Here is a 57,544-nt window from a genome sequence, read left to right on the forward strand (position 1 = left end):
CGGCCGTGTTCATCCACGCGCACCACCATCGTCGCCTTCTTACCGGAATGGCAAATCGTCTTGATCTCTTCCAGGTTGTCCGCCCAGGCCAGCAGATACCGGCTGCCCTCGAACAGCTCACCCCGGAAGTCGGTGCGCAGCCCGTACGCCAGCACGGGAATGCCGAGGCGGTCGACCACGTCGGACAGCTGCCAGACCTGGTTCCTGCTCATGAACTGGGCCTCGTCCACCAGCACGCAGTGCAAGGGTCCACGCGCGGCGATATCGCGCTCGACCATGGCGAAGATGTCCTCTTCGCCGGCGAAACGCAGCGCCCGCGCCTGCAGGCCGATCCGCGAGGCGACGATGCCCTCGCCGTAACGGTTGTCCAGCGCCGGGGTCAGGATCAGCGTGCGCATCCCGCGCTCGTGGTAATTGTGCGCGCTCTGAAGCAGCGTCGTGGTCTTGCCGGCATTCATTGCCGAATAGTAGAAATACAGCTTGGCCATACGGGATCGGTCCGGAACGTGACCGGCCATGGTACCGCCAAGTGCCCGCCACGGCAGTCTCGCCGCCGTTGAGAGTGACGAGTCCGGGGTCCGCCGACCTCCGCACCTGATACCATCCCCGTCCTCGTTCGCCTGTCCTCTCCGGCCCGAATCCCGATGCTCAATCCGCAACAACACGCGGCCGTCGAGTACTGCGACGGTCCCCTTCTCGTGCTGGCCGGTGCCGGCTCGGGCAAGACACGCGTCATCACCGAAAAAATCTCGCACCTGATCTCACGGCGCCACCTGGCGGCCGAGAAGATCGCCGCCATCACCTTTACCAACAAGGCGGCGAAGGAAATGCGCGAGCGCGTGGGCAGGCTGATCTCCGAACAGTCGGCGAAGGCGCTCACCGTGTGCACGTTCCACGCACTGGGGCTGAAGTTCCTGCAGATCGAGCACGATCGCGCGCAGCTGCGTCGCGGCTTCTCCGTGCTCGACGCCGACGACAGCGCCAACATGATCAAGGAGCTTTCGCCCAAGGGCGTCAAGCCCGAGGTGATCCAGGGCATCCGCAACCTGGTGGGCAAGGCCAAGAACGGTGGCCTGACACCCGAAGAAGCCATGGCCTCGGCGCGCAGCCCGCGCGAGATCGAAGCGGCGACCATCTACGACCTGTACCAGCAGCGCCTGGCCGCCTTCAACGCGGTGGACTTCGACGACCTGATCCGCCTGCCTCTTCGCATCCTCGAGACGGACGACGAGGCGCGCGCGATCTGGCAGGAGCGCCTGCGCTACCTGCTGGTCGACGAATACCAGGACACCAACGACGCGCAGTATCGTCTGCTCAAGGCCATCGCCGGCCCCAAGGCACGCTTTACCTGCGTGGGCGACGACGACCAGAGCATCTACGCGTGGCGCGGCGCGAACCCCGAGAACATCGACCAGCTCGGGCGCGATTTCACCAACCTGCGCGTGATCAAGCTCGAACAGAACTACCGCTGCGCCAAGCGCATCCTTCGCGCGGCCAACCAGCTGATCGCCAACAACCCGCACGTCCACGAAAAGAAACTGTGGAGCGACCACGTCGAAGGTCCGCCCATCCGCGTACTGGAATGCAAGGACAACGACCACGAAGCGGAACGCATCGCCTCGATCGCCGCGAGCCTGCATGAAAAGTACAAGGACAAGGGCATCCGCTGGGATGACTTCTGCATTCTGTACCGCGGTAACTTTCAGGCGCGCGTGATCGAGAAGGCGCTGCGTCTCGCGCGCGTCCCGTATCACGTGAGCGGCGCACTGTCCTTCCTCGATCGCGCGGAAGTGAAGGACATCCTGTGCTACCTCCGCCTGCTGACCAACCCGACCGACGACGCCGCGTTTCTGCGGGTGGTCAACGTACCCAAGCGCGAGATCGGCGCCACGTCACTCGAAAAGCTCGGCCAGATGGCGCAGGCACGCAATGCCTCGCTGCTCGACGCCGCGCGCAGTGACAGCGCGTTGAAGAACATCGCGGCCCGCCCCGCGTCGGCACTGGCCAGCTTCGCCCGCCTGATGGACGAGCTGCGCAGCCACGCCGTGCACGAAAGCGCGGCCGACCTCGTCAACACCGTCATCGAAAAGACGGGTTACGGCGCGCAGATCGCGGCATCCACCACGGACGAAGTGCTGCGCGAGCGCCGCCTCGGCAACCTTCGCGAACTGGTCGACTGGTTCCGCGCGATGGGCAAGGACGGCGGCCGCACCGGCGATATCGCCGCGCAGCTCGCACTGCTCAGCCACGCGGATCGCGACGACCCGGGCAATGCGTTGCGCATGATGACGCTGCATTCGGCGAAAGGCCTCGAGTTCCGTTTCGTCTTCATTGTCGGCTGCGAAGACGGCACGCTGCCTCACGAAGGCGCGATCGACGAAGGCCGTCTCGATGAGGAACGACGGTTGATGTATGTAGGCATCACACGCGCCAAGGAAATGCTGACGCTGTCGTTCTCGGCACGCTCGCGCAAGTACGGCGAGGTGCTGTCCAACGACCCGAGCCGCTTCCTCGACGAACTGCCCCAGGACGATCTGCACTGGGATGGCAAGGACCCCGATGCGGATGCCGAGGTAAAGAAGGAAGCGGCCGATACGCATATCGCGCGCATCAGGGCGATGCTGGCGGGCGGTGGATAACAACTGCGAATCCGGCAGGTCGTTCGAGGCGAAGCTGATGTACCGCGTGGATGGCCGCCAGATAACGTTAACCGGCGAACGCATGGAAGAAACGAAAGATGAAGACAGGTATTTTGCTAGCCCTGTGCATGACGGTTCTTACGTTTGGGACCTCCGCCTTCGGCGCTGAAAGTCTTACGGCTCAGGCAATGCGCCGCAGTGCGCCGAAAGGAATCACAGAAGCGCTCTATGCGTGCGTTGATAACGCCGGCCTCGACCAGGCACTGCTTGGAAAATGCCTCGCGTCGGAGCGAAGTATCCAGGACGCTCGTCTCAACAAGGCCTACGGGCAGTTGATGAGGAAGCTGGACGACAGAACCAGGGAGGCCGTCAAGGTAGCCGAGCGTGCATGGCTGGATTTCAACGTCAAAACGGTAGCTGCCGAGACTGCCATCGGCGGCACCAATCAGGTCGCCAATGCTGACGTAGCCAACGCCGAGCTATTCAGGTACTGCGAGCGCGCGAACGTTCTGGAAAATTATTTATTTTCCATCGGCGACTAGCTAGCCTCGGTTTCAGGGAAGGAGCGGATCAGATAAGCCGCTCCGCCTCCAGCTCGCTCTTGAGGTAGGCGTAGTAAATCGGAGCCGCCACAAGACCCGGAATACCAAACGCCGCCTCGAACACCAGCATCGCGATCAGCAACTCCCACGTCCGCGCGCGAATCTGCCCGCCGACGATCTTCGCGTTGAGGAAGTATTCGAGCTTGTGGACGACCACGAGGAAGACCAGCGCCGCGACGCCCACCCAGAGTCCGACGGACAGCGCCGCGACGACGATCAGCGTATTCGAAATCAGGTTGCCCGCGACGGGCAGCAACCCGACGACAAAGGTCACCGCCACCAGCGTTTTCGCCAGCGGCACATGGATGCCGAGAATCGGCAACGCCACCAGCAGGAACAACGCCGCAAGCGCCGTGTTGATCGCCGAGATCTTCAGCTGAGCGAAGATGATGTTGTGGAAGGCCTGAGCCAGGCGCATCGTGCGCGTCGAGAGTTCGAAGGCCAGGGGCTTGGCCGGACGGCCACCAGCCCCGTGCGACACGGCAACGATCGCACCCAGCACGAGACCGATCAGGATATGCGCCATGACGCGCGCCGCGGTCGTGCCCACGAGCTTCAGGTCGCCCGCGTGCTCATGCGCCCATCCCATGCCTTGCGATCGGAAATCGTTGAAGCTGTCCGGCAGGCGAGTGGTCAGCCACGCCGGCAGCTGCTCGTGTGCCTTGTCGAGCAAGGGCACCAGCTTGCTGTCCCACAGTTCCTGGGGATCGCCGATATCGCGCCGGTAGAAGCTGAGCGCTGCGAACACCAGCAGGATGATCGCCCCGACCACGATGATCGTGACGACACCCACGGCGATCGGGCGCGCACGCTCGCCGGGGATCACCCGTCGGATCAACGGCGTCAGCGCCTCGACGACCTCATAGACCAGCAGGCCGGCCAGGAGGGCCGAAACCAGGTGCAGCATCAGCACGCCCCACAACGCCAGCGCCGCGAGGACGTAGGTGGCGATACGGACGGCGCGGGAATCTCCAGGCGTGCGGATCATACGGAACTCCTTGAACTGGCGGCGATTCCACCAGCAAGGAGATGAACGTCAGATCAAGCGTTCCGCTTCGAGTTCAGACTTGAGGTAGGCATAGAAGATGGGGGCCGCGACCACGCCGGGCAGGCCGAAGGCGGCCTCGAACATCAGCATGGCCACCAGCAGCTCCCAGGCGCGGGCCCGGATCTGGGTACCGACGATACGTGCGTTTAGGAAGTACTCCAGCTTGTGGATGACGATCAGGAAGACCAGGGCACCCAGGCCGACGTACAGGGACACGGACAGGCCGACGATGGTGATCGCCGTGTTGGACAGCAGGTTGCCGATCACCGGCAGCAGGCCGACGATGAAGGTGACGATGATCAGGGTCTTGGTCAGCGGCAGGTGCACGCCGCACAACGGCAGGATGCAGAGCAGGTAGATCGCCGTGAACGCGGTGTTGACCAGGGATATCTTGATCTGCGCAAACACGATGTTATGGAACGCGTCCGCCAGGCGCGCGCTGCGGAGCGACAGTTCGGCGGCGAACGGCCCCACCTGATGCGTGGGGCGGGTGCGGCTCAGCGCGACGATGGCGCCGAGGATCAGGCCGATGAGGATATGCACGAGTACGCGCGCCGCCTCCTTCCCAGCGAGCTGCAGTGTCACGGCGTGGGAGCGCGCCCAGTCCATCGCCGTGAAGCGCAGCGCTTCGACGCTGTCGGGCAGACGATCGACGATGGCCGCCGGCAACTGCTGGCGCGCCCGTTCGACGAGCGGCATCAGGCGATCCTGCCAGAGCTCCTGCGGGTTGCCGATCTCGTTGCGGAAGAAACTGATGCCGCCCAGGATCAGCAACGTGAGCAGCCCCACCACGACCACGCCTATCACCGCGACGGCGAGCACGCGCGCACGGTCCCCGGGAAGGCGACGTCCCATGAGCGGCGCCGTGGATACGACCATTTCGTAGACGAGCAGGCCGGCAAGCAACGCCGGCAAGAGCCGCAGCAGGAGAATGAGCAACAGTCCGACCGCGGCGGCGACGTAACTGGCGATGCGCACGGCGCGGGTCCGTGGGGTGGAAGCGTCCATGGACGACCTCGTCGTGTGTGAGACCGCAGTCTGTCAGTACGCGGGGCCACAGCGCCAGAGGCGTGCGCCTCGTCGTCAGGCTGTCGTAAACTCCGTGGAGAATCGCCGCCCCTCGGGTGCCGATACCCGATCCACAAGGGGTTTTGATGATGAAGTTCGCTCCGGTCGCGCTCGCGGCCGCTCTCGCCCTCGCGGGCTGCGCGCAGGCGCAGCGTCCCGCCGCGTCCACGCCGGCGGCGGTGTCGGCGCCCGCCGCCGAGGCACCGGCCACGGCCGGCGTCGCCGCCGACGACAATCTCAACGCGGTGGCCTGGTCCCAGCGCGCCAGCGAGCACGACTTCATCTACGTGCAGACGTTCCGCAATGCACAAGAGAAAATTCTCAAAGCGAAGCAGGATCCAAACTGGGACGCCCTGCCCCGGGACGACCGCGCGGTGCACCCCTCGCTCAAGGGCCTGAAGCCGGCCGTGATCCTCGACATCGACGAGACCGTGCTGGACAACTCACCCTATCAGGCGCGTCTCATCCGCTCCGGCGGTGAATTCAACGAGGCCGCCTGGGCCGACTGGTGCAGGGAAGCGGCCGCCCGTGCGCTGCCCGGCGCCGTGGAGTTCACCCGTTTCGCCGCGGACCACGGTGTCGCCGTCTTCTACGTCTCCAACCGTGCCAAGGATCTGGACGAGGCGACCCTCGCCAACCTGCGCTCGGCCGGCTTCCCGGTGGCCGGCAAGGCATCGTTCCTGGGCCTCGGAACGTTTGTCGAAGGCTGCGAGCAGGCCGGCAGCGAGAAGAGCTGCCGCCGTCAGCTGGTGGCGAAGAACTATCGCGTGCTGATGCAGTTCGGCGATCAGATCGGCGATTTCACCAGCATCCCCGGCAACAACGAGGAAGGCCGGACCAGGGCCATGGCACCCTACACGGCATGGATCGGCGAACGCTGGTTCGTCTTGCCGAACCCGACCTATGGCTCATGGGAGCCCGCTTTGTTCGACAACGACTACGATCTGCCCCGTGCCGAGCGCCGCCAGAAGAAGATCGACGCGCTTCGCATCAAGTAAAATCAGATACTTAGATGGATGTTTGTGACGTATTGCTTTAGCAATGTCGTCCAACTATCATCCCTCTCGCCGAAACCCGTGGCGCCAAAAGCAATGCGGGCAAGGCCATTTCCCTTTCCGGCTTCGGGCTGGATAACCCCGTGAGACGATGAGTCTCCGGGGTTTTTTCTTGTACGCTCCCCGTCCCCGCTGTGCCGAGACGCGAGAAGCCCTCCCCTATGCGCCGCCCCCTCCTGCTCGTACCGGTCCTTCTGGCCCTGCTTGCGCTTGTCGCCGCCTGCGACAAGAAAAAAGCGGAAACGGCCGGCACGCCCGGCGGTGGCTCACCCGAAGACGCCACACGCGAGTCGCTCGCCCTGATCCGCGACGGCAAGTTCGACCTGTTCTGGAAGCACGCGCTCCCGCCGGCCGACTTCGACAATCTGCGCAAGGACTGGCCGCGTCGTAACGAAGCGGAGACGCCGATGGATCCGGACGACCGCGCCAAGTTCGAGGCCGGTGTGAAACGCCTGACCGATCCGGACGCGGAGAAGAAGCTGTTCGCCGACCTGCGGCCGACCCTCGTACGCTTTGATCGCGACTATAAAGACCAGATGCCCTTGATTTCCGGTGTGGGCCAGTCGATGGCGCTCACGGCGATCGATCAGGCCAAGGACCTCACGGTGCCGCAGAAGCGGCAGCTCCGGGAGGCGGTCAACGTCATCGCCCCGTGGACCCAGACGGTGGCCTGGGGCGATCAGGCCCGCGCGAAGGAAGCCATCGGCGTGCTGGTCGACACGGCCCGCAAGGCTGGCCTGTCCACGCCTGACGCGCTGCACCAGATGACGTTCGAGCAATCCATGGCGACATGGTCGACCGCCTGGCTCGGCTTCAAACGCCTGCTCGATGTCTATGGGCTGTCGGTCGACAAGAGCTTCGACTCCGTCAGCATCGATACGCTGGAAAACAGCGGTGGATCGGCGCACGTCACGATCACCTACACCTTGCTCGACAAGCCGATCCAGACCGACGCGACCCTCGTTCTGCTCGATGGGCGGTGGTACGACAGCGATCTGCTGCAGCGCGTCCGCGACGACCACGCGCGCCTTGCGCCGCCGGCGCCATCGGCCACCGCGCCTGCCCCGGCGAGCACGGTCGCTCCTCCCACGCGAAGCCCAGGCGCACCCGTCGCGGTCGCCCGGGGCCGCTGAAGCCGTACAATCCCACGATGTCAGAAATTCCGATGAGTGCGGATCCGCACGTCCATGTCGCCCGTTCGCCCTGGTGGTTCAAGCTGCTGGGGCGGCTTCTCGAACCCTGGGTGCGGATCAAACGCGAGCCCGCCGAACCCGCCGTATTACTCAGGAGCGGGGCGGCCGTGTGTTACGCCATCGAGCGCGATGGCACCTCGGACGCGCTGATCCTGGAGCGCGCGTGCCGCGAGGCCGGCTTGCCGAGCCCGATGCAATTGCTCGATCTGCCGGGGCGCCGCCGTCGCTCGGTGTTCTCGCTCAGTCGCCGTCATGGCTGGCTGTTCGGTCGTACGGATGCCCGTGGTCCGAAGGAACCCATCGGTCAGCTCATCCGGGCGATCGAGGACGATCCCTCGCGCGACATCCAGATCGTGCCCGTCTCCATCTACGTGGGTCGCGCCCCCAACCGTGAGAGCGGCTGGTTCAGCGTGCTTTTCGCCGAGAACTGGCTGGTCGTGGGACGTTTCCGGCGCATGCTGGCGCTGCTGCTCAACGGACGCGATACGGTGGTGCACTTTTCGGCGCCCGTATCGCTGCGCTCGGTGCTCGACGAATCGCGCGGTCTTACGCCGGAACGTCTGACGCGCAAGATCGCCCGCGTGCTGCGTACGCACTTCCGTCGCATCCGCGCGGCGGTCATCGGCCCCGATCTGTCGCATCGACGCACCGTCGTCGACGCCGTGCTCAACACCGAGCCGGTGCGCGACGCCATCGCCGCCACAGCGAGCAAGGAAAACATCACGCTGGCGAAAGCGCAGCGCCGCGCGCGGGATTTCGCCCTGGAGATCTCGGCCGACTATTCGCATCCCGTCGTGCGTTCGTCCTCGTTCCTGCTCGCGAACTTCTGGAACAAGCTCTACGACGGCATCGCCATGCACCACTTCGACAAGGCACGCGCCGCCGCGCCGGGTCATGAAGTGATCTACGTGCCCTGCCATCGCAGTCACACCGACTACCTGCTGCTTTCGTACCAGCTGCATCACTCCGGCGTCGTGCCGCCGCACATCGCTGCCGGCGTCAATCTCAACCTGCCCGTGGTCGGACCGATACTGCGTCGCGGCGGCGCGTTCTTCCTGCGTCGCAGCTTCAAGGGAAACGCACTTTATTCCGTGGTGTTCAACGAATACCTCGCGCAGCTGGTCGATCGCGGCGTTCCGCTGGAATACTTCATCGAGGGTGGCCGCTCGCGTACCGGTCGCCTGCTTGCCCCGCGCGCGGGCATGCTGGTGATGACGCTGCGGGCGTTCCTTCGTGCGCCGCGCCGCCCCGTGCTGTTCCAGCCGGTGTATATCGGTTACGAGAAGCTAATGGAGGGCAAGTCGTACATCGGCGAATTGTCCGGCAAGCCCAAGGAAAAGGAATCGCTGCTCGGGCTGATCCGCGGACTCAAGGTGCTGCGTCAGCGCTATGGCCACGTCACGCTGAACTTCGGTGAGCCCATCGAACTCACCCCGATGCTCGATGCCGTCGCACCCGACTGGCGCGCGACGACCGCGGATCCGGACGTCAAACCGGAATGGATGAACAGCGTGGTCGACGATCTCGCCGACCGCATCCAGATCAACATCAACCGCGCAGCGGACGTCAACCCGATCAACCTGCTTGCGCTCGCCTTGCTGGCGACGCCCAAGCACGCGATGGCGGAAAACGACCTGCTTGCGCAGCTCGAGCTGACCAAGGCGATGTTCATCGAACTGCCTTATTCGGATCGCGTCACGATCACGCCCATGAATCCACAGGGCATCATCGCGTACGGCGAGCAGATGGGCTGGATCCGTCGCGTCAGGCACCCGCTTGGCGACGTGCTGGTCACCGACGACGAGCAGGCGGTGCTGCTCTCCTACTTCCGCAACAACGTGCTTCACCTCAATGCGGCCGCCGCCTGGGTGGCGGCGTGCTTCCTCAACAACCGCCGCATGTCCCGCTCGTCGGTCATCCGGCTGGGCCGGATCATTTATCCGTTCATCCAGGGCGAGCTTTTCCTGCCCTGGGATCAGGACGGTTTCGCCACGCAGATCCAGGAAACGATCGAGTTCTTCGTGCGCCGCGGCATCCTCGAGTCCAGCGCCGAAGGCCGCGTGCTCGAACGCGGGCCCGGCCAGGACGACGGCTCCTATCAGCTGCGTGTCATCGCACGCAGCATGTTGCAGGCCTTCGAGCGTTACTACATCGCCATCGCCGCGCTGGTGAAGAACGGTCCGCACACGATGAGTTCGGGCGAACTCGAAACCGCGTGTACGCTTACCGCTCAGCGCCTCGGCCTGCTCAATGAGCTGTCCGCGCCGGAGTTCTTCGACAAGGCGTTGTTCCGTGGATTCATCCAGAAGCTGCGCGAGGTCAAGGTCGTATGGACCGACAACGCCGGCAAACTCGACTTCAGCGACGCGCTGGAAGACATGGTGCGTGACGCACGTGTCATCCTCGCTCGCGAGGTGCGCCATTCGATCCTGAAGATCACCCCCGGCGGCGAAAACGACCGCGATCTCGACGCACGCCCGCCGAGCGATCCCGGCGAAACCACCGCCGAGTCGCTGCACGAGCGGCACGTGGCGAACGAGACGATCCGCCACCGGGAACATCCGGCGGAGTAAGCGCCGACACGCTGTCGCTCTCAACGGGGACAGATGTCGGCGGGCGGTGTGCTTAACCTTTGCGCGGGATTCCCCACGCAAAGGACGCACCATGGATACGACTCCACCGCAGGCGCCGCCTGCCGTCGTCAGCAGCACCCAGCAGGAGGCCATCGATGCCCTCCAGCGATTGACAGACGCCCAGACATGGCTAGGCCGGCAGCAGGATGCGTTGCCGGTACTGCCCGCGTCTCTCACGATCGAGAGCCGCGACGCCTATCTCGCCGGGCTGGATGCTTACTGGCGACAATCCGTCGACGATGCGCCGGGAACGGCTCCCGTGACACGTGTCGCCGCACTCGCCACCCGGCTTGCGGCGATCATGCGCGACGAAGCCATCGTTCGCCGTAGCGACGACACGCTGGGAACGCTCGCCGTCGAGCTCGCCACGCGCTTCGCGCGCTCGGCCGACGGCCTGCCGCCGCCCGGCATGGAGGCGCGCTCACTGCTCATCGGCGATGTCGCCTGTGCCGGCGCGGTTGTGCTGCTCGACAGCAACCACCCCGACACCGTCCTTCGCTTCCTGCCCGATCGCGGGTGGGATGCCTTCGCCAGCCTCGAGCAACTGCATGCGCAGACCGAGACGATGATGCGCGAGCGGCTTGCCGCCCAGCGAAAACTTCCGGGATTGCGCGCCGACGACACGCAGCGCGTGATCGCCAACGGGCGGTTCGTGGGATCGGCTCCCATCGAGGGTCCCGTGTTCGATGCGATGGCGCAATCGCTCGTCGCCCTGCAGAGAAGTGAACTCACGGACGCCTGGCCATCGTCGACCGATGCTCCCACGCCGGAGGCGGTGGCCGACGAAACCTCGTCCGCGCTCGATCTGTCGGTAACAGTCGACGTCTTCGCCATCCTCGGCCAGCGCGAGACTCGCCTCGCGGTGGCGCTGAACGAGGAGCGGCTCGCCCGTGTGCCGGCGGACGTGGCACAGGGCTGGCGTGACGCCGTCAGCGCCTACCGCCACGCCAGCGCGCGCTCCGGTGACGCCACGCGACAGGATGGCGAGGCACCGTCGACGCTGGCCACGTGGACGCGGACGGAACTCGCGTCCGCGCTGGCTTCCCGCGGTTTCCCGATCGACCCCGACGATATCGGTATCGAAGCCTCCGGAAGCGAAGCGCTTACGGTCCCCGCGCTGGGGACCGCGCCAGCCGACCCCGTTACGCGCATGAGTCTGGCCGCCTTCGCCTTGCGCAATACCGGCCACATCGATGCACGACGCCTTCGTGTCGTCTCGACCGCCTTACCCGACGGGATGCGAGCGCCCGACATCGCTACCATCAGGGATATCGCACGCCGTCTCGATCTCGCTCCGCGTTATGAGGCTTATCTGCGCGCGCATGAGCGACCCCGCCGGACGCGCGTTCCGCCAGTCGACCATGCGCCTGCAGCAGGCGCGGATGCGTGTCGAAGCGGCGTCCGCGCGCATGGCAACCTACCTTCGCGGCGAGACACCGGTCTTCCTCGACGACCACGAGGAACGCGGCTATCGCCTGGTGGAAGCCGTACTCGACGCTCCCTCCGCGGCGGCGCGCCGTCGCGTCGGCGGTCACCGTGTCACGGTGCGACAGCTGGTCTATCGCGGCGCCGCTGTCAGCGATGTGCTCATCATCGGCGTGCACGATCCGGCAAGTTCATCGCGCGTCGTGATCTACACCCCCGATGCACCCGATGGCCGGCCTTTTCACGAATTCAGCGACCGTGCGACGGCCGGACGGCAGCTGTTCTACGCCAAGGCGTTCGAGCAATACCTGTTGCAGCGGCTGCCGGCGGAATTCAGCGAGCCCGTGCCCCAGGGGGGCGGACGTCGGTTCCGCATCTCGGAGGCGACCCGCCGTTCGCACTGGGTGCTGTCGGCCGCCGGTGACGGCCGTGGCACCCTTACCGAGGCCCGGTTCGAGGAACGCGACGTCGACGGCGACGTCCGTACCGCACTCTTCGACGCGGAGGTGGAACGCCAGGCCCGTGACGTCGCCTGGATCGGTCGAAGCACGGACCAGGCGGACAGGGAGTCGATCACCGCCACGCTGGCGGTCGTTCTGCGTGCGTTTCGCGGCCCGGAGGCACTGGTCGAGGACTCGCTCAGCGCTGTCGGTCAGGCGCTGCGTGCCACGTGGCGCTTTTACGATAACGTCAAGGCGGGTGACCGCCGCCAGGCGTTCGTCGATTTCACCGAAGCCTACACCGCATCGCTTCAGGTCGCCGGCTGGGGAGCGGGATTCGGCAAGGCGCCGCGTCCACGCCTGTCGCTGCGTCCTCCAGCAGGCGGGCTGCGCAGCCTGGATGCCGGCCTCCGCCTGACGGATACGCGTCAGCGGCTCGATCCTCGTTACGCGGCCCGGGATGTCGATCTCTCCGGCATACCCTCCGACGCTCTCGGCGTGCACCGGCTACACGGCCGGCGCTACATCCGCCAGCAGGAGTCCGTGTTCGAAGTTCGCCATGACGCGGCCTCCGGTACGTGGCGGCTCGCCCGCCCGAATGCCCTCGACGCGGCGTTCGCAGGCCCGGCCATCGAGCCGGTGGCCTACGGCGGCTGGCGCCTGCGCACGGGTATGGGGCTACGGGGCGGCTGGGTGGACGACGCGGCATTCCCGCAACCCGCCTCGCGCGGCGTGACCGGCCAGGAACTTGCCGGTCTGAGCGACTTCCAGCGCTGGACGTTCGAGCAGTCGTTCGCACAACGGCTGCGCAGCGCGGGAGAAGCCAATCTGATCGTCTGGGATGTCACGTCGCAGCCGCACCCCCGCTTCGTCACGCTGCGCCAGCGGACGGCGTGGAACGACGCGCTCCGCACGGCCCGCGGCGCACCGACCGAGCCCCTGCCCCTCGGCGCGCAACCGGGCCCCGGCGCCTCGTGGCGCGTGCTCAGTCCGGGCGAATGGCCGAACTCCCTGTTTCACTACCCGGCGGGCTTTTACGGCGCCCTCGGCAACGGGTCGCAGGTGATTCCGCTGCAGGTGTCGCCGGGCACCGGCCTGCGCGGCCTGCCGGCGACACGCACACCGCCCGCGGCACGTGTCGCCGGGATGGCCACAGGGAACGTGCCGGGTGCGCGGTCACAGGAGTGGGTGGAAGTGCACCTGGACCGCTACCGGCACCGTCCGGGACCGAACGGCAGGCCGACCATCCGGGTGATCGAGGATCGTCGTGGCGCGGAAATCACCTATGTGATCCAGCCCGACACGGGGTTCTCCATCAACTTCCTCGGTCTTGAGCCGGGCGACTTCACCGCGGGACGCCAGGCCTTGCCGTGACCGCGCCCGCCGCTTCCCGACGAGCCCTGCGCTCGCCGGGGGGCGGCAACCGGGGTACCATCGCCGGATGGAAAAGACCGATACCACCCACTTTGGTTTCCGCGACGTCCCTGTCGCCGACAAGCAGAAGCTCGTCGGCCAGGTATTCACCTCGGTCGCCCGAAACTACGACCTGATGAACGACCTCATGTCGTTCGGCATCCACCGCCTGTGGAAGCGCCATTTCGTGGCGGTGAGCGGCGTGCGTCGTGGTGACCGCGTACTCGATCTCGCGGGTGGCACGGGGGATATCGCCGCTCTGCTGAAACCCGTCGTGGGCGACGATGGTGAAGTGGTGGTCGGCGACATCAATGCGGCGATGCTCGGCGTCGGCCGCGATCGCCTCACCGATCGCGGGCTCGTCTCCGGCTTGCGCTGGGCGCAAATGAATGCGGAGGCACTGCCGTTTCCCGACAACAGCTTCGATGCGGTGACGATCGCTTTCGGCCTGCGCAATGTCACCGACAAGGACAAGGCGCTGGCGGACATGCATCGCATTCTCAAGCCCGGCGGCCGCGCGCTCGTGCTCGAATTTTCCAGGGTGCAGAGTCCCGTCCTCTCGAAACTCTACGACGTGCATTCGTTCCGCATCCTGCCCCGCCTGGGCAAGCTGTTCGCCAACGATGCCGACAGCTATCAGTACCTGGCGGAGTCGATTCGCAAGCATCCCGACCAGGAAACCCTGAAAGGCATGATGCTGAAGGCCGGCTTCGGCCACGTGGAAGTTCGCAACCTGACGAATGGCATCGTCGCCATCCATCGCGCTTATAAGCTCTGAAAGCGCGGGGCTCGTTCTGACGAGGTTTATTCCGACGCGCTCGCTGTCGCGGCGCTGACCGGAAGTCGGTGAGCACGGGGACATATCTCCGTACGGCGACTGCCTAACCTTTGCGTGATATCCCACGCAAAGGACGCACATGGACATGACCCCGCCGCAGGCACCCCCTGCGATCGTCAGCGACGCCTCGCAGGCGAGCATCGACACCGTCGCCCGCCTCGACGCAGCGCAGGCCTGGCTGATCGCGCAGCAGGATTCCCTGCCCGTACTTCCCGACGCTCCCGACGTGGATGGCAAGGCCGCGTTTCTCGGCGCCTTGCATGCGCACTGGCAGGCCCCGGTCAACGGTGCGCCCGGCATGGCCCCGGGGACGCGCGTGAGCGCCCTTGCACAGCGCATGGCCGACGTGGCTCGCGACGACGGCGCCCTGCTATGCGACGACGGCACCCTGGACGCCGCGGCGGCGGACCTCGCCATGATCGCCTCGCGCGCAGGCGGAGCCCCGCTGCCCGCCTCCGTGACGATGAGTGAGCTGCTCGTCGGGGGCAGTGCCTATGCGGGCGCTTTCGTCGTCAAAGACGGCAGCCGGCCCGACCTCGTCCTCGCCTTCACGCCCGACCGTGGATGGGAACGCTTCGACGGTGAGGAAACGCTCCGGCAGGTGCTCGACCATCGCTTGCGCCAGGCACTCGCGTCGGGTCATGGCCTGGTCGCCGTCGACGACGCCTCGCCAGTCGTGCTCGGCGAGGGCGTGGCGGTGAGCGAACGTCCCCTGGGCGAACAACCGTTCGCACGCCTCGCGGAACGCATTGTCGCGACCCAGGCCGGGAAGATCGGCAGCGCATGGGATCGGTTCGCCGCGGGCGACTGCGACGTCGCCGGTCTGGTGGACCATGTCACCGCAGCCTTGCGCCTGTCGTCCTACGTCGATGTTCACGCTGCGCTCGATCAGCGCGACATACGGCTCGCGGAAGCGATCGACGAGGCACGTCTGCGCGACGTTCCCGTCGCCGTGCGCGACGACTGGTATCGCGCCCGCGCCGATTACCGGAACACGATGCAGGGCATGGGCGAAGCGAGGCGCGGTGAAGGCATGACCGAGGCCCTCTCGCTCGACGCCTTCGTGCGCGCGCAGCTCGCGGCGCGGCTCATACCGCTGGGCATCACGGACGATCCATCCACCCTCTCGGTCACCATGGCGGACATGCCGACCGGCGATCCGATCGCCACGCTGTCCATGCTGTTCGGCGGAACGCAGGGGCGGAAGGTGCCGCTGGTCGCGCTGGCGTTGCGCAATATCGCGTCGCATGGCCTGTCCGTGGGCGCGGTATCGCGCGACGACGGGCAGCCACTGTCCGTACCCCTGAACGGTGCGGCGCTCGCGACAATGATCCGCGAGCTCGACGCGGGGCGGCGCTACGCGGAATACCTCGAATCGCGTCTGCGTTCGACACCGGCCGGAGCGACGTCGCGCGATTTCGCGATCGCGTTGCAGCAGGCGCGGATGCGGTTCGAAGCCGCCGACGCGCGGATCGCCTATTACCGCCGGGACGAGCCGCGAAGCTTCTACGACGATCAGGGCGAGTTCGGCTACCGGCTGCTCGCCGCCGCGCTCGATGCGCCAACGCCAGGACGGCGCGCGAAGGTACTCGGTCACGACGTCGTCGTTCACCAGCTCACGTTCAAGGGCGTACCTCTATCGGACATGGTCTTCGTCGCCCCGCGTGACAGCCGTGCCTCGTCGCGTGTGGTTTTCTATACACCCGACGCGCCGGATGGTCGTACGTATCGCGAGTTCGCTTCGCGCGCCGAAGCGGCACGGGAATTCCTGCTCAATCCCACTTTCGAAAGCTACCTGCTCGACCGGCTTCCCGCGGAATTCGCGCAGACCGAGCAGAACGGCAGCCGGCGGTTCCGCATGAGCGACGGTTCGCGTCTGGCGAACTGGGTCTTGTCGCAGCAGGGAAATGCGGGCCAGTCGCGCATGGACAGTCCCTTCGAAGAGCGTGAGATTCACGACGATTTCCTCAAGGCCATGTACGACGCCTCCGTCGATCACATGCTTCACGATGTGCGCGCGGGGTCCCGGACGACCGGCGAGGCCGATGCCGAGGGGCGCCAGGCCGTACTCGCGTCGCTCATGTCCGTCATCGCCTGGCAGGAACGCGCCGTCGCGCACACCGTGTCCAGCGTCGTGCAGTCGGTACCGCGTACGTTCCAGGCGTCCTGGCGCTTCTATGACAACGTCAGGGCGGGCGACTACTCGCAGGCTTACCTCGACATCGTCGATGGCTATACCTCGGCGCTGAACGTCATCGGCCTTCGTCCGGTGCTGCCACGCGTCGCCGGTGCGATGGTACGCGCGCGGGCTTCGTCCACCCTGCTTACGCCGACGCGGCGAAGCATCACCCGGGCCGACGCCGTGTTCGAATCACGCTTCGAGGCCGCCGTCGATCTGTCGGGAGCGACGCGCAGTTCGGAAGGTTTCCACGTGACGGGCGGGCGGCATTACCTGCGCCAGCATGACAAGGTCTACGGCGTCCGCTACGACCGCGAACACGCGACCTGGCGTCTCACGCGCGCGGGCGCACCCGATGCGAACTTCACGGGGCCGGCGATCGCCCGCTCGCCGGACGGCGTGTGGACGTATCGGCGTGACGTCGGCCTGCTCGGCGGCGCACCGCATGCGGTCACTCCGGAGATGCACGTGCTGCTGCGCAACCGGGGTCTCACCGATCCGGAGGTCGGCGCACTCAACCTGGCCCAGCGCGACATCCTCCTGCGCGAGCTGTCGCGGCTCGCCGGGGGCTCGGACGAGGCGGTCCAGGTGCTTCGCGGCACCGGAACCGCCGCTGTGCCGGCAGGCGCCCACGCATCGACCTGGCGCGAAGCGCTGCGTCTTGCCCGTCACCTTCCCGGAGCCCCCATCAACCGCTCGCTCGTGGCGTCATCCCGACTCGTGCACGACCTCAGTGTGGGCACGGCACCCGCGAACATGGTGGTCGTTCCGCCGTCCGAGTGGCCGGCGACCGTGTGGTATTACCTGCCGCGCGATCAGGCGGACCTGTTCCGGGGCGCTGCCGTCTCGATACGCCAGCACCGGCTGTTCACGCACACCGGGATTCCCGTCTATTCGCACTCGCCCTACACCGCGTTTCCCGGAATCGCCGGCGCCACGTACGGGTCGCTCAAGGGAGCGTGGCTGCGCATCGACCTGCGAACGATCGCCACACGGCAGACCGGGTCGTTGCTGCCTCCATTCGACCTGCTGCGGTACGGTATCGGCGATCCCGGAACCCTCACGATCCGGCCGAGACTGCCGACCGGCGCGCCGCGGGCGGCCCCGCCGAACGTATGGCTATGGGGGAACGAGTTCGAACTCGGCACCTGGCCGCGCCTTCCGCGCTGAAGGCCAACCCGTCGATCCGGTGCGTAACGCGCCGGATCGATCCGGGCATGAATGGCATACTGGGTGCTTCCTTCCACCGGAATCCCGCAATGCGCCTGCTTCCCGTCCTTGCCCTGACCATGACGTTTCCCGTCGTGGCTTTCGCGGCCGACCCGCACTCGTACGCCCAGCCTGACGCCGTCCGCGTCACCCACCTGAATCTCGACCTGAAGCTCGACTTCGGCAAGCGCGAACTGGCCGGCGACGCCACGCTCGATCTGGACTGGAAAGATGCCAGGGCGAAGGACCTCGTACTCGACACGCGCGACCTCAAGATCGCCAGCGTCGATGCCGTCGATGCGAACGGCAAGACCTCTTCGCTGAAGTTCGCCCTCGCACCGCGCGACAAGGAACTGGGGTCGAAGCTGACGATCCAGGCACCGGCGCACCCTGCCAGCGTGCGTATCGCGTACACGACCGTGCCGGAAGCCTCGGGCCTGCAGTGGCTGACGCCCGAGCAGACGGCGGACAAGAAGCAGCCCTTCATGTTCTCGCAGTCGGAGTCCATCCATGCCCGTTCCTGGGTACCGCTACAGGACTCTCCCGCCATCCGCTTCACCTACGACGCGCACATCAGCGCACCGAAGGACGTCCGCGTGGTGATGAGCGCGATCAACGACGCGAAGCACCCGCTGAACGGCGACTTCCGTTTCGACCAGCCGCATCCGATCCCCTCGTACCTGCTGGCCATCGCGGCGGGCGACATCGCGGTGAAGGAAACCGGACCACGCAGCGCCGTTTACGCCGAACCCAGCATCGTCGGCAAGGCCGCGCACGAATTCGAAGACACCGAGAAACTGATCGCCACGACGGAGAAGCTGTACGGGCCGTATGCGTGGGGTCGCTACGACATCCTCGTGTTGCCGCCGTCCTTCCCCTTCGGCGGCATGGAAAACCCGAACATGACCTTCGCCACGCCGACGGTGCTCGTCGGTGACAAGAGTCTCGTCTCGCTGGTATCGCATGAGCTGGCCCATTCGTGGTCGGGCAACCTGGTGACCAGCGCCGCGTGGCGCGACATCTGGCTCAACGAAGGTTTCACCACCTACGTACAGGGACGCATCACCGAGGCCGTTTACGGCAAGTCGCAGGCCGACGAGGAAGCCCTGCTTTCCGCTCGCGAACTCGAAAAGACGATCGGCGCCATGCCCGCCAACACCCAGAAGCTCACGCCGGACGCACGTGGCGTCGGCGCGGACGACTCCCTTTCCTCGGTCGCCTACGACAAGGGGTCGTGGTTCCTCCGTACCCTGGAGCAGCGTTTCGGCCGCGACACCTTCGATGCCTATCTGAAGGGTTACTTCGCGCACTTCGCTTTCCAGAGCATCGACACCGACACGATGTTCGCGTATCTGAAGGCCAACCTGCTCGATAAGTACCCGGGCAAGATGAGCGAAGCCGAGGCACGCGCGTGGATCTGGCAGCCGGGCATTCCGAAGAACGCACCGCTGCCGACCTCCGCGCGCTTCGACGGCATCGACAAACAGCGGGACGCTTTCCTGGGCGGTACCCTGCCGGCGGACAAGCTCGAGGCGAAAACCTGGAATACCCAGGAATGGATGTACTTCCTGGATCGCATGCCGGACGTCCCGCCGCTGGCGAAGATGAAGGAGCTGGACGCCGCCTGGCATCTCACCGGTACGCCCAATGCCGAAATCGGCATGCGCTGGTATGCCCATGCGATCGCCGCCGGCGACAAGGACGTCTGGACCGCCGCGGCCGAACACATGACCCGGATTGGCCGCCTGTACCTGACGACGCCGGTCTATCGGGCGTTCGCGCGGACGCCGGAGGGTCTCGCATACGCGAAGGCAACCTACGCCAAGGCGAAGAGCGGCTACCACCCGATGACGCAGCAGGCGGTGGAGCGCATCCTCGCCGGGACGTCGAAAAAGAACTGACCGCAGGTTCCTGCGCGCCGCTCCGGCGGCCGCGGGGCTTGCATCCTGCTCCCACGCCCAGCATCTTGCGGGGCGTCCTTCGTTCCAGGCTTCCGATTTCATGGCAAAGACCCCCATCCCGGCCACCACCACGTCGCGCCCCCTCTGGCAGCGCCTGTTGCTGCGGCGACTCAAGTTCCTCATCGTCGTCGCGGCGGTGCTGGGCGTAGGGGCCGGAGGCGTCTACCTGTTCGCGCCATCCCTGTTGCTGAAGGCGGACGCCGCGCGTCTCGCGATGGCGGCACACATGGAGGAGAAGCAGGTCGTGGCGGGCGATACGACCTGGTCTTACTACGAGGGGGGAACCGGCCCCACTATCGTGCTGCTGCACGGCTTCGCCGCCAACAAGGAAACCTGGCTGGAAATGGCCAAGGGCCTGACCGATCACTTCCATGTCGTCGCACCGGACCTGCCCGGCTGGGGCGAATCGTCGCGCAACGACAACGGCGACTACGGCATTCCCGCACAGGCGGCACGTATCGAAGCGTTCGCGGCGGCGACGGGACTGCAGCATTTCCTGCTGGTTGGCCAGTCGATGGGCGGCGCGATCGCCGGTGTCTACGCAAGCGAACACCCGGACCGGGTCGCGAGCCTCGTGCTGATGAGTTCGCTCGGACTGACCTTCAAGGACAACGACTTCGTTCGTGACGTGAAGGCCGGCAAGAATCCGTTCCTGCTCAAGGACCGTGCCGACCTCGAAGCCCTCCTCGCGCGGATTTTCCTCAAGCCACCGCATATTCCGGGGCGTCTCGAGGACGCGATACTGGACCGTAACGCGAAGGACCACGAGTTCATCGCACGTACGTTCGCCCAGCTGAAAGACCCCGCGCAGGCCTACGCGCTCGATCCCGTCATCGGCACATTGCCCATGCCGGTGCTCGGCATGTGGTGCCGGGACGACAAGATCATCGACGTCTCCGCACTGGATACGCTGCGCAACGGTCTGAAGAGCTCGCCAGCCATCAGCGTGACGATCATGAATGGTTGCGGGCACATGCCGATGCTCGAAAAACCCGATGAGACGGCGCGGGTCATCACGGGTTTCGCGCTGGCGCATTGAGGTGGCTTGTCATCGCCAGCGAGCCTGGCGATTCAGTCCGCGACGTCGGCCACCAACCGGTCCAGCTGCATCTTCAATCCGCTGCCATGCGCGCGGAGCCAGTTCCGCTGTTCCTTCCAGTCCGGGAAAATGCCTTCGACCCAGTGCCAGAAGCGCGGTGAGTGATTGCGCACCTTCAGATGACACAATTCATGGACGAGCACATAGCGTAGTGCCGCGGGTGGCGCCAGCGCGAGGGCGAGATCCAAGTTGATGCGATCGCGGGTATCCAGACTGCCCCAGAGACTTTTCAACGGGCGGATCTTCAAGGCGGTGGGCGCCGCGTTGATCATCGGGATATAGGCCGGCAGCCAGCGGGAGACGTCCTTTCGGATCTGTGCTTCGAAGTGGGTGGCGAGCAGACCGCGCGCCACGAGCAACGCCCGCGTGTGCGGACGTGGAATGACAAGGGTGAGGCCGTCCGCCGTCTGATCGACGCGGGGATAGGGACCCTCGGCCCAGTCAAGCGCGATTTCTTCGCCGCGGAACGGGAACGTCGTCGGCACACCGACTTTCAGGCGCGGAAGCGGCTCGGCATCGAGGTGAAACTCGCCGAGCTTCTGCTCGAGCCAGTCGGCATGATGACGGAGAAAGGCCGTCATCTGCGCCGTGTGCGTACCGTTGGGATAGGTGAGGCGGGCACCCTTGGGGGTGACGGTCAGGCGCAACCGACGCGCGCGCGGGTGCGCCGACTTGAGCACGCGAATCGTGCCTCCGGTCGGCGTCGACAGCTCCAGCCACTCACTTTCTTCCGATGCCATGTCGCGAGTCTCTTTTCGATCCCGACGAACATCCCACCAACCCATATCAATTCCTGCGACGCGGCGCCTGAATCACTCGGGGCGCGGCAACTTGAACCATTCTTCCAGCTTGCCGAGGAGTCGCGCGTATTCGCCTGCCATCAGGGCGAAATTCGCGTCCATCTCCGCGGCAGCCGATTCAGGGCTGTCGCCCTGCTCGTCCAGCACCACATCCGTGAACTTGATCTTACGCAGAATCAGGTCTTCACCGAGCACGAATGAGATGCGGTCGTCGAAGACCAGGCCGAGCTGAAACACCTGCTTACCCGTACGCAGATGCTCACGGATCTCATCGGTGTCGAGATCCTGTCGGCGGCAGCGCGCGATAGCGCCGGAGGCGGTGGCCGGGTCGCGCAGTTCGCATTCGTCGCCGAGCGCCAGACCCGCCGGCAATTCTCCGGTGGCCACCCAGTGAGTCATGAGGATGCGCGGCGATTCCTCCGGCGCCAGCGGCACGGCCGGAAAGCTGCCCAGCGCCTCACGGATCTGGCTGAGCGTGTTCTCAGCCGACTTGCGACTGGACGTGTCCATGACCAGCCAGCCGTGCTTCTTGTCGGCATAAGCGGACATACGCGACGTACGCACGAAGGCGCGCGGCAGCAGCTCGTTCATGACGTCGTCTTTCATGCGCTTACGCTCGCGACCGCTGACCTTGCGGCCCTCTTCGTCGACGATCTTCTGCACGCGGTTGGCCAGCTCGTCGTTCACCACTGACGTCGGCAGGAGCTTGTCTTCGCCGGCGACGGTGACCATCGTGTTGCTGGCGACGGAATGGGTCAGTGCTTCTTCCTTGCGGCCGAGCGGGGAGATAAAGCCGCGCGTCGACATTTCCATCGGACCCACGGAACGAAGGCGATGCTCGGGCAGCACCTCGTCGAGGCGCTGGAGGTCGGCGGCGACCGGCTCGGAGAAACGGAACAGTGTCAGGTTGCGATAGAACATGGATCGACGATTCTCTTGCGAATGAGGGACCGCGGCGGGCGCGAGGCGCCGCCGGCGTAGGAGCGCGGAATGACGGTCAGACGACCTGGGCGATCGCGGAAGCGACGCGGTCCAGATTGCCCTCGTTGAGCGCGGCGACGCAGATACGGCCGGTACCGACGGCGTAGATGCCGAACTCGGTGCGCAGGCGATCGACCTGCGCCGACGAAAGACCGGAATAGGAGAACATGCCGCGCTGTGCTTCGATGAAGCCGAAGTCGCCGTGCTTCGCCAGTCGCTCGACCAGACCACGACGCATGGCGCGGATGCGATCGCGCATCTCGCCCAGCTCGGTTTCCCACTGCGCGCGCAGCTCGGCGTGGTTGAGCACCGCCGAGACGACGGCGGCACCGTGGGTCGGGGGGTTGGAATAGTTGGTGCGGATGACGCGCTTGAGCTGCGACTGCACGCGAACGGCTTCGTCATGCGAACCGGTCACGATGGACAAGGCACCCACGCGTTCGCCGTACAGCGAGAACGACTTCGAAAACGAGCTCGCGACGAAGAACGGCAGGCCGGCATCGGCAAAGAGGCGCACCGCGATGGCGTCGGCTTCGATACCGTCGCCGAAGCCCTGATAGGCGATGTCGAGGAACGGCACGAGGTCGTGCTTGCGCACGGCCTCGATCACGCGCACCCAGTCCGCCTCGACGAGGTCCACACCGGTCGGGTTGTGGCAGCAGGCATGCAGGACGACGATCGCGCCCCTGGGCAGCTTCGCGAGGCCGCCGAGCATGGCGTCGACGTCGACACCGTGCGTCGCGGCGTCGTAATACGGGTAGTCGACGACCTCGAAGCCCGCTCCTTCGAACAGCGCGCGGTGGTTTTCCCAGCTGGGGTTGCTGATGGCCACGGGCACCGACGGGTTCAGGCGCTTGAGGAAGTCGGCGCCGACTTTCAGAGCGCCGGTGCCGCCCAAAGCCTGGGCTGTGACGACGCGGCGATCGGCAAGCAGCGGGGAGGCGGCACCGAACAGAAGGTTCTGTACGGCGCTGTCGTAGAGGGCGATGCCGTCGATGGGCAGGTAACCGCGCGGCAGCTGCGCCTCGAGGCGGGCTTTTTCGGCCTCACGCACGGCGCGCAGGAGCGGCACATGGCCGTTGGCGTCGTAGTACACGCCAACGCCAAGGTTGACCTTGTCGGTGCGGGTGTCTGCGCCGAACGCTTCGTTGAGGCCGAGGATGGGATCGCGCGGTGCGAGTTCGACGGAAGAGAAGAGAGTCATGGTCGGCAGGCCTTGAAGCGGGTAGAGGAAATGATCAGTCGTTATCGTCACCGGCGTCGCCGCCGGTCAGCCAGGCATGTGCGTCGGCGCGCGCCGCGCCTTCGCGTGCGCCCAGCGCCGCGAAGTCGAACAGGCTACGGTCCGTCAGCTGTGAGGGCGCGATATTGCCCATCGCCCGGAAAATCGTTTCGCTGCGGCCGGGGTGGGACTTCTCCCATTCCTGCAACATGCGTTTGACCACCTTACGCTGCATGTTCTCCTGCGAACCGCACAGGTTGCAGGGAATGATGGGAAACGCGCGGGCCTCGGCGTAAGTCTCGATGTCATCCTCGCGGCAATACGCAAGCGGGCGAATGACGACATGGCGACCGTCGTCCGAGAGCAGCTTCGGCGGCATGGCCTTGAGGCTGCCCTGGTAAAACATGTTCAGGAAGAACGTCCCCAGGATGTCGTCGCGATGGTGACCGAGCGCGATCTTGGTGATCCCGTTGTCCGACGCCCACTGGTACAGCGCTCCCCGCCGCATGCGCGAGCAGAGGCTGCACATGGTCTTGCCCTGCGGAATCACACGGGTGACGACGCTGTACGTGTCCTGCTCGATGACGTGGAACGGCACGCCCCGCCCTGTCAGGTACTCCGGCAGCACGTGCGCGGGGAAATCCGGCTGCTTCTGGTCGAGATTGACCGCGATCAGTTCGAACCGGACGGGTGCCTTCGCCTGCAGCGACAGCAGCATGTCCAGCATCGTGTAGGAGTCCTTGCCGCCGGAGAGGCAGACCATGATGCGGTCGCCGTCCTCGATCATGCCGAAGTCGGCGATCGCCTGGCCGACCTGGCGACGCAGGCGTTTGGCCAGCTTGCCGGCTTCGTAGCTCTGCTTGCGTGTGGCGTCGGGCGTGGCGGACATGCTCAGGCGGTATTCGGAGGGGACGGCCCCCTATTGTAGCCGCTGCGGGACCCCGCGCCCGGGGTTACAATCGTCGCTCCCCTCCTCGCCCGGCCCAACGCCATGCAGGTCCAGGATCCTCACGAGCTCCAGCAGCGCCTCGCCGAACTGAAGGTCGAGCATCGCGACCTCGACGCCGCCATCGACCATCTGGCCGCCGCCATCAGCCGCGACGAGCTCCAGCTGACCCGCCTGAAAAAGCGTAAGTTGCTGCTGAAGGACACCATTTCCCGTATCGAAAGCCGGCTCATCCCGGATCTGGACGCCTGAAGGACGCCGATGGACCCCGTTCGCCTGGAAAACCCCTACGTCAGCCTCGAGCCGCTGCAACTGGCCCACATCGAGCCGCTGGAGCGCGCGGCGGCGGACGGTGACCTCTGGAAGCTCTGGTTCACCTCGGTGCCCGCCCCGGGCCGCATGACCGACTACGTCGAAGCGGCGCTGCGCGGCCAGGAAGAGGGCCGGATGTCTCCCTGGGCGATCCGCGAGAATGCCTCCGGCGAGATCGTCGGCAGTACGCGCTACTACGACATCGTGAACGATCCGTCCCGGCTGGCCATCGGCTACACCTGGTACGCCCGGCGCTGGCAGCGCAGCCATGTGAACACGGCAAGCAAGCACCTTCTGCTGTCCAACGCCTTCCAGAACGTCGGCGCCGTGGCCGTCGAATTCCACACGGATGCCTACAACCAGGATTCCCAGCGAGCTATCGAAAAGCTGGGGGCCCGGCGTGAAGGCGTGCTCCGGGCCCATAAGCGTCGTCCCGACGGATCGCTGCGCGACACCGTCTGCTACAGCATCCTCGCCACCGAGTGGCCGGATGTGGACAAGTGGCTGCAGTTGCGGCTCGCGCGGCTGGCTCCGCCTCAGGCCTGAGGGACCGCGGCGCTCAGCGCGCCGCCACCGCCTCCGGGTGCGACGGCCGCACGATCAGCGTCGCCGTCATGCCCGCCGACAACACCACGCCCGCCGGCAGGTGGTCGCTGTCGATCCGCACCCGGACCGGCACGCGCTGCGCCAGGCGCACCCAGTTGAAGGTCGGATTCACATCGGCCAGCAGGTCGCTTCCGGTCGGGTTGTCGGCGTCGGTGATGCCGCGGGCGATGCTCTCGACGGTGCCCTTCAGGCGCGCACCACCGCTCATCAGGCGGATATCCACCGGATCGCCGATGCGCAGGCCCGGCAACTTGGTTTCTTCGAAGTAGCCGTAGATCCAGTAGGAATGGCTGTCGATCAGGGCGAGGCGGGCCGTGCCGGCACTGGCGTAGTCGCCGACGCGGACGTCGAGATTGGTGACGAAGCCATCCACCGGCGCGCGCACCTCCGTGCGGTCGAGATTGAGCTGTGCGGAAGCGAGTTCGACCTGAGCCTGCGCAACGGCGGCCAGTGACTGCTGCTGCGCCGCACTGGCCTGCTTCGTGCTGGCCTGCGCCTGCTGCCAGCCTGCCTTCGCGGCATTGGCGGCGGCCATCGCGTTCGCCTTGTCTTCCGCCGAGATCACGTTGTTGATCAGTTTCTGGCGGCGCTCGGACTGCGCCTCGTACATCTCGAAATTGGAGCGGCTCTGCAACGCGCCAGCCTGGGCCGCGTTGATGCTCGCCCCCGCGGCGCGCGCCGCCGCCTCGGCGGCATTGAGGTTGGCCTCGGCCTGCGCGACAGCGTTGAGGTAGCGCGCCTTGTCGACGACGAAGAGCAGGTCGCCCTTCTTCACCGTCTGGTTGTCGATGACCTTGACGTCCGTCACCAGGCCGGCGACGTCGGGAGCGATGCGGACGATCTCCGCCCGCACGCGCCCGTCACGCGTCCACGGCGAATACATGTAGTGCTTCCACATGGCATGTCCGACGAAGGCGGCGATGACCACGACGACCGCGGTAACGGCGAAACGAATGATGCTGGCGAGTTTCATGAGGGTTCCACTCAGAACATGAACAGCGCGAAGGCGCCGAAGACACAGACGAAAACAGCGAGACGAAACAGCGGCGGATGCCACACGAGCCGGTACAACCCCAGGCGACCCGCAATACCGTCCAGCAGCCACAACAGCAGCAGCGCCAGGACGAAGAAGACGAGCAGGCCCGGAACGAGCGCGTCGCCGAGTGCGATTTCACGAGGCATGAGCGATGTCCTTGCTGAGCGGCGCAGTGGGCATGTAGGCGGCGAGGACGGATTCACCATCGAGCAGCGCCATGCGGACGAGATGGAGATGTTCGAGCAGATGAGCGACACCCTCATGCTCACCCACGCTGGCGATGGCCGTCGCGACGGCGTCGCGCGCGAGCAGGTAGCCGGCCGCATCGGGCTTCTCGTAGAAGCGCGCCAGCGTGCGCAAGGCGTCGTCGAGATAAGGACGAAGCGTCGGCGGCACATCCCCGCGCGCCAAGTCGTGACGGAGCTCGATCAGCGCGCGCCCGGTCTCGTGGACCGCGAGGGCCCAGGCGATCAGGGACCGCGAGTCCGCACTGCCCGGCTGGGTCTGCGCGACGACCTGACTGACCAGATCGTAGTTGACGCTTTCGAACCGATGGCGGAGGCCCGGCAGCGGCGCTTCGGCGGCAAGCGCGACCTGCCCGCGCAGACGGGCCAGCTGGCGCCGGCGCAGCCACGCGCTGCCGATGGCTGGCGGAATCACGACGAACGAGACGGCGGCGGCGCCAAGCCCCACGACCTGGGCGATGGCGTCATTGATGAAGTGAGCGGGATCGTAAACCTGCACGTTCTTCAGCGAGAGGATGTAGGCGAAGCCCATCGCCCAGCCGAGTCCATAGAACGCGAGACGCTGGGCCATCATCATGACCAGCCCGAGGGCCAGGAAAGGTGCGACGCACACGACGAGCAGCCCATACCCGTCGACCTGGGTCAGCAGGAGAAACTCGCAGATAAAGCCCACCGCCATTCCCGACAGATAGCCGAGCATGACCTGCCAGGTCACGCGCGTCGGATTGGGAATCGTGGCGAAGAGGCCCGCGAAAACCGTCGCCAGCAGCATCGCGCTCGAGCCCAGCGGCCATGCGCTGTAGATCCAGAACGCACCGAGCACGAGCATCGTCAGCGTCGTGCGAAACGTCGCAAGACCCGCACCAAGGAAGTCGTTGCCGCGATCGAAGCGCACGCGCTCGGCGGAGCCGGCGATCACCCGCGGCGTCTGCAGCGACGCCGCGGCGTCGACGTAACCGTGCAGCTCATCGACGAAGCGGGTCAGCAGCGAGGCGCCCGTATCGAAGTCACGCACGTCCTGTGAGTCGGACAAGGACGCGCGCAGGCCCGGAACCGATGCGCGCATCGTGTCACGCGCCGACACCAGCCTGGGCAACAGGACACGGGCGGCGGCGCCGGCCTCGATGGGTGCATCGAGCGCCTCACCGATGGGCGCATAAAGCCGGATGAGCGTATCCGCGGCGAGATCGCGCTGCGCGCGCTTCAGCCGGTTGATCAGGTGATGCAGCGACTGGAAGCTGGTCGACGCGGCCATGAAGCGCTGGTTGAAAAGACGCAGGTGATTGCTGCGCGCACGCGCTTCGGCGTCCTCGAAAATCACCGAGCTGCGCAGGTCTTCGAGCGTCACGGCGGCGCGCACGAAACGCAGGTGCGCTTTCTCCATGGTGTCACGCGCGATGCTTCCCCCCGTGCTGTCGCGGACGAAGCCGACGAAGCTCGCGAACTGCTCGCGGGCCGCGCGACGCAGGACGTCACGCATGCGACTCGGAAAAACGATGTCGTTGACCAGGCCACTGACCATCAGGCCGAGCAGCACCTCGCTGATGCGAGCCCACGAAGAGTCGAAGACGCCGGGGGGATTGTCGATGACGGGAATGGCGACGATGGCCGCCGTGTAACCGCCCAGTACGAACGCGTACGACTTGAAGTTACGGTACAGCGTGGCACCGCCGGCGCAGACGCCGATCCACAGCGACAGCGCGAGAAGGAAGAGGTCGCGCTCCTGCGGGAAGGCAGCCACGATGGCGATCGCCGCCGTGGCACCGGCGAGGGTACCGATCGCACGATAGAAGCTCTTGGCCAGCACCATGCCCGACTGGCGGTTGGCGACGATGACCGTGGTCAGCATCGCTGTCGAAGGCGCCGGCAGGTCGAGTCGCATGGCGAGCCAGCCCGTCAGGAAAAAGGCGATCAGCGTCTTGACCACGAACAGCCAGACGTTGACCTCCTCGCGCAGCGTCTCGACGACGATCTGGCGGGTGCCGGGGGTGGCGTTTTGTAGGCCGGTGGCAGACATGGCGCGCCCTGGTTACTCCCCGAATCCAGCCAGCATCTTCTTCAGCAGGCCTTCCAGCAGCGCCTGTTCCGATGGCTGCAGATTACGGGTCTGCCGATGAAGCAGCGTGACGATATCCGGCAGGAAGCTCTCGATCAGTTCGAGGCCCTCGGGGGTCAGGGTCAGGGTCACCTTGCGGCGATCCTCGTCGCTGCCGGTCCGCACGATGTAGCCCTTGTCGCAGAGCTGGGTCGTCAGCCGGGTGATGTTGGCCGACTTCTCCCCGGCGGCCTCGGCCAGCTGCGACGGGTTCATCGCGCTGTCCGGCGAACCGTACAGCATCATCAGGATGTTGTACTCGGGATGGTTCAGCCCGAACGGCTTCGTCACGGCGTTGGCTTCGTCGTGCACTTCCTTGTAGATGTGCTTGATGAGGCGAACGAGCACGGCCGGCTCCCGCGGAAACGCCGGATACTTCGCGCGGGTGACGTCGAGGCGTGCTTCGGTGGGGGCGAAATCGCTCATGGGGTGTCCCGTCTTCGGTTACCCCATAAGTATATAGTTCATTTATGTATTATCAATAGGTGTAATTTATCCGGAAGAAATCGCGGTGCGGTCGAGCAGGCGGCGGAGTCGCTGCGGCTCGCTGCTGGCGGACGGACGGACGGACGGACGACATTGGCAATGATGGAGCGGGTCGACAACTTTGCACGCAGGAGGCTGCATCGATCGGTAGTGAAAGGTCTACGCGCTCAACGCAATGCCTCGGCGAGCCGCAACAACAGCGCCGCGACCGCCTTCGGATCTTCCGGTATCGACGCATCGCGCAGACGTCTTTCCGCGTCGGCCACGATGCCCGACGCGGCGTCCAGTGCATCGATTCCCGCGGCGGTGAGCTCGGTTTTCTGAACCCGTCCGTGGTCGGGGTCGGCCGTGCGCACGATGAGGTCCGCGCGTTCCAGCGCGACCAGGATGCCTTGCATCGTCTGTGGCGTCACGAAGGCGCGCCGTGCGAGCGTCGCGTTCGACGCACCCGCTTCGTTCTTCAGATAGGTGAGCACGGCGTATTGCGGCGTCGTCAGTCCGATCTCCCGCAGACCGGCGTCCATCCTCGTTCGCAGCGCCTGCTGGGCCATTTTCAAGGCGTAGCCGATGGTCGCGTAGGGATCGCCCATCTCGGGTCGCGATTTACGGCTGGTCATATCAGGGCCCTTACATTAGTATCAGCACACTGATATCTTAGCCCAACTCACGCACAGGAGAGATTGTCATGCCCCATCTGATCGGCCCCGACTTCGTCGGCATTCAAACCCATGATCTCGATGCGGCACGGGCTTTCTACGCCGATGTCGTGGGGCTGAAGGTCGCAGCCCAAAGCCCTCCCGGCGCCGTGGTCTTCGATACCCGACCCATTCCGTTCGCCGTGCGCACGCCTGTCGCCGAGCTCAGCCGAAACGACAACCCCGGTGAGGGCATCGCTCTCTGGTTCGGATGCGACGATGCCGATGCGCTGCACGATCATCTCGTCGGGCACGGGACGCCCATTGTGTTCGCACCGAAAGATGGCCCTTTCGGCCGCTACTTCGCCTTTGTCGATCCGTTCGGTTACACGATCACGGCGCATACCGTCGCGCACTCCGGCAGCTGAGCAAGAGCAATGCCCTCAACCCGCCCGTGTCGCCACCACAGGCGGGACCGCCGCCGCGCGCAGGGCGGGCCCCAGCACGGCCAACTGCCCGAGAATCCACAGCGTCGCGCCACCGACCGCCAGATACCACGGCGGCAACAAGGGCACTTCGTAGAAGTGCATGAGCGTGAGGCTGGCAGCGTAAGCCAGCAGCACGCCTGCGCCGATGCCCATGCTGACGATGAAGAAATTCTCCAGCTGGAAGTACTGGACGATGTCGCGACGGGACGCGCCGATCGCCCGGCGAATGCCGATCTGCTTACGCCGCCGCTGCACCCAGAAGCTCGCCAGGCCGACGATGCCCAGCGCCGTCACCAGCAACAGGGTCACGATGATGCCGACGAGGAGACTCATCATCGCCCTGTCGTTGGCGAAGTGGGCGGCGCGCAACGCCGGCAGAGAGTCGCTGTTTTCACGGATCAGCACGGCATCCGGCGCCAGTGCGGTCACCGCCTCGCGCGCCTTGTGCATCACGGCGGGTAGATCGCCCGGCTTCGCGCGAATCACGTAAGTGCCGGCCAGCGTGGGCCCGGCAAGCGACGGCGCGAACACCGACCAGTCCGTTTCCTCCGGCCCCATGGAACCGGGCCTGGCGATGGACAGATGCTCCATGACGCCGATGACACGGAAGTGGTTCTTGTCGACGAAGATCTCCTTGCCCAGAGGACTCACACCAGGCCACATGTGATCCGCGGCGGCGCGTGTAATCAGCACATTCGCCAGGGAGGGAAAGAAGTCGCCCACAGGACGGTAGTCCTCGGCGCCGGGCGCGCGCCCTTCGACGATGCGTACGCCCAGTGCCTCCAGCGTGCCGGGCGTACCCAGATAGACGTCGACGACGCCCCCCTCGCGCTGCCCCGCGGCGTCCAGTGTCACGCCTACGGTTCCCGCGCCGTGACTGAAGGGCACCGTGTTCACCACGTTGACCGCCGTCACCCCGGGGATGGCACGAAGCCCGGCCACCATCCGCGCGTTGAGGTCATTGGCGCGTCCCGGTTCGAAACCCGACAGATACAACGTGCCGAGCGAAGCCTCGTCGATACCGGTCACCAGCTGCATGGCCTGCCAGCGTGCCGCGATCAGCGAGCACGCATTGCACATGACGGCGCAGGCAAGCGCGATTTGCAGCACGATGAGCGTGGTGGCGAGACGGTGATGCCGGAGTGCGGCGAAGATGGGGTGCGTCCGCATGGCGATCGTCCTTACAGCGTCTTCAGGTGCAGCGCGGGGGCGACCCGACCGGCACGGATGGCGGGTAGCGCGCCCGCCAGCAAGCTGGTCGTCACGGCGAGAACGAACGTCGTCATGAACATCGATGCATCGAGTCGGACCATATCCGCATAAGGCACAGGTTGCTGGCGCACCAGCCACAGGCCGGCCAGGGTGAACAACCAGCCGAGCAGACCGCCGGCGACGCCGATGACGCCGGTCTCGACGAGGCACTGCATGACGACCGCCCCGCGCGTCGCCCCCAGCGCCCGACGCACACTGAAGTCCGCGCCACGGCGAAGGAACTTCGCGAGCAACAGGCCGACCGTGTTGCACAGGCAGATGGCGAGGAAGGCGAACGCAAGCCATACCTGCAAGCGCACGTCACCGGGTACGACACGATTGCTCGTCATCCATTCCATCAGCGATGGCACGGCCGTCAGGTCGTGACGGAAGCGACCTTGCGCCTTCTGTTGCGCGGCGTAGTCGGCCACGAAGCGGCGATACGCCGCGACTTTCGCATCGTCCTGCAGCCGCACCCACAACCTCACCCAAAGACACGGCGCATCCTGCAGATGGCCCGGAGACGGAGGAAGTTGCCAGCACGTGAACTGGACGAAATTGCCGTCGTTGATTTCGAGGCCTGACTGGAAGGGCGTCATCACGTCCTCGACCTTCCCGTAAAAGTCGGCCGTGTCGCCATGCGCCATACGGCCGCCATAGACGTCGTAAAAGAGCGGTGACGGACGCCAGGGTTTCAGCACACCCACGATGCGAACGTCGCTGTCGCGCAGGCGGACGATCTTGCCGATACTGTTTTCACCTCGGAAGAGCCTGTGGTTCAGATCGGACGAGATCACGGCGACCCGAGCGTGCTTCTCGTCATCCTCCGCCGTCCAGGCGCCGCCATATTCAAAGGGCGCCGCGAACATGGTGAAGAAATCCGCATGAGTCGACAGCATGCTCAGCAGCAGTGGCGGCGATGTCGACCCCGGGTCATGGACCTTGATTGTGCTTCCGACCAGAAGTGCCTGCTGATCCGCGCGCTTCGCCTTCCACAGATCCATCGCGGAGCGGTAGTCCATCACTTCGCTGGGATGCGTGGGCGTTGCATCCTGGGGATACGGCGTGACCTGCACGTAATGGAGATGGTCGCTTCGACCCGGAAGCGGATCCCCTGAGAGCAGATGCATCACGGTCAGCGTGGTCATGCTGGTGCCGATACCCACCGCGATGGCCAGCACCATCAGGCCCGTCAGTACGGGATTGCGCCTGAGGCTGCGCACGGCCAGTTCCACGTAATAGCCAAACATCCCGGTCGGTCCCCTGCCCTTGTTCGCATACCCGAAAGAGCAAGAGACGGGCCAAACCAACAAAAGGACGCTAACTCGCGCTGGCTCAGCGAGTTACGGCACCGCGTGACACGCCGGCCAGGTGTCCGCGGACACTGTCCGTGTCCGCGACCGTGTCCGACCGGGCTGACGGTCACGTGCCTATCCGTGCCAGTGCCTTCCCCGATGGGATCAGCCGCGCGCTGGCGATCAGCCCGCCCTGACCGTCAGGAGATCCTCGATGCCCGCGCGCCAGAACAACTCGCGACGCATGCGGTCCGCGACGCCACTGACGATTTCCGCACCGTCCTGGGACGGATCGACATGCACCCGGAACGGCCGCTTGCCGAAGGGCAACCCGACCACCTCGACGATCTTCGTTGCCACCTCACCCGCGTCGGCATCGGCCGGTTCGAGCGCAGCCAACCCCTTCAGGATCGTGTCCGGCATGCCCTTGTACGGACCATCCATATAGGCGGCCGCGCGCGGCTCATCGGAGGGCTTGTCCGCATGAGCGAAGTGGTTGGTGCCTCTGGTGAAGGCGCCCGGCACCATGATCGAAGTCTCGATACCGAAGCGGGTCAGCTCGCCGGCATAGCTGACCGCGAGCGAGTCCATGGCGGCTTTCGCGGCGAAGTACGGAGCGAGAAACGGCGGCGTGCCACCGCGCGTGCTGCTCGATGAGACCCAGAGCAGCAGGCCCCTGCCCTGCGCACGCATCACCGGTAACGCGGCGCGGTTCACCCTTTGCGTGCCGAGGACATTGACGTCGTAGAGCTGGGCGTACTGCTCCGCCGTAAAGGCTTCAGCGGGACCGAACACCATATGACCCGCGTTGTGCACGAGGACGTCCAGACGGCCATCGCGATCCACGATGGTTTTCACGGCCGCCTCTGCGGATGCCTCGGAGGTGACATCGAGCTCGACGACGCGAAGATCGACCTGCCGTTCAGCCGCTTCTTTCAGGACCGCTTCGGCGTTGGCGGCATTGCGACCCGCGACATCGCGCATGCTGGCGTAGACCGTGTGTCCCGCCGCCGCGAGTGCGCGCGCCGTGAGCAGGCCGAAACCGCTGGATGCCCCGGTAATGAGGATGATCTGCTTCATGTCAGACCACCCCGCCGTTGGCACGCAGCACCTGACCGTTGATCCAACCGCCGTCCGGCCCCGCGAGGAATGCCACGGCAGCGGCGATGTCGTCCGGCGTGCCCAGGCGCTCCAGCGGTGACAGCTTGGCCAGCCGGTCGACCAGCTCGGGCGACTTGCCGTCGAGGAACAGGTCGGTGCCGGTCGGGCCGGGGGCGATCGCATTCACCGTGATATGGCGGCCACGCAGTTCGCGCGCCAGCACCATCGTGGTGGCTTCGATGGCCGCCTTGGTCGCGGCGTAGGCGGCATAGCCCGGCTGCAACAGGGCAACCACGCTGGAAGAGAAATTGACGATGCGGCCGCCTTCGCGAAGGCGCGTCGCCGCATCGCGCATAGTGTTGTAGCTGCCTTTGACGTTGATCGCGAAGAGGCGATCGAAGTCCTCATCCTTCAACTCGGCCACCGGGGCCAGCGCCATCACTCCCGCGTTGTTCACCAGGACATCCACGCCGCCGTAAACCTCCTCGGCCGTGTCGAAAAGGCGACGCACATCCGCGGCGTTCGCGACATCCGCCTGCGCACTGATCGCCCGGCCGCCGGCCGTTTCGATCTCCCGGACGACCGCCTCCGCCGCCTGCGCGCTACCCGAATAGTTCACGAGGACGGTAAAGCCGTCGCTGGCGAGCCGTTTGGCCACGGCTGCACCGATGCCGCGCGAGGCACCCGTCACGATGGCGATCCTGCTGTTTTTCACGTTCATCTCGGTTCTCCGGTACCGGCGCGATTGCCGGGCGAGACCATGATGGGCGTTGGCTGGCGGCGGATAATCCACCTATATTGGGCTTCACTATTCCTTGCAATGGAACAAAAGGTGACCCTGGACCGTTTCGATACCATGCGATTGTTCGTCCGCATCGTGGAACGGAGAAGCTTCACGCTCGCCGCGACGGACCTCGATCTGCCGCGGTCGACGGTTACGCAGGCGATCAAACGGCTTGAGGCCAGACTCGGCGTCCGCCTGCTCCAGCGAACCACCCGACATGTCAGTCCGACGCTGGATGGGGAGGCTTACCATCGCCGCTGCGTATCGATCCTCGCCGACGTGGAGGATGCGGAGGCTGCGTTCGTGGACGCTCGCCCGGCCGGTCTATTGCGCGTGGACGTACACGGCACCCTCGCCCGCCACTTCGTCCTTCCGTCGCTGCCGGAGTTCCTGGCCCGTTATCCCGCACTGAAGATCCACGTGGGCGAAGGAGACCGGTGGGTGGATCTCGTTCGCGAAGGGGTGGACTGCGTTTTACGTGTCGGCGATCTGAGCGACAGCACGATGGTGGGACGCCGCATCGCCTGGCTGGACGAGGTGACGTGCGCCAGCCCCGGGTATCTCGAAAGACACGGTGGCATGCCCTCGTCTCCGGACGATCTCGACGGGCATGAGGCCATCGGCTTCCTGTCGACGTCGACGGGAGGAACGCTGCCCCTGGAATTCGTCGTCGGCGACGACGTGCGGCACGTCACCTTGCCATCGACGGTCACGGTGACGGGCGCGGAGACGAATCTGACCCTCGCGCGGCTGGGGCTGGGCCTGATTCAGGTGCCGAGATACCACGTGGCCGCTGACCTCGCGGCCGGCACGCTCGTCGAAGTACTGAAAGCGTTTCCGCCGACACCGTCGCCGGTATCTCTGCTCTACCCGCACAACCGGCAGCTGTCGCCGCGGGTGCGCGTGTTCATCGACTGGCTGGCGGCGACCTTCGCCCGGCACGCGGGCGAAGGGGTGAGGCCGATCTGAGCCAGGCTCAGTTCTTCAGCGGGACGGTTTCGAACCCAGCCTGCGGCGCCGTGTTGTTGTTCTGCGGCGGAGGCGGCGGCGGGTTGTTGGCACGGCCCGGACCGGCACCGCGAGGCCCACACGAATACGCGCCCCACTCCTGCGAACCGCCGTTCGGATCGCCGAGCGGCTTGACGGTATCCGCGCCCATCTTCGCGGCTTCGTTGCGTGCGAGCACTTCGAGTTCGTCGCGGACCTTCAGGTCGTTGCGATCGATAGGGCCGACACGACTCTGTACGGAGACGGTGACCTTGCCCTGATCGCGGCAGCTGGACACGTCGCCGTTCCAGGCGGTGCGGACATTGCGCGCGCTGTCATCGAGCTTGATGCCCCACGTGCAGGCCGAAAGGGCGAGCGGGATGAGGAGGACAAGGGCCTTGCGCATGGTAGAGCTCCGGAAGATCGTTCGATGGGTATGCTAGCCGGATGGAAGCGAGGGCGCGATCTTCTTCAATCGCGCCCTCGCGCCCGGTCACTTTTTCGAGGGGGCCGGTTTGGACCTGGCCGCCCTGGCAGGCACGGCATCCTTCGCGGGCGCGCCATCGGCATCGATCACGTGCACTTCGCCGAGGTTTAGCGCCCGCACCGGGGCCTCGATCTTGCGCAGGTCGCCGACGATCACCCAGGTCAACGCGTCGGGATGGATCACGGCTGACAAGGCGTCTTCGGCATCCTTGCGGTCGACGCCTTCGATACGCGACTTCAGCGTCTGCACGTAGTCGTCCGGACGGTCGTAAATCAGGATGCCCGTGATCGCCCCCAGAACGGCCGAGGTGGTCTCGAAGCTACCGGGCAGCGCACGAACACGCTGCGCGCGGATCTTCTCGATTTCCTCGTCGGTCAGCGGCTTCGGTCCGATAACGGCCTTTGCCTCCTTGAGGATTTCCGCAGCGGACTCGGCGGTCTTATCGGTCTGCACCGGCGCGTAGAACAACAGCGGGCGCTGACCCTGAGCATCGGAAAGCATGCTGCCCGCACCATAAGCCCAACGCTTCTCCTCACGCAGGTTCATGTTGAGGCGCGAGGTGAACGTGCCACCGAAGGCACCATTGGCGATGCCGAGGTCGAGCGCGTTCTTCGCCTTGGTCGACGGCGCCAGCAGACCCGCCAGGATCAGCGACTGTGGGGCGTCGGTCCGGTTGATCAGGAAGACGCGCGGCCTGGGCTGCGCGGCGACTTCACCGATGTTCTTCTTCGGCAGCGCGGTGGACGGCGCCTGCCAGTCGCCAAAGACAGCATCGAGTTTTGGCAGGATGTCGGCAAGCGTCGTGTCGCCGGCGACGACGATGCGCACGTTGTCGGGGCGCAGGTAGTCGCGCTGGAATGCGGCGAGATCATCGGCGGTGAGCGAAGCGATGGCCTTTTCGGTGCCGCTACCGGTGAACGGAATACCGTACGCGTGATCCTTGCCGTAAAGCAACGGCGGCAGGGTGCGCAATGCGAGCCCGGTTGGCTCGGTTTTCTCCTGCGCGATGCCCGCGATCCACTGGCCGCGCACGCGCTCGATGTCGTCCGCCTTGAACGCCGGATTGCGCGTGATGTCGGCGAACAGCGCCAGCGACGGCGTGAGGTCGGTGTTCAGCGCGTTGAGACCGACGCTGCAGTTATCGAGCGAGCAGCTGGACGACACGATGGCGCCGAGACGCTCCTTGCGGCGCGCGACCTCCACGGAATCGAGCGACTTCGTGCTCTCTTCCAGCAGGGCGGAGGTGAAGCTCGCCGTGCCCAGCTTACGGCCCTGATCCGCCGCATAGCCGGCATTGAACAGAAGCTGCACCTGAGTGACCGGCACCGTGTGGCGCTCGGCAAGCACGACTTCGATGCCGTTCTTCAGCTTGCCGCGCTGCAGTTTCGGGAAGGACAGGTCGGGGAACGTGTCGACGGCGGGCACACCCGTGCTGCGGTCCACCTCGGACTTGCCGACGGTATATGTCTTCGCGGGGGGAGTGACGGCGGCCGGACGACCTTGCGCGTCGCCCAGACCCACCACGGCCTTGTCTTCGGCCGCGGGATCGAAACCCGGCGCGGCAGGCAGCACGGTCAGCGTGTAGTCGCCCTTGGCAAGCCAGGTCTTCGATGCCGCAAGCACGGAAGCCGTTGTGGCGTTCTGCGCGCGCTCGAGATCCTTCTTATAGGCCTCGGGATCGTTCCGGTAGACCTGACCTTCGGCAAGGATGACCGCCTTGCCACCGAAGCCACCGACCTTTTCGAGGCCGCGTACGAAACCGGCACGATTGGCGACCTTGGCACGTAGCAGTTCGTCGTCGGTCGGCCCCTTGGCCAGGTAGTCCTTCCAGACGTCGGCGACCGCCGCTTCGACCTTCGCCGGATCGACGCCGTTTTTCACGTCGACCGTCAGCTGCACCTGACTGGCCAGGGCGAAAGGCGAAATACCCAGGCTCACGTCGTCCGCGATCTTGTCCTGGTAGACGAGGCGCTGGTACAGCCGTGAGGTCTTGCCGCCACCGAGCACGGTCGTGGCAAGGTCGAGCTGCACGGCGTCGTCGGTGCCCAGCTGCGGCACGATCCACGTACGCACGATGCGCGTCTGCGCGACCTGGTCATGCTGGGTGCCCCGGGAGGATGTCTGCACCGGGGTGATCCACGCCTGCTGGCGAGGAACCGGCGGACCCGCCGGGATGTCACCGAAGTACTTCTCGGCCTTGGCCTTCGCCTGTGCCACCGTGATGTCGCCGGCGAGCACCAGCGTGGTGTTGGACGCGCCGTAGTAATCGTGGAACCACTGCTTGACGTCGGCGAGCGAGGCCGCGTCGAGGTCGGCCATCGAACCGATGGTGTCGTGGTGATACGGATGATTGGCCGGGAAGGTGTTGACCAGGACGTTTTCGTCGACGCGGCCGTAGGGGCGGTTTTCGCCCTGGCGCTTTTCGTTCTGGACGACACCGCGCTGGGTGTCCAGCTCCTTCTGACCGATGGCGCCGAGCAGGTGGCCCATGCGATCGGATTCCATCCACAGCGCCATGTCGACGGCGGTGGTCGGGACGGTCTCGAAATAGTTGGTGCGGTCGAACCAGGTGGTGCCGTTCATGTCCGTGGCGCCGGCACGTTCGAAGGGCTGGAAGTAGGTGCCCTTACGGTTTTCCGACCCAGAGAACATGAGGTGTTCGAAGAGGTGCGCGAAGCCGGTCTTGCCGGCCGGTTCGTCTCCCGAGCCCACGTGGTACCAGATGCTGACCGCGACGACGGGCGCCTTGTGGTCCTCATGCACGACCACTGTCAGCCCGTTGGGCAGCTGGAAACGGGTGTAGGGAATGTCGGGAATCGCATCGGGAGAGGTGGTGGCCGCGGCGGCGGCCCCGACGAAGGAGATCAGCCCGGCGGCGAGCAGGGCGAGGCGGTTCTTCATGCACGGCTCCAGTGGGCCTTCATGGCCCGGGTCCCGTGGAGGCTAGCCCGCGATGTCGTCCGGACGCAATCGGGCATGTCGGAGTGTGCGGACGGTGTCCGCTCGCACACGGTCAGTGTCCGCGGACAGGCATCCGTTTCGGAATGACCTGACAAATCTCATGCGAATCAGCTGATTGCGCGCTCTTAAAGACTGGCACGGCGTTTGCGTTACTAGTCATGCCCCGCCGGACGGCCTTTCGCTCCGGCAACACTGAGGACGACACCATGAAATACGAAATGCTGATGCTCCGCGCCCTGCTCGCCACGTCGATGTTCGTCTGTGGCCTGACTCTGTTCCAGATGGTCTGACCCAAAAGAACCCGTACCCGGAGCCACCGCCATGCAACACGAACTGCTCATCCTGCGCACCCTGCTCGTCGCCTCCCTGCTGGTCTGCGGCCTGATTGTCGGCAACATGCTTACGTACACCGGCGCGCCGATCCAGCTGGCTGCGACCAGCCAGATGAACCCCGTCGCGACGACCGCGTGCGTATCGGGCGACGATGCCGCCGCGTGCCCGCCGCCGGCGGCATAATGGGGGCATGCCCCACGTCATCCTGTTCCGACCCGAGATTCCGCCCAATACGGGCAATGTGATTCGTCTGTGCGCCAACACCGGCGCGACCCTGCACCTGATACGACCGCTCGGCTTCGAGCTGGACGATGCCCGGTTGCGCCGAGCCGGACTGGATTACCACGAGTTCGCCAGCGTCGCGGTCCATGACGACCTTGACGCCTGTCTGGATGCCATCGGCCGGCCGCGTGTCTTCGCCTTCTCGACCCGGGGGCGCCAGCTTCATACCGACGTCGCCTTCGGGATGACCGACGCACTGCTCTTCGGCTGTGAAACGGCCGGCCTGCCCGACGACGTACTCGACGCGATTCCGGAGGCACAGCGCGTGCGCCTGCCCATGCGTCCGGGCAATCGCAGCCTCAATCTGTCCAACGCGGTCGCGGTCGCCGTGTTCGAAGCGTGGCGTCAGGCGGGTTTCGACGGCGCGGGCTGACCCGCGCAAGCTACAATCGGGGCATGACCCCCGAACGACCCTCCGCCGACGCCGGCCCGAACCGCTTCCTGCCCCGTCCGCTGCGCGTACTGGCCGGACGCGCCATGGAGACCGCACTCAACCGCGCGGTCGACCTCGATCCCGACACCCGTGCCCGTCTCGACGCGCTCGATGGCCGCAGTGTGCAGGTGCATCTCGCCGGCCCCGAACTGGGCATCCGCATTACGGTGGAAAAGGGCCGCTTGCGCGTGGGACCGCCTGAAGACGGCGGCAGCCTGCGTGTCGTCGCCTCGCCCGGCAGTCTCCTCGCCATGGCCATGCGCCGCGACGACGACGGCGTGGCGCCCGGCAAGGTGGACATCGCCGGCGATGCCGAACTCGCTCGCCGCCTCGAGCGTCTCGCGCGCCAGTACGCGCCGGATGTCGAGGAAGCTTTCGCGAAGACCTTCGGCGACCGGATCGGCGTTCCCCTGGCCAAAGCGCTCCGCGATGGACTCGCCCACGCGCGCGACACGGTGTCGCACCTGACCGAGGACGGCGCCGACTGGCTCCGTGACGAAGGCAGGGTCGCGGTAGCGCCGGGCGAGATGGATATTTTCCTCGACGGGGTCGATACGGTCCGCGAGCGCGCCGAGCGCGCGGAGGCCCGGCTTGCCCGACTCGAGCGTGCCCTGAAGGAGCGACATTCATGACGCCGCTGCGCCTTGCTCCACGCCTGCTGCGTGTCGCCGCCATCCTGCTCAAGTACCAACTCGACGAAGTGATCGAGGGCGCGCATATCTACCGCCCGCTCAAGCTGCTGCGCCCACTGTTTCCCGGGCCGGCCGCCGACACCCGCGGCATGTCGCGCGGCGCGCGGTTGCGTCTCGCTCTGACCGAACTCGGCCCGATCTTCGTCAAGGCCGGCCAGGTGCTGTCGACACGGCGCGATCTGGTGCCGCCGGATATCGCCGACGAACTCGCGCTGTTGCAGGATCAGGTGCCGCCTTTCCCCGGCGCCGAGGCACGCGCGATCGTCGAGCGCGAATTGCGTGCGCCGGTCGCGACACTGTTCGCCAGCTTCGACGAGAACGCACTGGCGTCCGCCTCCATCGCCCAGGTGCACGCGGCCACGCTGCACGACGGCCGCGAGGTGGTGCTCAAAGTGTTGCGCCCCGGTATCGACAAGCGGATTGCCCGCGACATCGATCTACTCCATGCACTCGGTGAGCTCGCCCAGCGCTGGCACCCGGCCGCGGACAAGATCCGTCCGCTCGAGGTAGTGGCCGAGGTCGAGAAGATGCTCGAGAACGAGCTCGACCTGCAACGCGAAGGCGCCAGCGCCAGTCTGCTCCGGCGCAACTTCGCCAGCGGCATCGACCTGTATATCCCGGAAGTGCACTGGGACTTCAGCACCCAGGGCGTGCTGACCCTCGAACGCGTGCGCGGCGTCAGCGCCGATGACCTCGTCGCGATCGATGCCGCCGGCCTCGATCGCAAGGCGCTCGCCGAGAAGGGCGTGCGATTGTTCTACGAGCAGGTCTTCCGCGACAATTTCTTCCACGCCGATGCCCACCCCGGCAATATCTGGGTCGACACCTCGCGTGTGGACGAGCCGCGATTCATCGCGCTCGACTTCGGCATCATGGGTTCGTTGCCCGAGGCCGACCAGTACTGGCTCGCCGAAAACTTCATCGCCCTGTTCGAGCGCGACTACGCGCGCATCGCGCAGCTGCATGTCGCCGCCGGCTGGATGCCGTCGACCATCCGGCTGGATGAGCTCGAGGCCGCTGTGCGCACGGTCTGCGAGCCCTACTTCACACGCCCGCTGTCGCAGATATCCATCGCCGAGCTGGTGGTGAAGCTCTTCCAGACCGCGCGTCGCTTCGAGCTCACGCTGCAGCCGCAGCTGATCCTGCTGCAGAAGACGTTGCTCAATATCGAAGGCGTCGGCCGCATGCTCGACCCCGAGATCGATATCTGGGCCGTCGCTCACCCGGTGCTTCGCCGGATCCTGCGCGAGCGCTACAGCGTGAGGGCCACCCTGCGCGACGTGCGTCGTCGCCTCCCGGAATGGATCCATACGGCACCACGCGTGCCCGAGCTGGTGCGCGACGCGCTGCGTCAGGTCGCCAGCGGCGAACGCCGCGAGATAGCTGACCCGATCGCTCTCGCCCTGGCACGCGACGACGCGAGGCGCATGCGTCGCCTCATCGCCTGCGGCCTGCTCGGTGCGACGCTGCTGATCTGTGCGGCCCTGATCGGTACGTTGTCTTCGCGTGGCATGTGGCCGGCGATCGCCGCCGCCGTGGTGGGTGTCGCCGCATTCATCGCGGGCTGGCCGCGCCGCGTGCCCTGACCGACGTGCTCGAGATTCTCTATCAGGACGACGACATCGTCGCCGTCAACAAACCCGCGAACCTCGCCGTACACCGGTCGAAGTTCGTCGGGCCGGACGATGCGTTTCTGATCGACATGCTCCGTGAGCAAGTCGATGGGCGACTGCACCTCGCGCATCGACTGGATCGCGCGACATCGGGCGTGTTGCTCGTGGCACGCTCGCCTGAAGTCGCGGCCCAGCTCGGCGAGCAGTTCATGGGCCGCAGCGTCCGCAAGCGTTACCTCGCGGTGGTGCGCGGCTGGCCCGATCCGGCGGAAGGCACGATCGACTACCCTTTGCCGGGCTCGAAAGACACGGGACCACGACGCGAGGCCAGTACGGACTACCGGCAACTGGCCACGACGGAAGTCGACATTCCGCTGGGCCGTTACGAGAAACAGCGATACGCCCTCGTGCTCGCCGAGCCACGGACCGGCCGCTTCCGACAGATCCGCAAGCATTTCGCTCACATCCATCATCCGTTGGTCGGCGACAGCCAGCACGGACGCGGCGACCACAATCGCCTCTTCAAGCAGCACTTCGCATCGCACCGCCTGCTGCTGCACGCCGCGGCGCTCGACTTCGTGCACCCCACCGCGGTTCGCCCGATGTGCATCGAAGCCAGTCTGGACGACACCTGGCTACGCCTGATCGAACGCTTCGCCTGGCAGGACGCCTACGCCTGGCCTGCGGCAGCGCACGACGGGATTTAGCGGGCCGGCTGCTAGAATCCGCAGCCATCATGCTTAACGTCACCGCATCCATCGCCATCCCCGATGCCGAACTGATCGAGCGCTTCACGCGCGCGGACGGCCCCGGAGGACAGCACGTCAACCGAACCGAGAGCGCGGTCGAACTGCGCTTCGACGTCGCGTCGTCGCCGTCGCTGCCCGACGCGGTTCGCGAGCGCCTGCTTGCCCGTGGCGACCGCCGGATCACGGATGCCGGCGTGCTGGTGATCCAGGCCCGGCGTTTCCGCGAGCAGGCGCGCAACCGAGATGACGCCCGCGACCGTCTTGCCGAGATCATTCGCGCTGCGACAGTCGTGGCGAAGAAGCGCGTTGCCACCAAGCCGACCCGCGCCTCGAAAGAACGCCGTCTCGCGGGCAAGACCCAGCGCAGCCAGACCAAGAAAGGTCGTTCCACCAAGTGGAGCGCCGAGTGACCCTCCCTCCCCTGGATGGCATTCCCGTACTCGGCCCGAACATTCCGCAGCTGCCCGTGTCCCGCTGGATGCGCATCTGCCGGTGGGTGATCAAGCGCAGCGGATGGCGTGTCGTCGGCGACATGCCGAACCTGCCCAAAGTCATTCTCATCGGCGCACCGCACTCGTCGTACTGGGACGGTGTGTGGGGCTTGCTGGTGAAGTCGGCCATGGGCATGGACGTCGGGGTGATGATCAAGCGTGAAGTCCTCAACGGGCCGTTGGGTCCTGTGGTGCGCAGGCTCGGCATGATTCCCATCGATCGTTCCGCGGCCACCAATGTCGTCGACCAGATGGTCAAGCGCTTTGCCGAGCACGAGAAGATGTGGGTCGCCATTGCGCCCGAGGGCACGCGTAAGCCCGTCAAGCAATGGAAGTCGGGATTTCTGCGTATCGCGCGAGCCGCCGGCGTGCCTATCCAGACGGTGTTCATCGATTACCCGACGAAGACATTCACCGTGGGACCGCTGGTCCATGCCTCGGGTGATATGGAAGCGGACATGACGCGCATCCGCGCCATGTTCGCGGGGTATCGCGGGAAGCATCGCGGGGTGTGAAGCGTGACGATCACCCGATGCCGTAGGACAGGCGCACGAGGTAATCGAGTGCGGTGTGGTTGATATTTTTTACGCGGAGGCGGTAGGTACCGGGCGGGAGTCGCGCAAGGTTGACCGAGATGCCTTCGGCGCGGGGACGCCATTCACCGTCCTGAAACTGCTCGAACGACAGGTAGCCTCGTCCGGCGGAAGCCATCACCGATCCCGTGCATCCAGTGCGCCACTCCCGGACGACCGCGAACTGTTGGCTCTGCAGCCTTCCACTAAGCCCTTCCAACCTCGTGTAGATCTGGCACGTACCCGCTGGCACGCCACGGGACCCCGCTTGCGCGGCGAGTGCGGCGGCAGACAGAAGTCCGAACGCAATGAGTACCACTACCTTCTTTTGATGACGCATAGATATTCCTTGGCGACGCGCAGAACCGCGCTTCGGCAAGGTATGCGGTATCGACGACCTCAAACGGCGATCTGACGGCAGTCAGGCGGCGAGACGACACGATGTTCGTCGGCAGCTCACGAGGTCGACTTACCCACACACTTCGCGCCAGTCACCTGCGCGTCCACGCGAACCAAACTGACATCGATTTTCCGACGCCAGCTGCATTCTCGTGCTAAAGAAGGGAGATCAACATGCAAATCGCGAATCGCACTCATGGCCCGCATCTGACACAGCAAGATCCCAATATCGTTCGCGGCCATGTCCAGCGAATCGGCACCGGGCGATTCAACACAGGCACCGCGACAGACGCTCTGCGTCGTCTTAAACCTGAGACGCAAGAGCTGATTCGCGATCTCGATCTGACGCATGCGACTCCCCGCCAGCTAAATTCCATTACAGCTCGACTGTTCTGGGAGGGAGCGATCGACATCGAGGGCGAGGATACGCTCGCGGCCATGGGCTATGACCGGGGGATCGATACGCCGTTCGATGTCATGGAACGGCTCAATGGCCACCTTTCATACGTTAGGAATTCGACGTCCGGAATCGACTGGACCGATACCATTCGCATCTATGAGAAAGGGATGGAACTGGCCACCGGCTTGCGCGACATGATCCGCGCGTTGCACCCCGAGCGGAGCATCGACACCTACGCATGAGCGTCAGCGTTCCGAATGCCCCGATTCATCGTAATCACGATGGGTCAGCAGACCGGGTCGAATAAGATCGATGAAGGCGCGTGCCTCAGGACTGAGAAACTTTCCTTTACGCATCACAACCCCATAGCTGCGCTGCGGGAAATACTGCCGCAGGTTTCGCACAGCAAGCTTCTCGCGATCCGCTTCCGTAATGCAGATACCGGTGACGATGGAGATACCCAGACCCATCGCGACGTACTGCTTGATCACGTCCCAGCCACCGACTTCAATCGCGACGGTGTAAGGCACATGCCGTTGCTGGAAAACCATATCGACCAGGCGAAATGTCGTAAGCCGCTGCGGCGGCAGGATCAGCCCATAGGGAGAAAGGTCTTCCAGCCGAATCTCCGACTTCGCAGCCAGCGGATGATCGGGCGGCATGATCAACATCGGGTCGTAGTGATAGACCGGCGCCCATGCGATGTCGTTGGGCACGTCGAGCATCGAGCCAATCGCGATGTCGGCGTCGTCGGCACGAAGCAACGCGAGGCCATCCTTGCCCGTAACGTTTGCGAGCTGGAGTTGTACGGACGGATACCGCTCCCGGTACGCCTTCACGAGTTCGGGCAGCAGATACTGGATGGTCGAGGATCCCGCCGCCACGGTCAGCTTGCCTGACTGCGCACCCCGGGTCTTCTTCTGGAATTCCCGGTCGAGGTTCTCGAAGCCTTCCACCAGTGGACGGGCCATCTCGTAGAGGGCTTCGCCGGCGTCGGTCAGGGTGACGCGACGTCGTGTGCGCTCGAGGAGTGGCATACCCATCTCGCGCTCAAGCGCCTTCAGTTGCAGGCTCACTGAGGGCTGAGACAGAAACAGAGCCTCAGCCGCGCGACTCAGCGTGCCCAGCCGGGTGGTGTAGACGAAGGCACGCAGCTGCTTCAGGCGATTGCCCTTGTAGTAAAAGCGGCTCGTGGCATCGGGGATCTCGCGGCCTTTCGTCCGTGTCGGAGCGGGCTTCGATGAGCGTTTCGCCCTCACGACCGTCTTCTTACCTGACATTTTCATCAGCCATTTCAGTTAGATAGATTCAACATTGCTTTTTTTAATAATGCTCTTTGAAACATATGCTTTGTCAAAAGCATAGCCCCGGGCATAGCTTCAACTCCAGACCCGCATCCCGAGGCACGGACCCATGGCAGTTCCAAAGAGCGCGATCGATCCCCTCTCCGGCGTCCGCTTCGGTGACGGCCGCAACACCTACGGCGACATCCTCACGCCGGATGCCATCGCCTTCGTGGCGGGGCTGCACCGCCGGTTCGACGGCCGTCGCCTGAGCCTTCTGGCTGAGCGGACGGCACGCCAACAACGCTACGACGCGGGCGAACTCCCCGACTTCCGCATCGATACGGCGGCGATCCGCGATGGCGACTGGGCCGTCGGCCCGATACCAGATGCCCTGATGGACCGCCGGGTCGAGATCACCGGTCCGGTCGAGCGGAAGATGATCATCAACGCCCTGAACTCGGGCGCGAAGGTGTTCATGGCCGACTTCGAGGACTCGAGCGCGCCGACCTGGGCCAACCAGATGGAAGGGCAGCGCAACCTCCGCGACGCGGTGAACGGCAGCATCGAGTTCACCAACGGCGAGGGCAAGGTGTATCGCGTCGGCAAGCATCCGGCAGTGCTGGTGATTCGCCCTCGCGGCTGGCACCTGCCCGAGCGCCATGCCGAGGTCGACGGTGACGTGGTCGCCGGTGCGCTCGTCGACTTTGGGCTGTATGCCTTCCATAACGCCGCCGCGCTGCACGAAAAAGATCGCGGCCCGTATTTCTACCTGCCGAAACTGCAGAGCATGGAAGAAGCGGCGCTATGGGAATCTGTCATGACCCATGCGGAGGAGCAGCTCGGCCTGCCGCACGGATCGATGAAGGCCACCGTGCTCATCGAAACCCTCCCCGCCGTGCTCCAGATGGACGAAATCCTGCACGCGCTGCGTGCCCGCATCGTCGGGCTGAACTGCGGCCGTTGGGACTACATCTTTTCTTACCTGAAGACGTTCCGCGCCCATGCCGACCGGCTGCTCCCGGAGCGTGGCCAGGTCACCATGACCGTGCCTTTTCTCAAGGCGTATTCCGAGCTGCTGATACGGACCTGCCATCGCCGTGGCGCCTTCGCGATGGGCGGCATGGCGGCGCAGATTCCTATCCGCGGCGACGACGCCGCGAACGACGCCGGGATGGCCAAGGTCCGCGCCGACAAGCTGCGGGAAGTGACCGCGGGACACGATGGCACCTGGGTCGCCCATCCGGCGCTCGTCCCCGTCGCGATGGCGATCTTCGACGAACACATGCCGACGTCGAACCAGCTGCATGTGACACGCGACGACGTGACCGTTTCGCGTGACGCGCTCATCGCGCCCGCCATCGGTACGGTCACCCGCTCCGGCTTCGACAATAACGTCGAGGTTTGCCTTCGCTATACGGCGGCGTGGCTCGAAGGCCTCGGCTGCGTACCGATTCACAACCTCATGGAAGACGCCGCCACGGCGGAGATCGCCCGCGCGCAGCTCTGGCAATGGCTGCATCACGGACCGATCGAGTTCAGCGACCACGCACACATCGACTTCGGCCTCTTCGACCAGGCACTTGCGGCCCATGCGCACCGCCTTCGCGGCAGCGACCTGCCCGGCGCATCGCGCGCCGATGATGCGGCCCGCCTGATTTCCGCACTGACTCACGCCGACGAACTACGCGACTTCCTCACCCTTCCCGCTTACGAACACCTGTCCTGACCGACCTCTCGAAGGAGCCTTACGATGAAGACGCATAACGCCGAGCACATCACGCTGGACTGGACCAACAACGAACGCTGGAAGGGCGTCGAACGCCCCTACGCCGCCGAGGACGTGATCAGGCTGCGTGGCACGGTCCAGATCGAGCACACACTCGCCCGCCGCGGCGCCGATCGCCTGTGGCGCGCCCTTCATGACACGCCTTACGTCAACGCCCTCGGCGCGCTCACGGGCAACCAGGCGATGCAGCAGGTGAAGGCCGGGCTCCAGGCCATCTACCTTTCAGGCTGGCAGGTCGCCGCCGATGCGAACACGGCCGGGGCGATGTATCCCGACCAGTCGCTCTATCCGGTCGACTCGGTGCCTAACGTCGTCCGCAAGATCAACAAAACGCTGCTGCGCGCGGACCAGATTCATCACGCCGAGGGCAAGGATGGTCTCGACTGGCTGGTGCCGATCGTCGCCGATGCCGAAGCGGGCTTCGGTGGCGTACTCAATGCGTACGAGCTGATGACGCACATGATCGAGGCGGGCGCCGCCGGCGTGCATTTCGAAGACCAGCTAGCCAGTGCGAAGAAGTGCGGCCACATGGGTGGCAAGGTGCTCGTGCCGACACAGGAAGCCGTGCAGAAGCTGATCGCCGCACGACTGGCTGCCGACGTCGCCGGCGTGCCAACACTTATTGTCGCGCGCACGGATGCGATGGGTGCCGCGCTGGTCACCTCCGATGTGGACGACTACGACAAGCCCTTCCTCACTGGCAAGCGCACTGTGGAAGGTTTCTACGAGGCAAAGCAAGGCATCGATCAGGCGATCAGTCGCGGGCTCGCCTATGCACCTTATGCCGACCTGCTCTGGTGCGAGACCTCGACGCCCGATATGGAAGAAGCGCGCCGGTTCGCCGAGGCCATCCATGCGAAGTATCCGGGCAAGAAGCTGGCGTACAACTGCTCGCCGAGCTTCAACTGGAAGAAGAACCTCGACGAAAGGACGATCGCGACGTTCCAGAAGCAGCTGGGCGAGCTGGGCTACGCCTTCCAGTTCATCACCCTGGCTGGCTTCCATGCGCTGAACTACTCCATGTTCCAGCTGGCGCGTGGGTACAAGGATCGACAGATGGCGGCCTACGTCGAACTGCAGGAAGCGGAGTTCGCGGCGGAGAAGGATGGCTATACGGCGGCGAAGCACCAGCGCGAGGTCGGCACCGGCTACTTCGACACGGTGAACCAGGTGATCTCAGGCTCGTTCAGTTCGCTCTCCGCACTGAGCGGTTCGACGGAAGAACAGCAGTTTCATCCGGCCTCAGCGGCGTAAGGCGTTCGACGCGAAGCGCTTTGCGCCTGGGCACGGCGGCGAAAGTATGTTCGCCGCCGTGCTCATATTCACTGATGGACCATGCGAACGCCGCCTCGCGTCGCGGCGGCGATCAGCGCTCGGGCGGCACCAGGGCGATCACCGTCCAGCCGGGCTTCGGCTCCAGCACTTTCTTGCCCGAAGCGATGCGAAGGTCGCCTTTCTCCTCGACCCCGAACAACGGCACCGTGCGCGAACCGTACTCTTCGATGAAATGCGGCCAGTCGAATGTCTCGGTCAGTCGCGTGGACTTGATTCGCCATCCCTCGTGCAGCAGTTCCGCGAAGCGCGCGTGCGTCATGTCTTCGGCGAACAACGCGGTGGCGACGAGACTCCCCGCCAGGGAGGCGCGACCGTGGCTTTCCTCGGGCGACAGGTTGCGCAGGCGGAATACCTTGTCGCGACCGAACTCCTCGCGATAGTGCACGCTGGCCAGCGAGTTCAGTTCGCGATGTGTCGATACGGCTAGCAGGTGGCCGATGCCCGCGAGATCGAGATTGCGATCCGCCGCCTGCGACGAAGGATTGCCGAAGAACGTCGACAGTCCCGCCATGCGCGCCGTGCGAATACCGTTCCAGTCGTCGTCGGCGACGACGACACGCAGCCCCTCATTGGCGGCCAGGGCGCGCGCGATCTCCAGCGCGACGATGTCGGATCCGTAGATCAGCACGCCACGCGGTTCGGGATCGGCGACCTTCAGCCAGCGCGCCAGCGGACGCGCCGTCGCACTCTGGAAGACCACCGTGCCGATGATCATCAGGAAGACGAGCGGCACCATCTTGTCGGCACCGGCCATGCCCGCCTTTTCCAGACGAATGGCGAACAACGCCGACACGGATGCGGCAACGATGCCTCGCGGCGCGACCCAGGCGATCAATGCACGCTCACGCCACGACAGCCCGCCGCCAACGCTCGCCACCAGGACCGACAGCGGACGAATGACGAGCTGCGCGACGAAGAAGATCAGCACACCACCCAGCAGCGCGCCATCGGGAAGCGGCCAGTCCAGACGCGCCGCCAACAGGATGAAGAGCATCGAGACCAGCAAGGTGGTCAGGTGCTCCTTGAAGTCCATGATGTCGTCGATGTGTACGTCACGCATGTTGCCCAGCGCGATACCCATGAGGGTCACCGCCAGCAGGCCCGACTCGTGTGCCACCGTGTTGGACAGCGTGAACGTAGCGAGCACCGCGGCCAGCGTGCCGAAGTTCTGCAGGTACTCGGGGATCCAGTGGCGACGCAGCAGGTTGCCGTGAATGAATGCGGCGACGCCACCGACGATCGCGCCACATGCGATCGTGCCGAGGAAGATCTGGATCGAGTGACCTTCGCGGTGCGAGACGATCGCTTCATAGACCAGCACCGCAAACAGGGCGCCGATCGGATCGATGATGATCCCCTCCCAGCGCAGGATGTTGGCGATACGGGCATTGGGCCGAACCGTGCGCAGCATGGGCGCGATCACGGTCGGGCCGGTCACGCAGGTCAGTGCGCCGAACAGCAGCGCCAGTTCCCAGCTGAGACCACCGATCCAGTGGGCCGCACCCGCCAGCATCAGCAGCGCGATGATCGCGCCGTAGCTGACGAGGCCACGGACCGCGTGCCCGATACCCTTCAGCTCGCTGAAGCGCAGGGTCAGGCTGCCTTCGAAGAGGATGACCGCCACCGCCAGCGATACCACCGGGAACAACAGGTCGCCCAGGACCTTGTCCGGGTGAAGGAGCCCGGTCACCGGGCCCGCCAGAATGCCTGCCAGCAGCAGGAAGAGGATGGCCGGAAGGCGCACCCGCCATGCTACCCACTGGCAGAGGAAGCCGATGCCAAGCATCAGTGTCAGCAGGATGCCGAGTTCGAGTCCCATGATTTTCCCTGTTCCAAAAAAAGAAAACGGCCAGCGCCAGAGGCGGGCCGTCAAGAAGAGCATAGGGAATCGTTGGTGAAGATAAAGGCCGGGCCCCGGTGCTGGAGCGGGGGGAGGGAGGGGTATCCAGCACCGGAGCGGGGCAGACAGTCCATTAGAGAACCGCCTGGTACAGAATCATGCTCCTGGCCGGGGGATTCGTCAACTGGTCAGTACATGAAATAAGTCTTAATCGGCTCGGACATCAGCGTCAGGGCCACCGGCGGCTCTCCGGTAGCGCTTACTGAAAGAGCTGAGCATGACGATGTCCCGGCCCGGGTCGTACCCACGACTCCCCTCCAACGTGACTAGGTCGCGCGGATCGCACTGGCCGGTTCGACGCGAGCCGCTCGGCGAGCTGGTATGAGGGTCGAGACCTGACTGAGCAAAACGACCAGCACGACGCCCACCATCACGTCCGTGACAGGAAGCCGTGGCATCTCGTAACGGGACATCAAAAGCATATTGAGGCCCACGGCAAGAATGATTCCCGTGGTCGCGCCACTGCCGACGATCAGAAGGTTTTCCAACTGAAAGTAGCCGAGGATGTTCCTTCGCGTTGCCCCAAGCGCGCGACGTATACCGATCTGCCGTTCGCGCTGATCAACCCAAAAGCTGGTAAGTCCGAAGACTCCCGCCGCCGTGACGCCCAGAAGGATCAGCGATATGCCGCCCATCAGCATCGCCATACCCAGATCGGCGCGGTAGGCCTGTTCGCGCACCGATGCATACGACTGGATACCGTCGTCCGCGATAACGCGCTGCGGATTGGCCTTGTACAACGCGCTGGACGCCGCTTGCATCGCAGCATCGAGCTGCCCGGCCTTGGCACGGATCGCATAGCGGGAGAAAGTCGAATTCATTCGGCTCGGCACCAGCAGGGAACTGTACGCGAAGCTCGTGCTGAACTCGCTGGTTCCCGGTGTCTGCAGGCGCTCCATGATGCCGACGATGGTCGCCGGAGCGGCGCCGCCATCCAGATAAACCCACTGCCCCAACGCATTGGCGCCGGGGAAGAGTCGACCAGCGAGTTCGTTACTGACGATGATCGCAGACGGAGTGTTGGTGTCACCCAGCGCCTTGTGATCGATCTCACCGGCATTGAAGGTTCGCCCTGCGATCAACCTGATGCCCAGCGTGGGCACCACCGATTCATCGACGAAATAGAAGCTGGCCTGGGCGTTCGGCTTCCGCTGGTCTGGCGTCAGAGCGACGCCACCGTTCCATGCTGCCGAGTTAAGCAGGGGCAACGAGTTGATCGGCGTGGCCGAGGCGACCTCGGGCACGCTGCGAAGCGTACTGAGGTCCTCGCGCTGCATCGTGTCGAGCCGCTGAAGTGCGTCGGGTCCGTCGGCGGCACCGCCGCCCACCCACTGCTGTGTGACGAGGAAAAGGTCCGACTCGGCCAATCCCGTCGGGCGCCCGATGCGCTCGATGCGCGAACCGATGATGAACACCGAATTGCAGACTATCGCGAGAGTCAGCGATATCTGCAGAACGATGAGTATCACTCCGGCTTTATGTCAGCGCAGCGCGGAGATCATGGGATGAATCGTCATGTGACCCTCACTGCGACTTGAGTTGCCAGGTGGGTTGCACCAGCGCTGCCCGGAACGTCGGATACAGACCGGCCACCAGCGTCGATCCTAGCGCGAGGCCAAGAGTGAGCAGCAGCAAGCTTGGGTCGATACGTGCTAGCTGTGCGATGTCCACGGGCAACAGCCAGTGAACGCACGCGACACCGACGCCGGTGAGCGCGATGCCAAGCACCCCGCCGGCGAGGCCGATCATCCCCGCCTCGGTGAGAAACTGGGCGTAGATCGCATGGCGAGGCGCACCCAGCGCTCTGCGAACACCGATTTCACCGCTACGCCTGAGGAACTTGGCCAAAAGAAGTCCTGACGTATTGACAAGACAGACCACGAGCAAGCCAAGTGCCACCAGCAGTGACGCGCCCGTGTCCGCAGGCACCACATGCCGCGCATCCAACCACGCCGGGATGTCACGCAAGCGATTATTCGGCTCCCAGGTGACGGCGCCCGAATCGCGCAGCTGCCGTGCATACCCGTCGAGGTAGGCCATGTAGGCGGCCACGGAGCGCTCATCGTCCAGTTGCACCAGGTACGAAATCCAGACGCAATTCGAACGCGTCAGGCCCGCGATTCCCGACTCGGTGGGCGTTTTGCTGCAGCCAGTGTTGCCTGTAGTTTCGATGCCAGCCGCTATCGCCGTATTGAACGGGAGAAACGCGTCTTCGCGCGTTGTCGTGAAGCCACCCGTATTGACCACATCGAAGAAGCGCGGCTGCGGATCCCAGTGACCGACAACGCCGACGATTCGGTAGCTCCTTCCAGCCACCAGCAGGCTTTGACCTACGCTATTGCGCCCCTGAAACAGCTTCCCGTTGAGCCGTTGGCTGATAACGATAACATTTGCACGCCGTTCATCGTCCTGAAGTGTCCAACCCGCCCCGTACAGGAAAGGCACATCGAGCATGGGAAAGAACTCGCTGCCCACGGCATGGCCGTCGATATTGACAGGGTGACTCGCCGCAGCCTCGGCTTGCACAGCGGGCGAAATCTTATACATCGGTGCTTGCGCGGTACCTCGATGCGCGCGGGTAAGCGCAACGGCGGTAGCGTAGTCGAGAGAGGACCGAGGCTCGCCATCCTTGTCAGGCTCTGTCGGGCCCCAGGTATCGACCTGCGGGACGAAAATCCGCCCCGATTTCCACGGCATGGGATCGCCCGATACAGCCCGGTAAACAGAGAAGGTCGTCATCGAAGCGGCGACGCCAAAGGCTATGGCTAGCACCATCAATGCCGTCAGACCCGGGCTTCGCCGGAAACTCAAGAGTGCCAGTTCAGTGTAGTAAGAGAACAAAGTGTCCGTCTCCTGGTTCCATCCACAGCACCGCACAGCATCTTCCAGACCGGTGCAGGCGACTCGCGTTGATTCAGTTGTCGAGGTAACGCGAGCTTAGCGAGCAACTAAAACACGCGCCCGGGTCATCAGCATCCGACATTCCGCGACGTAGCTATAAAAGCTCGTGACAATCGCATCAATGCGAAATTGTCTTAGCGTGATGTAGCACGCAGGCCAGGCTTTGCGATAGCCATGCCTTCAAAAAAGCTCTTTTCTGCTATTGAAAAGCACGCATTAGCCCGTGCGCTGTAGGCGTTCCACTAAATGAAAGTGAGAAATGGGCTCGCGCTATTTAAGGCGAGCTGAGAAGAAATGGCACAACATCGACAAACGTCTTTGGTAATCGATTCACGCGTCGCGAGTGGGAATTCTCGCCACAGCTGCCGAATTCGCGCATGAGCTCGGCAGAAGCGAGTAACGGGGCAGCGTGCCGATGACGAGGCGTCAGAACCGCCGGTAATGCAGCGCCTCCGCCAGATGCACCTGCTCCACACACCCCGCCCCGCCCTCCAGATCGGCGATCGTCCGCGCAACACGAAGAATCCGGTGATACGCCCGCGCCGAGGCACCCAGCTTATCCAGCGTCACCTGCAACCACTCGCGCTCCGCCGACGGCAGCGCGCAGTCGCGTTCGAGGTTGACGACGCTCAGCTCCGCGTTCGCCTGGCCAGCGCGCAGCAGCGCTTTCTCCCGGGCCTTGACCACCCTCGCGCGCACGGTCGCGCTGTCGTCATCCCTGGGCCCACGCATGGCCGAGAACTCGGCGATGGAAACGCGTGGCACTTCGACGCAGATGTCGATGCGATCGAGCAGCGGGCCTGAGATACGCCCGCGATAACGCTGTACCTGATCGGGCGTGCAGCGGCACTCATGCAGTGGATCGCCGTTGTAACCACAGGGGCACGGATTCATCGCCGCAACGAGCTGGAACTCGGCCGGGAACGTCGATTGCCGCGCGGCGCGGGAGATCACGATCTGCCCGGACTCGAGCGGCTCGCGAAGCACCTCGAGCACGTGCCGGCTGAACTCGGGCAACTCGTCGAGGAAGAGCACGCCGTTGTGCGCCAGCGAGATCTCGCCAGGACGCGGATTGGCCCCGCCGCCGACCAGGGCGACGCCTGAGGCCGTGTGATGAGGTGCGCGGAAGGGACGACGGCGCCAGCAACCCGGCTCGATCTCCTCGCCGGACAGCGAACGAATGGCGCAGCTCTCAAGCGCTTCCGATTCGGTCATCGGCGGGAGGATCCCCGGGAGACGCTCAGCCAGCATCGTCTTGCCGGTGCCGGGCGGACCGATAAGCAAAAGATGGTGACCACCCGCAGCGGCGATTTCCATGGCGCGGCGCGCCTGATACTGGCCGCGCACGTCACGCATGTCGGGGCCGCAGGTCGGCAGGTCGTAGAAGTCGGCCGTGGCGGGACTGGTCAGATCGCCATTGCCGCGCAGCCAGGCGCAGACCTCGGCGAGGCTGTCCGCCAGCAGGATGTCGCCCTCCCCGATCAACGCGGCTTCCGCGGCGTTGGCCCGGGGTACGACGATGCGGCGGCCGCTACGGCGAGCGCGGATCAGGGCGGGAAGGATGCCGGGTACGGCACGGAGCTCGCCGGACAGAGCAAGCTCGCCGAGGAACTCGCAATCGTCGAGCCGCTCGCGGGGCACCTGGGAGCCCGCGGCGAGGATGCCCAGCGCGATGGCCAGATCGAACCGGCCACCGTCTTTCGGGAGTTCGGCGGGTGCCAGATTCACGGTGACCCGACGGGCCGGGTATTCGAAGGCGGTGTTCTGGATGGCGACACGAACACGATCCCGCGCCTCGCGCACCGCCGCTTCAGGCAGACCGACGATGGAGGTGGAAGGCAGGCCGCCGGAGAGATGCACCTCGACGATGACCTGTGGCGCGGCAACGCCTTCCTGCGCGCGCGAAAGGGTGACGGCGAGGCTCATGACGGGGAGTATCGTAACCGGTTACGCATCCACAAGGGATGCGAACGTCGGTGATCCTGAAGGGATCCGGCTCGCATACGCACTCCTTGCGCCTGTTCGGAGAAAAATAACCGCCCCCGACCGCTCTCGGGGTGAGGGTGACGGATCGGGGGCGGTCCCGGGCTGTGCGGCCTTCCCTATTGGCCGCGCTGCGCAGCGCTGACTTCCAGGTCGGCAATGCGCTTTTCCAGAGCGTCGAGCTTTTCTCGCGTACGAGCCAATACCTGGCTCTGCACATCGAATTCTTCGCGGGTTACGAGATCGAGGCGGCGTAGTCCCTGCGCCAGAATGTCTTTGAAGTTGGCGTGCATATCCTCACGCGCTTGCGCCAACCCTGGCGGAACCAACGATGCCAACCGCTGTGCGAGTTGATCGATACCCTGCACATCCATCTTGCGCACCTCGATGTCGTGGAATGAAGTTTAGGTGATTCGTTTGTAGGCGCTATAGGCGGATGCCTACACGTCGTGTAGGGTTTCCCCTACAAAATGCTCCCGGAGGACGCCGACCGACCGCGGATGGCACAATGACCGTCCGCGCGCCGACAGCCGGACGCGCCCCGAGGAGTGTTACATGAAGCTGGTCGTCGCCATCATCAAGCCGTTCAAGCTGGACGACGTCCGCGAAGCCCTCGCCGATGTGGGCGTCCAGGGCGTCACGGTCACCGAGGTGAAAGGCTTCGGCCGGCAGAAGGGCCACACCGAACTGTATCGCGGGGCGGAGTACGTGGTCGACTTCCTGCCCAAGATCAAGCTCGAGGTCGCCATCACCGATGATCAGGTCGAGCGCGTGGTCGAGGCCATCCAGCAGGCGGCCCGCACGGGCAAGATCGGCGACGGCAAGATCTTCGTCAGTCAGCTCGACCAGGTCGTGCGTATCCGTACCGG

52 protein-coding genes (2 of these 52 cut by a window edge) are annotated in these 57,544 nt (G+C 65.2%); 26 read left to right on the top strand and 26 right to left on the bottom strand.

Features of this window, described 5'->3' with window-relative positions:
* Nucleotides 1-488, bottom strand: the 5' portion of a protein-coding gene (locus tag J2X57_RS06635; protein WP_079522304.1) for a thymidine kinase. Its footprint begins 166 nt before the window's first position; the window shows 488 of its 654 coding nt (coding positions 1-488); it begins with the start codon at nt 486-488; its stop codon lies off the left edge, out of view.
* 156 nt (nt 489-644) lie between these two features.
* Between J2X57_RS06635 and J2X57_RS06640 the strand changes: the two genes are divergently transcribed.
* Both J2X57_RS06640 and J2X57_RS06645 read left to right on the top strand, forming a co-directional pair.
* Nucleotides 645-2,639 carry a UvrD-helicase domain-containing protein gene (locus J2X57_RS06640; protein ID WP_309865098.1) on the top strand — a complete coding sequence of 665 codons (1,995 nt, stop codon included), beginning with the start codon at nt 645-647 and terminating at the stop codon, nt 2,637-2,639.
* A 98-nt stretch (nt 2,640-2,737) separates the two neighbouring features.
* Entirely contained in the window at nt 2,738-3,181 is a 444-nt protein-coding gene (locus J2X57_RS06645) for a lysozyme inhibitor LprI family protein (protein WP_309865101.1), read from the top strand.
* Nucleotides 3,182-3,209: 28 nt separating this feature from the next.
* Here J2X57_RS06645 and J2X57_RS06650 read toward each other — a convergent pair whose 3' ends face one another.
* Entirely contained in the window at nt 3,210-4,229 is a 1,020-nt protein-coding gene (locus J2X57_RS06650) for an AI-2E family transporter (RefSeq protein WP_079522308.1), read from the bottom strand.
* A gap of 48 nt (nt 4,230-4,277) precedes the next feature.
* The gene (locus tag J2X57_RS06655) at nt 4,278-5,297 is read right to left on the bottom strand and encodes a membrane protein (protein ID WP_036109691.1); all 1,020 of its coding nucleotides are present in this window, start codon (nt 5,295-5,297) and stop codon (nt 4,278-4,280) included.
* 146 nt (nt 5,298-5,443) lie between these two features.
* On the opposite strand from J2X57_RS06655, the gene J2X57_RS06660 reads away from it, so the two are divergent.
* From J2X57_RS06660 to plsB, 3 genes are all read left to right on the top strand, one after another.
* A complete protein-coding gene (locus J2X57_RS06660) occupies nt 5,444-6,355 on the top strand; it encodes an HAD family acid phosphatase (protein WP_309865105.1) in 912 nt (303 codons plus the stop codon).
* A gap of 218 nt (nt 6,356-6,573) precedes the next feature.
* On the top strand, nt 6,574-7,545 hold the full coding sequence (locus J2X57_RS06665) for a hypothetical protein (RefSeq protein WP_052191421.1): 972 nt from the start codon (nt 6,574-6,576) through the stop codon (nt 7,543-7,545).
* 32 nt (nt 7,546-7,577) lie between these two features.
* Nucleotides 7,578-10,178, top strand: a complete 2,601-nt coding sequence (gene plsB / locus J2X57_RS06670; protein WP_051943221.1) for a glycerol-3-phosphate 1-O-acyltransferase PlsB — start codon at nt 7,578-7,580, stop codon at nt 10,176-10,178.
* 481 nt (nt 10,179-10,659) lie between these two features.
* Here the strand turns inward: plsB and J2X57_RS06675 are convergent, their stop codons facing one another.
* A complete protein-coding gene (locus J2X57_RS06675; protein ID WP_309865112.1) occupies nt 10,660-11,427 on the bottom strand; it encodes a hypothetical protein in 768 nt (255 codons plus the stop codon).
* Between the two features lie 133 nt (nt 11,428-11,560).
* Between J2X57_RS06675 and J2X57_RS06680 the strand changes: the two genes are divergently transcribed.
* The 5 genes from J2X57_RS06680 to J2X57_RS06700 all read left to right on the top strand — a co-directional run bounded on the left by J2X57_RS06680 (nt 11,561) and on the right by J2X57_RS06700 (nt 20,742).
* A complete protein-coding gene (locus J2X57_RS06680) occupies nt 11,561-13,477 on the top strand; it encodes a DUF6543 domain-containing protein (RefSeq protein WP_309865115.1) in 1,917 nt (638 codons plus the stop codon).
* Nucleotides 13,478-13,544: 67 nt separating this feature from the next.
* On the top strand, nt 13,545-14,294 hold the full coding sequence (gene ubiE / locus J2X57_RS06685) for a bifunctional demethylmenaquinone methyltransferase/2-methoxy-6-polyprenyl-1,4-benzoquinol methylase UbiE (RefSeq protein ID WP_036109683.1): 750 nt from the start codon (nt 13,545-13,547) through the stop codon (nt 14,292-14,294).
* Between the two features lie 139 nt (nt 14,295-14,433).
* Entirely contained in the window at nt 14,434-17,703 is a 3,270-nt protein-coding gene (locus J2X57_RS06690; RefSeq protein WP_309865117.1) for a DUF6543 domain-containing protein, read from the top strand.
* Between the two features lie 89 nt (nt 17,704-17,792).
* Nucleotides 17,793-19,643: a M1 family metallopeptidase gene (locus J2X57_RS06695; RefSeq protein WP_309865118.1), complete on the top strand. Its 1,851-nt coding sequence runs from the start codon at nt 17,793-17,795 to the stop codon at nt 19,641-19,643.
* 100 nt (nt 19,644-19,743) lie between these two features.
* Nucleotides 19,744-20,742 carry an alpha/beta fold hydrolase gene (locus J2X57_RS06700; RefSeq protein ID WP_239709125.1) on the top strand — a complete coding sequence of 333 codons (999 nt, stop codon included), beginning with the start codon at nt 19,744-19,746 and terminating at the stop codon, nt 20,740-20,742.
* 32 nt (nt 20,743-20,774) lie between these two features.
* Here J2X57_RS06700 and J2X57_RS06705 read toward each other — a convergent pair whose 3' ends face one another.
* The 4 genes from J2X57_RS06705 to ttcA all read right to left on the bottom strand — a co-directional run bounded on the left by J2X57_RS06705 (nt 20,775) and on the right by ttcA (nt 24,694).
* Entirely contained in the window at nt 20,775-21,542 is a 768-nt protein-coding gene (locus J2X57_RS06705) for a YgjP-like metallopeptidase domain-containing protein (protein ID WP_090352916.1), read from the bottom strand.
* Nucleotides 21,543-21,614: 72 nt separating this feature from the next.
* Complete coding sequence (locus J2X57_RS06710) at nt 21,615-22,523, bottom strand: recombination-associated protein RdgC (RefSeq protein WP_043696330.1); 909 nt, start codon at nt 22,521-22,523, stop codon at nt 21,615-21,617.
* A 76-nt stretch (nt 22,524-22,599) separates the two neighbouring features.
* Nucleotides 22,600-23,787: an amino acid aminotransferase gene (locus J2X57_RS06715; RefSeq protein ID WP_309865123.1), complete on the bottom strand. Its 1,188-nt coding sequence runs from the start codon at nt 23,785-23,787 to the stop codon at nt 22,600-22,602.
* A gap of 34 nt (nt 23,788-23,821) precedes the next feature.
* Nucleotides 23,822-24,694: a tRNA 2-thiocytidine(32) synthetase TtcA gene (ttcA, locus tag J2X57_RS06720; RefSeq protein WP_036109665.1), complete on the bottom strand. Its 873-nt coding sequence runs from the start codon at nt 24,692-24,694 to the stop codon at nt 23,822-23,824.
* A gap of 102 nt (nt 24,695-24,796) precedes the next feature.
* Here ttcA and J2X57_RS06725 point away from each other — a divergent pair, with 102 nt between their 5' ends.
* Nucleotides 24,797-25,003, top strand: coding sequence for a DUF465 domain-containing protein (locus tag J2X57_RS06725; RefSeq protein WP_036109662.1), 207 nt, complete (start codon nt 24,797-24,799; stop codon nt 25,001-25,003).
* Nucleotides 25,004-25,012: 9 nt separating this feature from the next.
* Nucleotides 25,013-25,609: a GNAT family protein gene (locus tag J2X57_RS06730; protein WP_036109659.1), complete on the top strand. Its 597-nt coding sequence runs from the start codon at nt 25,013-25,015 to the stop codon at nt 25,607-25,609.
* Between the two features lie 13 nt (nt 25,610-25,622).
* Here J2X57_RS06730 and J2X57_RS06735 read toward each other — a convergent pair whose 3' ends face one another.
* The 5 genes from J2X57_RS06735 to J2X57_RS06755 form a co-directional block, all read right to left on the bottom strand.
* Nucleotides 25,623-26,642: an HlyD family secretion protein gene (locus tag J2X57_RS06735; protein ID WP_036109656.1), complete on the bottom strand. Its 1,020-nt coding sequence runs from the start codon at nt 26,640-26,642 to the stop codon at nt 25,623-25,625.
* An 11-nt stretch (nt 26,643-26,653) separates the two neighbouring features.
* Nucleotides 26,654-26,851, bottom strand: a complete 198-nt coding sequence (locus tag J2X57_RS06740; protein ID WP_036109654.1) for a DUF1656 domain-containing protein — start codon at nt 26,849-26,851, stop codon at nt 26,654-26,656.
* Nucleotides 26,841-28,967: an FUSC family protein gene (locus J2X57_RS06745; RefSeq protein WP_309865131.1), complete on the bottom strand. Its 2,127-nt coding sequence runs from the start codon at nt 28,965-28,967 to the stop codon at nt 26,841-26,843. The genes J2X57_RS06740 and J2X57_RS06745 overlap by 11 nt, the downstream gene beginning before the upstream one ends.
* Before the next feature lie 12 nt (nt 28,968-28,979).
* On the bottom strand, nt 28,980-29,471 hold the full coding sequence (locus tag J2X57_RS06750) for a MarR family transcriptional regulator (protein ID WP_036109649.1): 492 nt from the start codon (nt 29,469-29,471) through the stop codon (nt 28,980-28,982).
* 227 nt (nt 29,472-29,698) lie between these two features.
* Nucleotides 29,699-30,148, bottom strand: coding sequence for a MarR family transcriptional regulator (locus J2X57_RS06755; RefSeq protein ID WP_309865134.1), 450 nt, complete (start codon nt 30,146-30,148; stop codon nt 29,699-29,701).
* Nucleotides 30,149-30,216: 68 nt separating this feature from the next.
* On the opposite strand from J2X57_RS06755, the gene J2X57_RS06760 reads away from it, so the two are divergent.
* Nucleotides 30,217-30,594, top strand: a complete 378-nt coding sequence (locus tag J2X57_RS06760) for a VOC family protein (protein WP_309865138.1) — start codon at nt 30,217-30,219, stop codon at nt 30,592-30,594.
* A gap of 15 nt (nt 30,595-30,609) precedes the next feature.
* On the opposite strand, the gene J2X57_RS06765 is transcribed toward J2X57_RS06760, so the two are convergent.
* The 4 genes from J2X57_RS06765 to J2X57_RS06780 all read right to left on the bottom strand — a co-directional run bounded on the left by J2X57_RS06765 (nt 30,610) and on the right by J2X57_RS06780 (nt 35,022).
* Nucleotides 30,610-31,824, bottom strand: a complete 1,215-nt coding sequence (locus J2X57_RS06765) for an FtsX-like permease family protein (protein WP_309865141.1) — start codon at nt 31,822-31,824, stop codon at nt 30,610-30,612.
* Between the two features lie 11 nt (nt 31,825-31,835).
* Entirely contained in the window at nt 31,836-33,155 is a 1,320-nt protein-coding gene (locus J2X57_RS06770; RefSeq protein ID WP_309865144.1) for an ABC transporter permease, read from the bottom strand.
* A gap of 228 nt (nt 33,156-33,383) precedes the next feature.
* Nucleotides 33,384-34,280 carry an SDR family oxidoreductase gene (locus J2X57_RS06775; RefSeq protein WP_309865147.1) on the bottom strand — a complete coding sequence of 299 codons (897 nt, stop codon included), beginning with the start codon at nt 34,278-34,280 and terminating at the stop codon, nt 33,384-33,386.
* 1 nt (nt 34,281) lies between these two features.
* The gene (locus tag J2X57_RS06780) at nt 34,282-35,022 is read right to left on the bottom strand and encodes an SDR family oxidoreductase (protein ID WP_309865150.1); all 741 of its coding nucleotides are present in this window, start codon (nt 35,020-35,022) and stop codon (nt 34,282-34,284) included.
* A 117-nt stretch (nt 35,023-35,139) separates the two neighbouring features.
* Between J2X57_RS06780 and J2X57_RS06785 the strand changes: the two genes are divergently transcribed.
* Nucleotides 35,140-36,054, top strand: coding sequence for a LysR family transcriptional regulator (locus tag J2X57_RS06785; protein WP_309865719.1), 915 nt, complete (start codon nt 35,140-35,142; stop codon nt 36,052-36,054).
* 7 nt (nt 36,055-36,061) lie between these two features.
* On the opposite strand, the gene J2X57_RS06790 is transcribed toward J2X57_RS06785, so the two are convergent.
* The gene (locus tag J2X57_RS06790) at nt 36,062-36,478 is read right to left on the bottom strand and encodes a DUF4156 domain-containing protein (protein ID WP_036109595.1); all 417 of its coding nucleotides are present in this window, start codon (nt 36,476-36,478) and stop codon (nt 36,062-36,064) included.
* Between the two features lie 87 nt (nt 36,479-36,565).
* Nucleotides 36,566-39,460, bottom strand: coding sequence for a pitrilysin family protein (locus tag J2X57_RS06795; protein WP_309865155.1), 2,895 nt, complete (start codon nt 39,458-39,460; stop codon nt 36,566-36,568).
* A 218-nt stretch (nt 39,461-39,678) separates the two neighbouring features.
* On the opposite strand from J2X57_RS06795, the gene J2X57_RS06800 reads away from it, so the two are divergent.
* Genes J2X57_RS06800 through J2X57_RS06835 form a run of 8 tightly spaced genes read left to right on the top strand, consistent with a single transcriptional unit; the run spans nt 39,679 to nt 44,628 of the window.
* On the top strand, nt 39,679-39,810 hold the full coding sequence (locus tag J2X57_RS06800) for a hypothetical protein (protein ID WP_255349725.1): 132 nt from the start codon (nt 39,679-39,681) through the stop codon (nt 39,808-39,810).
* A gap of 31 nt (nt 39,811-39,841) precedes the next feature.
* Nucleotides 39,842-40,036, top strand: a complete 195-nt coding sequence (locus J2X57_RS06805) for a hypothetical protein (protein ID WP_043696351.1) — start codon at nt 39,842-39,844, stop codon at nt 40,034-40,036.
* A 7-nt stretch (nt 40,037-40,043) separates the two neighbouring features.
* Nucleotides 40,044-40,508: a tRNA (cytidine(34)-2'-O)-methyltransferase gene (locus J2X57_RS06810; protein ID WP_036109586.1), complete on the top strand. Its 465-nt coding sequence runs from the start codon at nt 40,044-40,046 to the stop codon at nt 40,506-40,508.
* 23 nt (nt 40,509-40,531) lie between these two features.
* Nucleotides 40,532-41,200: an SCP2 sterol-binding domain-containing protein gene (locus J2X57_RS06815; protein ID WP_036109583.1), complete on the top strand. Its 669-nt coding sequence runs from the start codon at nt 40,532-40,534 to the stop codon at nt 41,198-41,200.
* A complete protein-coding gene (ubiB, locus tag J2X57_RS06820) occupies nt 41,197-42,846 on the top strand; it encodes a ubiquinone biosynthesis regulatory protein kinase UbiB (RefSeq protein WP_309865162.1) in 1,650 nt (549 codons plus the stop codon). Before J2X57_RS06815 ends, ubiB begins: the two co-directional genes overlap by 4 nt.
* Nucleotides 42,847-42,851: 5 nt before the next feature.
* Entirely contained in the window at nt 42,852-43,580 is a 729-nt protein-coding gene (locus J2X57_RS06825) for a pseudouridine synthase (RefSeq protein ID WP_309865165.1), read from the top strand.
* Nucleotides 43,581-43,609: 29 nt separating this feature from the next.
* Nucleotides 43,610-44,032: an alternative ribosome rescue aminoacyl-tRNA hydrolase ArfB gene (gene arfB / locus J2X57_RS06830; RefSeq protein ID WP_079522338.1), complete on the top strand. Its 423-nt coding sequence runs from the start codon at nt 43,610-43,612 to the stop codon at nt 44,030-44,032.
* Nucleotides 44,029-44,628 (top strand): 1-acyl-sn-glycerol-3-phosphate acyltransferase, encoded by a 600-nt coding sequence (locus tag J2X57_RS06835; protein WP_239709127.1) that lies wholly within the window; start codon nt 44,029-44,031, stop codon nt 44,626-44,628. The genes arfB and J2X57_RS06835 overlap by 4 nt, the downstream gene beginning before the upstream one ends.
* A 10-nt stretch (nt 44,629-44,638) precedes the next feature.
* Here the strand turns inward: J2X57_RS06835 and J2X57_RS06840 are convergent, their stop codons facing one another.
* The gene (locus J2X57_RS06840) at nt 44,639-44,824 is read right to left on the bottom strand and encodes a hypothetical protein (protein WP_309865169.1); all 186 of its coding nucleotides are present in this window, start codon (nt 44,822-44,824) and stop codon (nt 44,639-44,641) included.
* 434 nt (nt 44,825-45,258) lie between these two features.
* Here J2X57_RS06840 and J2X57_RS06845 point away from each other — a divergent pair, with 434 nt between their 5' ends.
* Complete coding sequence (locus J2X57_RS06845) at nt 45,259-45,726, top strand: hypothetical protein (protein WP_036109571.1); 468 nt, start codon at nt 45,259-45,261, stop codon at nt 45,724-45,726.
* A gap of 3 nt (nt 45,727-45,729) precedes the next feature.
* On the opposite strand, the gene J2X57_RS06850 is transcribed toward J2X57_RS06845, so the two are convergent.
* Nucleotides 45,730-46,770: a LysR family transcriptional regulator gene (locus tag J2X57_RS06850; protein WP_090352944.1), complete on the bottom strand. Its 1,041-nt coding sequence runs from the start codon at nt 46,768-46,770 to the stop codon at nt 45,730-45,732.
* 127 nt (nt 46,771-46,897) lie between these two features.
* On the opposite strand from J2X57_RS06850, the gene aceB reads away from it, so the two are divergent.
* Both aceB and aceA read left to right on the top strand, forming a co-directional pair.
* Complete coding sequence (aceB, locus tag J2X57_RS06855; RefSeq protein ID WP_309865174.1) at nt 46,898-48,496, top strand: malate synthase A; 1,599 nt, start codon at nt 46,898-46,900, stop codon at nt 48,494-48,496.
* 24 nt (nt 48,497-48,520) lie between these two features.
* Nucleotides 48,521-49,810, top strand: coding sequence for an isocitrate lyase (aceA, locus tag J2X57_RS06860; protein ID WP_309865177.1), 1,290 nt, complete (start codon nt 48,521-48,523; stop codon nt 49,808-49,810).
* 112 nt (nt 49,811-49,922) lie between these two features.
* Here the strand turns inward: aceA and J2X57_RS06865 are convergent, their stop codons facing one another.
* The 5 genes from J2X57_RS06865 to J2X57_RS06885 form a co-directional block, all read right to left on the bottom strand.
* Complete coding sequence (locus tag J2X57_RS06865; RefSeq protein ID WP_043696368.1) at nt 49,923-51,710, bottom strand: sodium:proton antiporter; 1,788 nt, start codon at nt 51,708-51,710, stop codon at nt 49,923-49,925.
* A gap of 347 nt (nt 51,711-52,057) precedes the next feature.
* Nucleotides 52,058-53,260 carry an FtsX-like permease family protein gene (locus J2X57_RS06870; protein ID WP_309865182.1) on the bottom strand — a complete coding sequence of 401 codons (1,203 nt, stop codon included), beginning with the start codon at nt 53,258-53,260 and terminating at the stop codon, nt 52,058-52,060.
* A 55-nt stretch (nt 53,261-53,315) separates the two neighbouring features.
* Nucleotides 53,316-54,632: an ABC transporter permease gene (locus J2X57_RS06875; protein ID WP_309865186.1), complete on the bottom strand. Its 1,317-nt coding sequence runs from the start codon at nt 54,630-54,632 to the stop codon at nt 53,316-53,318.
* 486 nt (nt 54,633-55,118) lie between these two features.
* Entirely contained in the window at nt 55,119-56,618 is a 1,500-nt protein-coding gene (locus J2X57_RS06880; protein WP_051943218.1) for a YifB family Mg chelatase-like AAA ATPase, read from the bottom strand.
* Nucleotides 56,619-56,794: 176 nt separating this feature from the next.
* The gene (locus J2X57_RS06885) at nt 56,795-57,049 is read right to left on the bottom strand and encodes an accessory factor UbiK family protein (RefSeq protein WP_079522345.1); all 255 of its coding nucleotides are present in this window, start codon (nt 57,047-57,049) and stop codon (nt 56,795-56,797) included.
* A 181-nt stretch (nt 57,050-57,230) separates the two neighbouring features.
* Between J2X57_RS06885 and glnK the strand changes: the two genes are divergently transcribed.
* Nucleotides 57,231-57,544, top strand: partial view of a P-II family nitrogen regulator gene (gene glnK, locus J2X57_RS06890; protein ID WP_036109554.1) — the 5' portion only. The gene runs 25 nt beyond the window's last position; the window shows 314 of its 339 coding nt (coding positions 1-314); its start codon is at nt 57,231-57,233; its stop codon lies beyond the right edge, outside the window.

This window comes from Luteibacter sp. 1214 (assembly GCF_031455395.1).
Taxonomy (GTDB): Bacteria; Pseudomonadota; Gammaproteobacteria; order Xanthomonadales; family Rhodanobacteraceae; genus Luteibacter; species Luteibacter mycovicinus.

Bases quoted from the DNA above. Each gene is read 5' to 3' on its own strand.
- J2X57_RS06640 (WP_309865098.1), top strand. From the start codon at position 645: ATGCTCAATCCGCAACAACACGCGGCCGTCGAGTACTGCGACGGTCCC.
- J2X57_RS06645 (WP_309865101.1), top strand. From the start codon at position 2,738: ATGAAGACAGGTATTTTGCTAGCCCTGTGCATGACGGTTCTTACGTTT.
- J2X57_RS06650 (WP_079522308.1), bottom strand. From the start codon at position 4,229: ATGATCCGCACGCCTGGAGATTCCCGCGCCGTCCGTATCGCCACCTAC.
- J2X57_RS06655 (WP_036109691.1), bottom strand. From the start codon at position 5,297: ATGGACGCTTCCACCCCACGGACCCGCGCCGTGCGCATCGCCAGTTAC.
- J2X57_RS06660 (WP_309865105.1), top strand. From the start codon at position 5,444: ATGATGAAGTTCGCTCCGGTCGCGCTCGCGGCCGCTCTCGCCCTCGCG.
- J2X57_RS06665 (WP_052191421.1), top strand. From the start codon at position 6,574: ATGCGCCGCCCCCTCCTGCTCGTACCGGTCCTTCTGGCCCTGCTTGCG.
- plsB (WP_051943221.1), top strand. From the start codon at position 7,578: ATGAGTGCGGATCCGCACGTCCATGTCGCCCGTTCGCCCTGGTGGTTC.
- J2X57_RS06680 (WP_309865115.1), top strand. From the start codon at position 11,561: ATGAGCGACCCCGCCGGACGCGCGTTCCGCCAGTCGACCATGCGCCTG.
- ubiE (WP_036109683.1), top strand. From the start codon at position 13,545: ATGGAAAAGACCGATACCACCCACTTTGGTTTCCGCGACGTCCCTGTC.
- J2X57_RS06690 (WP_309865117.1), top strand. From the start codon at position 14,434: ATGGACATGACCCCGCCGCAGGCACCCCCTGCGATCGTCAGCGACGCC.
- J2X57_RS06695 (WP_309865118.1), top strand. From the start codon at position 17,793: ATGCGCCTGCTTCCCGTCCTTGCCCTGACCATGACGTTTCCCGTCGTG.
- J2X57_RS06700 (WP_239709125.1), top strand. From the start codon at position 19,744: ATGGCAAAGACCCCCATCCCGGCCACCACCACGTCGCGCCCCCTCTGG.
- J2X57_RS06705 (WP_090352916.1), bottom strand. From the start codon at position 21,542: ATGGCATCGGAAGAAAGTGAGTGGCTGGAGCTGTCGACGCCGACCGGA.
- J2X57_RS06710 (WP_043696330.1), bottom strand. From the start codon at position 22,523: ATGTTCTATCGCAACCTGACACTGTTCCGTTTCTCCGAGCCGGTCGCC.
- J2X57_RS06715 (WP_309865123.1), bottom strand. From the start codon at position 23,787: ATGACTCTCTTCTCTTCCGTCGAACTCGCACCGCGCGATCCCATCCTC.
- ttcA (WP_036109665.1), bottom strand. From the start codon at position 24,694: ATGTCCGCCACGCCCGACGCCACACGCAAGCAGAGCTACGAAGCCGGC.
- J2X57_RS06725 (WP_036109662.1), top strand. From the start codon at position 24,797: ATGCAGGTCCAGGATCCTCACGAGCTCCAGCAGCGCCTCGCCGAACTG.
- J2X57_RS06730 (WP_036109659.1), top strand. From the start codon at position 25,013: ATGGACCCCGTTCGCCTGGAAAACCCCTACGTCAGCCTCGAGCCGCTG.
- J2X57_RS06735 (WP_036109656.1), bottom strand. From the start codon at position 26,642: ATGAAACTCGCCAGCATCATTCGTTTCGCCGTTACCGCGGTCGTCGTG.
- J2X57_RS06740 (WP_036109654.1), bottom strand. From the start codon at position 26,851: ATGCCTCGTGAAATCGCACTCGGCGACGCGCTCGTTCCGGGCCTGCTC.
- J2X57_RS06745 (WP_309865131.1), bottom strand. From the start codon at position 28,967: ATGTCTGCCACCGGCCTACAAAACGCCACCCCCGGCACCCGCCAGATC.
- J2X57_RS06750 (WP_036109649.1), bottom strand. From the start codon at position 29,471: ATGAGCGATTTCGCCCCCACCGAAGCACGCCTCGACGTCACCCGCGCG.
- J2X57_RS06755 (WP_309865134.1), bottom strand. From the start codon at position 30,148: ATGACCAGCCGTAAATCGCGACCCGAGATGGGCGATCCCTACGCGACC.
- J2X57_RS06760 (WP_309865138.1), top strand. From the start codon at position 30,217: ATGCCCCATCTGATCGGCCCCGACTTCGTCGGCATTCAAACCCATGAT.
- J2X57_RS06765 (WP_309865141.1), bottom strand. From the start codon at position 31,824: ATGCGGACGCACCCCATCTTCGCCGCACTCCGGCATCACCGTCTCGCC.
- J2X57_RS06770 (WP_309865144.1), bottom strand. From the start codon at position 33,155: ATGTTTGGCTATTACGTGGAACTGGCCGTGCGCAGCCTCAGGCGCAAT.
- J2X57_RS06775 (WP_309865147.1), bottom strand. From the start codon at position 34,280: ATGAAGCAGATCATCCTCATTACCGGGGCATCCAGCGGTTTCGGCCTG.
- J2X57_RS06780 (WP_309865150.1), bottom strand. From the start codon at position 35,022: ATGAACGTGAAAAACAGCAGGATCGCCATCGTGACGGGTGCCTCGCGC.
- J2X57_RS06790 (WP_036109595.1), bottom strand. From the start codon at position 36,478: ATGCGCAAGGCCCTTGTCCTCCTCATCCCGCTCGCCCTTTCGGCCTGC.
- J2X57_RS06795 (WP_309865155.1), bottom strand. From the start codon at position 39,460: ATGAAGAACCGCCTCGCCCTGCTCGCCGCCGGGCTGATCTCCTTCGTC.
- J2X57_RS06800 (WP_255349725.1), top strand. From the start codon at position 39,679: ATGCCCCGCCGGACGGCCTTTCGCTCCGGCAACACTGAGGACGACACC.
- J2X57_RS06805 (WP_043696351.1), top strand. From the start codon at position 39,842: ATGCAACACGAACTGCTCATCCTGCGCACCCTGCTCGTCGCCTCCCTG.
- J2X57_RS06810 (WP_036109586.1), top strand. From the start codon at position 40,044: ATGCCCCACGTCATCCTGTTCCGACCCGAGATTCCGCCCAATACGGGC.
- J2X57_RS06815 (WP_036109583.1), top strand. From the start codon at position 40,532: ATGACCCCCGAACGACCCTCCGCCGACGCCGGCCCGAACCGCTTCCTG.
- ubiB (WP_309865162.1), top strand. From the start codon at position 41,197: ATGACGCCGCTGCGCCTTGCTCCACGCCTGCTGCGTGTCGCCGCCATC.
- arfB (WP_079522338.1), top strand. From the start codon at position 43,610: ATGCTTAACGTCACCGCATCCATCGCCATCCCCGATGCCGAACTGATC.
- J2X57_RS06840 (WP_309865169.1), bottom strand. From the start codon at position 44,824: ATGGCTTCCGCCGGACGAGGCTACCTGTCGTTCGAGCAGTTTCAGGAC.
- J2X57_RS06845 (WP_036109571.1), top strand. From the start codon at position 45,259: ATGCAAATCGCGAATCGCACTCATGGCCCGCATCTGACACAGCAAGAT.
- J2X57_RS06850 (WP_090352944.1), bottom strand. From the start codon at position 46,770: ATGAAAATGTCAGGTAAGAAGACGGTCGTGAGGGCGAAACGCTCATCG.
- aceB (WP_309865174.1), top strand. From the start codon at position 46,898: ATGGCAGTTCCAAAGAGCGCGATCGATCCCCTCTCCGGCGTCCGCTTC.
- aceA (WP_309865177.1), top strand. From the start codon at position 48,521: ATGAAGACGCATAACGCCGAGCACATCACGCTGGACTGGACCAACAAC.
- J2X57_RS06865 (WP_043696368.1), bottom strand. From the start codon at position 51,710: ATGGGACTCGAACTCGGCATCCTGCTGACACTGATGCTTGGCATCGGC.
- J2X57_RS06880 (WP_051943218.1), bottom strand. From the start codon at position 56,618: ATGAGCCTCGCCGTCACCCTTTCGCGCGCGCAGGAAGGCGTTGCCGCG.
- J2X57_RS06885 (WP_079522345.1), bottom strand. From the start codon at position 57,049: ATGGATGTGCAGGGTATCGATCAACTCGCACAGCGGTTGGCATCGTTG.